The sequence below is a fragment of the Corynebacterium sp. UMB10119B genome, from assembly GCF_030228125.1.
GTDB classification, from domain to species: domain Bacteria; phylum Actinomycetota; class Actinomycetes; order Mycobacteriales; family Mycobacteriaceae; genus Corynebacterium; species Corynebacterium pseudogenitalium.
The window spans coordinates 1-55,311 of record NZ_JASPBG010000002.1 but is presented as its reverse complement, the minus strand read 5'-3'; the positions used below and the strand labels follow the sequence as shown (position 1 = coordinate 55,311).

Here is a 55,311-nt window from a genome sequence, read left to right as displayed (position 1 = left end):
GCCGAAGTGGCGCATGATTTCTTCTTTTGCCGGAGCTGTCACGATCACCAATCGGCGAGCGCCGAGCTCTGCCGCTTCCTCGGCAATCAGCTCGATACCGGGTGTATCCACCACGGGCAGGAGTTCCTTAGGAACAGTCTTCGTAGCTGGCAAAAACCGTGTACCCATGCCAGCTGCCGGCACCACGACGGTCTTCACGCCACGCGACGCAGGCTGCTGGGAGGTTTCTTCATTAGACTTCCGCATAAAGATCTACTTTACCTCTGTATGGCCCGACTACCGTTTCCGACTCGTGAGGAGGCTCCCCCACTTGCACACCAAGCAAACTATCCGCGAAGCACACACTACTTTTCGACGCCACCTCGCCAGCAAACCCGACGAAAAGCGTCAACGCGACGCCAGCATTCTCCAGCACACGCTCGAGGCTCTCGATCACTTCGGCGCCGTGGGCAGTGAAATCAGCGCCTACCACCCGCTGCGCACGGAACCCGCTGCCGCTGACTACCCGCTGCAGCTCGCCCAACACGCAAGAACGGTGTGGCTGCCGATTTCGCTTCCTGGCGGTGTGCTGCAATGGGCCGCGTGCACCGAAGAACAGCAGCCGGGCGCGCTTGGCATCGCGGAGCCAGTCGGTTCCCGGTTCTCCAGCGAAGTGCTCAAAGGTTGCGCTGCGCTGGTGATCCCGGCGCTCGCCGTGGACCGCCGCGGGCAACGTTTGGGTAAGGGCGCCGGCTATTACGACCGGGCGCTTGAGCAGGTCCGCGACCACCGCATCCCTATTGTTGCGGTGGTGTTTGACGAAGAGGTCGTCGACACGCTGCCAGCGCAACCTCACGATGTGCCCGTCGATGCAATCGTGACAGACCGCGGATTTTTCCCACTCTAGGGAACCTTCCGGGCCACACCCGCGTCTAAAGACGCATGAAGCCCGCCTCATTCCTTCGCGACCTCCGCATGCCCGGCTACCACCGCACCGTCACAGTGCGCCGCACGATCGCCGTCGTGTTACTGCTGGTAGCAGGCGCAAGCATACTTTTCGACGCCCGCTCCGCCGACCCACCCGCTGTTGTCTTCGCCCGCGACGTTGAGGCCGGCACAGTGCTCACCACGGCGGACGTGGAGCTTCGCAGGCTGCCGCCCTCTGTTGTTCCCGCGAACGCCTTGGGCAGTACAGACCTCGCCGTCGGACAGGTCCTCGCGGCTGGTGCATCCGCGAACGAAGTAGTTACCAACACCCGTCTTGTCGGACCGGACCTTAAAGCTTCGCTGATCGAAAGCGATGACGACCCGCACGACTTCACCATGGTTCCGGTCACGCTCGCGGAACCGGAACTCATCCCGATGCTGCATCACGGCGCCGGCGTAGACGTGGTCGCGCCAGGCCCGCGAGTTATTGCGCGTGGCGGAAGGGTGGTCACGACGAACGAGGAGGGGTCAATCCTGGTACTGCTGCGCAGTGTCGATGCAGCCAACGTTGCGGCCGCATCACTGACGGACCCGTTAACAGTTGTATTGACCACACGATAGTTTGTTGCCTATAGTTTTTAGGTCCAAATCCAAACCTTACAAAGGAGACCCTAATGCTTGAGGGCTTTAAGAACTTTATTCTGCGCGGCAACGTTATTGACCTCGCAGTCGGTGTTGTTATTGGTGCTGCGTTCACCGCAGTTGTTACCGCTTTCTCCGACAACATCATCAACCCGCTGATCGCTTCCGTCGGTGGCGCTGATTACTCCGGCCTTGGCTTCCACATCATTTCCGGCAACGACGCAACCTTCCTCGACTTCGGCGCGCTGATCACTGCAGCGATTAACTTCCTGCTGATCGCGGCAGTCGTCTACTTCGTGATCGTCGCTCCGATGAACAAGCTCGACGAGATGCAGAAGCATAAGCGCGGCATCCAGCCAGACGCCCCGGCTCCGACCGAGACCGAGCTGCTCACCGAAATCCGCGACCTGCTCTCCGAGAAGCCCGCGCAGCAGTAGTACTGCTATTCTCCGTAATGGGGTGGTCGCTCGTACTCATAAAAGGCTTTGCCTGTGAGTTCTGGCTCGCCGTCGCCGTCGATATCGACGCTGCGCCCGGCATCATAGCCCGTCCGCCCAGAAGCCGCGTCACCAAATAGTTGCGTGCGTTCAGGACTACGGTCGTACTCTGCTTCCGACCGTCGCTCCACGCGCCTCCGCTGGTGGCGCGACTTTTTCATGCTCGCCATCGTTCCTGATTACGCCTGTACGGAGTAGGTATTCAGCTCGCCGATCAGGTGCTGGACTAGTGGTGCGATCGTCGATACGCCGTCGCGTATCGCTTGGCGGCTTGCGGCGAGGTTTACCACGACGGTCGAACCAGAGACGCCACACACACCGCGCGACGTGCAGGCATCCACCGCTCCACACGCCTGGCCCGACGAACGAACCGCCTGCGCTACACCGGGCACGTTCTTGTCGATCACGGCCTTCGTCGCCTCTGGCGCCGTATCACGTGGCCCGACGCCAGTGCCACCGACGGTCAGCACCAGGTCAACCCCACCAACGACACCGGTTTCGATCGCTTTGCGGATCTCCGCCTCGCTCGAATTGACGTGCACCACCGCGTCAACGGTAAACCCGAACTCGCTGAGCAACTCGACGAGCATGTCACCCGTGGTATCCCCTTCTGAGCTGTATCGGCGGTCCCCAACCAGCACTGCGATGGCCGCAGGAGGCGTCGGAGTCTGCTCGGCGAGCTCTGCGGCCTTCAGCGATGCTTCGTCGGGCTCCCCAACCGTGTCAAGCAATACTTCTGTCGTTGGCATGCCAGGTCTCCTGTCGTGTCGTTGCGAAATCGCACAGTTTCATTTTCATTGTTTGCTTCAAAACTTACCCGTTGCTCAGGGTTACATCTACGGAATGAGGAGCTTCTTCTCCCTCCCGCAAGACTTCAAGCTGAACGACCTGCCCGAAGTCCTTCGACCGCGTCGCCGCAATCAACGCATCCGCTGAGTCAATCAGCCGACCGTCCAGCTTGGTAATCACATCACCTTCTCGGATACCGGCCTTTTCTGCTGGACTACCAGGCTCAACTCCGGCGACCACGGCGCCGTCGATACGAGTGCCGCGAATCGAAACGCGGACGCCCAACATCGGCTGCGACGCCTTGCCGGTTTCAATGAGCTGCTGCGCGACACGCTTGGCAAAATTCGACGGAATCGCGAACCCGAGACCAATCGAGCCCGACGACTGCTCGCCACCAAAGCCGCCCGCCGAGAGCGAAGCAATAGCCGAGTTCATCCCGATCAGGTGCCCCTGCATATCCACGAGCGGACCACCCGAGTTACCAGGGTTAATCGCAGCGTCTGTCTGCAGCCCGTCCATCAACGAGCTCTCCCCACCGCCCTGAGCCGCACGCACCGGGCGGTTCTTCGCCGAGATGATGCCACTGGTTACCGTCGCCGAGAGCCCAAGTGGAGAACCAACTGCGACAACCTGCTGGCCAACCTTCAGCTCGTCCGAGTTGCCGAAGTCAAGCACAGGGAGATTTTCGACGCCATCAACCTTCAGCACGCCAATATCAGTGTTGACGTCCGACGCTACAAACGTAGCCGAGTGCTTCGAGCCGTCGTTGAACACCACCTGAATCTCGGACCGTTCGGTCGCCGCAGCGCCGATCACGTGGTGGTTCGTCAAAATGTAGCCGTCGGAGGAAATAATCGACCCCGACCCTTCCGCGATACCATTCGGCGTCGCCACAGTGATGGATACAACCGAAGGCAGCACTGCGGCCGCAACCTGCTCAACGGAGCCATCAGGCGCAGTCTCTGGCGATGCGAGGCTCGGGTTCTCAAGTGCGTTGTAGTGCTGCTGTTCGCCGTTATCGTTCGCAGCGACGACTGCGTACCCGGCGCCGGCGCCGGCCAACAGCGAAAGCACTACGGAGCACGCCACTGTAGCCGCCCCCAGCCCACGCCGCTGCTTTTGCTGCGGTGCAGACTGCACGAATGCGGTTTCCGGGGAGGCCTCCTGTGGATAGGAGGCCTCGTACGGGTTTTGTTGTGGCGTATTTGATTGTGGTGAATACGGGTTCGTCATGTGCAGTAGTATGCACGACGCCACTGTGGTAGCACTAAAAAGTAAACTCGTTCTCTCGCAATGTTTCCTGAATGTTCACTGTGTTAGCTGAGCTGGGATTTGTTCGGCAATCGCGGAATTTCGATGCCTTCTTCTTCCAGATAAAAATCCTCATCAGCATCCGGAGCCTTCCCCGGGAAGACCACACGGAAGCGCGCCCCGTGGTCATCCGACTCCTCCACGAAGATCCGGGCACCATGCCGGTCCATCACCTGCTTGACGATCGCAAGCCCCAAGCCCGAACCAGGCATCGAACGCGACTCCGCCGAACGGTAGAAGCGCTCAAAAACCCGCTCGCGCTCCTCCGGAGCAATGCCCGGGCCGGAATCGTCGACAACCAACACTGCGTACTTCTTCGCTGCCTTCAACGAAATCCTTACCGTTCCGCCTTCTGGCGACCACTTGGCCGCATTGTCGATCAGGTTGAGCGGAGCGCGGCCCATCGCGAACCGATCACCCATAATCAGCCACGGGTCAGCGTTGAACTGGAACGTAACGTCAGGCCGACGACGCTCAACACGGCGCACGGCCTCCTCCAGGATCACATCCAGGCGGATCTCCTCAAACTCAACGTTCGAGGAATCCTCCCGCGCGAGATCCACCAGGTCTCCGATAAGCGTCGACATTTCTGTCATCTGCGCCAGCACATCCCGCTCAAGATCGGCGCGGTCCTCCGCACTAATCTGATCCTGCCGATCAGCGGAGTACATCATCATGAGCAGCTCAATGTTGGTGCGCATGGAGGTCAGCGGCGTTTTCAGCTCGTGGCCGGCGTCGGCAACAAGCTGTGCCTGCCTGGTGCGCGAATCCTGCAGCGAAGCCATCATGTCATTAAACGCGTTCGTAATACGCGCCATCTCATCATGGCCCTGCACCGGAAGCGGCTTCAGCTCCTTCGTCCTGGTCACTTCCTTCAGCGCAAGGTGCAATTTACGCAGCGGGCGCATACCGGAACTCGAAACCAGGAACGCCACCAGCGTCGACACTATCCAGCCCAAGCTGAGCAGCACCAACAGCGCCGCGGCAATACTGCGCTGCAGCTGACGCGTCGGGTCGACCGCCTTCGACAGGGCCACGACTGTTCCATCATCCAGCCTTGTAACCAGCACACGGTTACCGTGCAGGGTGCGTGCGGAGACGTCCGCTCCGTAGTTCATTCGAGCAAAGTCCCCACCCACGGGAATTTCATCTCCCACGAACCGGTTCGACTCCGCGCGTGAAGCCGTGGCGAGGATGTGAGGGTTGCGGCGTCGAAAAGTCTCGACCTCAGCCGCCAGCTCCTCATCGCTGGACATTTCCTGCGAGTCGTACGCGAGCATCGCGCCCTGCGTGCGCAGATCGTTGTCCATCATGCCGATAATCGACGTCGACGACGCCCAGTAGCTCACCGATGCCGTGACCAAAATCGTAAGGGCCACGAGCACGCCTGTCAGCACCGCAAGCTGCTGGCGAAGCGTCATCTCCGACCCGAGGTACGCACCACGAATATAGGTATCGAACAGGATCGTCGGCAGGTTCGGACGCGGGGGTTCCTGATCCTGCTCGGCTGCCGACACTTGGCGATCCACCCCCTCAAGGGACATGCCCGTAGTGCGCTCAAAGTGATCCGCCGACTGGCGCAAAATCACAGTGCAGTCTCCCGAAGCACGTAGCCAACCCCACGGACCGTATGGATCAGGCGAGGCTCCCCGCCCGCCTCAGTTTTCTTACGGAGGTACCCGATGTAGACCTCCAAGGCGTTGCCGGACGTCGGGAAGTCGTATCCCCACACCTCTTCAAGAATCTGCTGGCGCGACAGCACCTTGCGCGGGTTCTCAATCAAAACGAGAAGGAGCGCGAACTCGGTACGGGTCAAGGAAATAGCGCGGTCGCCGCGGAAGACGTCGCGGGTATCGGTCTCTACAGACAAGTCCTCAAACTCGTACTTTGTTTTCGGAGCAGACTGCGACTGGATGGCGTCTGCCTGAGCGCGGCGCAGCAGCGAGCGTACGCGTGCCAACAGCTCCTCAAGCGCGAAAGGCTTCGGCAGATAGTCATCAGCGCCGGCATCCAAGCCCGCTACACGGTCCGCGACTCCATCTCGCGCTGTCAGCATCAACACAGGACGGTCGTATCCCGAGGAGCGCAATGTGCGGCACACGTCGAGCCCATCGATCTTCGGCATCATCACGTCCAGAATCGTCAGATCGGGCTGTTCGTCACGGATGACATCGAGCGCCTCCTCGCCGTCGGAAGCAAGCAGTACATCATACCCGTTGAAGCGAAGGGAACGCCGCAGGGATTCACGAACGGCTTGCTCATCATCGGCAACAAGAATCTTCATACGCCTATTATTGCCTATCTGAGAGACTTTTAACACCGGACTGTCAGATACATGAAAAAGCCGGGCCTGCTGGGCCCGGCGAACGCTTATAGTAAGGCGCTTTTAGAACTGCTCGACGTCAATCAAGCCAGCCTGTGCAGCCTTGAGCAGACGACGTGGGATACGTACTTCCTGGCCGTCAACCTTCGCGGTGATCAGCGGCGCATTGTCAGCCTTCCACTGCGAACGACGCATACGGGTGTTCGCGCGGGACTTCTTAAACTTAGGGGTTGCCATTGTTGTTTCTCCTTACGCCCTATTTTGCGGTCTTCTTCTTGCGGCGAGCCATACCGCCGAAGCGCTGGTTGAACTTCTCAACGCGGCCAGCGGTGTCCATGAGACGCTGTGCGCCGGTCCAGAACGGGTGGGACTCAGCGGTCACATCAACGACGATGAGCGGGTACTCGTTGCCGTCTTCCCAGGTATCGGTGCGGTCGGAGGTCTTGGTGGAGCGCGTCAGGAACTTGTGGCCCGTGTTCGCGTCCTGGAAGATTACCGGGTGGTAATCCGGATGGATATCCTTCTTCATATGTGAGTTCGTCTCCCTCAGGATTGATACTTCAGGTCGGTTCCCCACTTGGGGATCGTGCCTGAGTTGGGTGCGAATGATTCATGTCCGCCCAGCTGTTCACTGGACAACTTTGCACATATTACAGGGTGAATCCGGTTTTACATAATCAAGTTCCGCCAACGCCACCGACAAACAACCGGTAGGTGTGCGAAATAGAATTATGCATTTCCTTGCTGGACGTGTATTGTTGACTCTCGCTGTTGTCGAAGTACACGTATACGCCTACGTCAACCGATTACTCAGATACTTTGTCGCGGACCCTCACTCCGCATTCCGTATCTAACTTTTCAGTGATCAGTGCGTGGGCGGCAGAAGAGAAAGAAGTCAACCCATGTCGGCACATTGCCAGGTCACGGGACGGAAGCCACAGTTCGGCAAGACCGTCTCCCACTCGCACCGCCGCCACTCGCGTCGTTGGAACCCCAACGTACAGAAGCGCCGGTTCTACCTGCCCTCCGAGGGCCGTACCATCACTCTGACCGTTTCCACGAAGGGTCTGAAGGTCATCGACCGCGACGGAATTGAGTCCGTCGTCGCTAAGATCCGTGCACGAGGTGAGAAGATCTAATGGCACGCAACGATATTCGCCCGATCATCAAGCTGAAGAGCACTGCGGGCACAGGTTTCACCTATGTAACCCGTAAGAACAAGCGCAACAACCCAGATCGCATCTCCCTAAAGAAGTACGATCCGGTTGTTCGCAAGCACGTCGAATTCCGCGAGGAGCGATAAGTTATGGCTAAAAAGTCCAAGATCGCCAAGAACGAAAAGCGCAAGGAGATCGTCGCTCGCTACGCTGAGCGTCGTAACGAGCTGAAGGCAATCATCCGCAACCCGGAGACCTCTGACGAGGACCGTCTGGACGCTCAGTTTGAGCTGAACCGCCAGCCTCGCGACGCCTCCCCTGTTCGCGTGCGCAACCGCGACTCCCGCGATGGTCGCCCACGTGGTTACCTCCGTAAGTTCGGTATTTCCCGTGTCCGTATGCGCGAGATGGCTCACCGCGGTGAGCTGCCTGGCGTCCGTAAGTCTTCGTGGTAAGGAGGATGACCAATGAAGCGCAATAATAACCATCGCAAGGCGCGCATGGAGCAGTCCCGCCGCCCGAAGAAGAACCCGTTGAAGGCCAAGGGCATCGAGAAGGTCGACTACAAGGACCTCGACACCCTTCGTCTGTTCATCTCTGATCGTCACAAGATCCGTTCCCGCCGTGTTACCGGTCTTTCCCCACAGCAGCAGCGTGAAGTTGCTACTGCGGTGAAGAACGCACGCGAGATGGCTCTTCTGCCGTTCACCAGCCGCTAAAGTTCGGTTGACGATAACAGCGTAGAGTCTTTCGACGAACTCCCGCCCCCTGGTTTCCAGGCGCGGGAGTTTTTTCATGCCCTGTTGAAGCTGACGCACGGCACGACAAAAGGCCCCCACGACCGTGGGGGCCTTCGGTATGTCTCGGGTTAGGCGATACTAGTGCGCAAAGTGGCGCGTACCGGTCACGTACATTGCGACGCCAGCGTCTTCTGCGGCCTTAATGACTTCCTCGTCGCGGATGGAACCACCAGGCTGCACGACGGCACGCACTCCGGCGTCCGCGAGGATCTGGAATCCATCTGCGAATGGGAAGAACGCGTCGGAGGCGGCGACGGCACCGTTGGTACGGTTGCGGCCTTCGTCGAGCGAGTTAGCGCGGTCGACGGCCAGCTTCGCCGAATCGACGCGGTTGACCTGCCCCATGCCGATGCCGACGGTAGCGCCGTCGTGCGCAACGAGGATTGCGTTCGACTTCACGCAGCGTACTGCACGCCACGCGAACACGAGGTCCGACATGGTTGCGTCGTCGACGGCTTCGCCTGCCACTAGCTTCCAGTTTTCTGGGTTATCGCCCTCGGCCTGGAACGCGTCGCGCTCCTGGAGAAGGAAGCCGCCGGAGATCTGCTTGATCTCTTCGGTGTCTTGGCCTGGCTCCACTTCGAGGATGCGAAGGTTCTTCTTAGTCTGCAGCAGCTCGAGCGCATCCGGCGCGTAGGAAGGCGCGATGATGACCTCGGTAAAGATTGGCTTGACCTGCTCGGCAAGCTCGAGCGTGACCTCGCGGTTCGTCGCAATGACGCCGCCGTACGCAGATACAGGGTCGCAGGCGTGCGCCTTTCGGTGCGCGTCAGCGATGGACACCCCAGATACTGCGACGCCACACGGGTTGGCGTGCTTGATGATTGCGACGCACGGTTCTTCGTGGTCCCAGGCTGCGCGCCACGCGGCGTCGGCATCCTGGTAGTTGTTGTAGCTCATTTCCTTGCCGCCGTACTGAGTGGCGTCGGCAAGGCCCCAGCCCTCGTTGATGACGCTTGCCGCCTGGTGCGGGTTCTCACCGTAGCGCAGCGCACCGTCCTCGTCGTCGCCGAGCTGCTCCGCAAACCAGTCTGCAACGGCGGCGTCGTACTCTGCGGTGTGCGCGAACGCCGCAGCCGCCAGTTCGCGGCGCTGCTCGAGGGTGAATCCACCCTGCTCAACTGCTTCTTGCGCCAGCTGGTACTGGTCCGGGGAGGTCAGGATCGCCACTGATGGGTGGTTCTTCGCTGCTGCGCGGACCATGGAAGGACCGCCGATGTCGATCTGCTCGACGCATTCATCGAACTCCGCGCCGGACGCAACCGTTTCCTCGAATGGGTACAGGTTGACCACAACGAGCTCGAACGGTGCAACTCCGAGTTCCTCGAGCTGTTGCTTGTGGCTGTCCTTGCGGAGGTCTGCCAGGATGCCTGCGTGCACGTGTGGATGCAGCGTCTTCACGCGGCCTTCAAGTACCTCTGGAAATCCGGTGACTTCCGATACTTCGGTGACGGGCACACCGCTTGCGGCGATCTTTTTAGCAGTCGAACCAGTAGAGACAATTTCCACACCGGCCGAGTGGAGCGCCTTGGCAAGCGGCTCAAGATCGGTCTTGTCGTACACGCTCACGAGCGCTCGACGAATAGGTGTGCGTTCGTTGTTCATTCGAAAGTGACCTTTCCTTCATGTATCGAAGCAGTAGCTAGTAGCTCAGTAACCTGACGGCGCTCTTCTTGCTTAATCCGTTCGTGCAGCGAGGACTCCGTATCCCCTGGCTGCACCAGCACGGGGCGCTGCGCAATGATGCGGCCTGTGTCCATCCCGTCGTCGACAAAGTGGACGGTGCAGCCGGTGACCTTGACGCCGTAAGCGAGGGCGTCGCGCACCGCGTGCGCTCCTGGGAAAGCAGGCAAGAGCGAAGGGTGAGTGTTAATTGTTTTACCTTCGTAGACATCCAAGAATGGGCGCCCCAAAATGCGCATAAACCCTGCGGAAACAACAAGGTCCGGGCTGCAACTAGAGACGGTTTCCGCAAGGTGGGCATTCCACGCGTCACGGTCCTTTTCCATTTCCACGATTGCAGTCGGGATGCCTGCGTTCTTCGCCCTCTCGACTGCCGGACACACTTGGTCCGCAACAACTAGGTCAACACGGTATGCACAAGGGTGGGCGTCCTGGTAGTCCATAATCGCCCGCAAGAGCGTTCCAGTACCAGAAACAAGGACGGCCACAGATAAAGCTTTATCAGCACTCACGGTTCATCAGTGTAGTCATTCTTCTTCCGCGTGTGAGCGGTTCAAGAAAGTTCGCACAAAGCGCACAAGCCACACCAATCCGCCCACGCCGACGGTCCATATAAAGAGGAAAAGCACTGCGGAAGCTAGGTCAGCGCCAACGACGCCGTACGCCCCCGCGTGCCCACGCGCGAGTAGGAGGCAGACGGCGAACATCGCTGCACTCCACGAGCCAATGGCGGCGACTTCTACCATCGTTGACGTCCGCCGCACGAAGAACGCGCACAGGATGGTCACGGGCACGGCGAGGAGGACGGCTGCCCACGGCGCGACTGTCGCAGGGATTGCCGCGAAGAGTGGGAACGGGGGTAAGGGGACGGAGAGGACGTCAAAAAGCGACACTTCCCCTCTGCCGACGTGGAAGGAACCGCCGAGAAGCACTGCGAGCGTGCCCACGACAGCATTCGGAAGGTACAAGATGCTCAGGAGGAGCAGCATGATGGCGCTCCCCCACCCGGAGTTGGGGTATGCCGCGTAGGCTTCGCCAATGCTCTGGTAGCGCGCGGCGAGCACGAGGAGCAGCACAAGTCCGCTCCCCGCGCATAGAAAGAGGAGAAGCAGGCTCGCAGCGCGGGCCGTATCGACGGCCACCACCGGCACACGGACCGTGGTGGCGAGGGCCTGCCAAAGCACATGCCGAATACCAAAGAGGAAGCCGATGAGATGGATGCAAGGCGGTAGCACTAGCGCTTGCCATGCGGGTGGTGGTTCTATCGCGAAGACTGCGGAGGCGTCAGTCACCATGAACAGCGCCATCGCGCTTGCAAGCAGCGGCAGCACAATCACCAGGCCAGCGATCACCGCGAGATCCAAGATGCTGACCTGCTTCGCGGTTGCGGCACGTACTCGCCACGCCATGAGGGCGGCGATCCCAATGGCTGGAAGCAGCGGCACCTGAGACAAGTACACGCCGTCGATCGTGAGGGATACTCCGTGAAGGGCAAACCATGTTTGCCCGATTGCGGCGGGCAGGTACGCAGTCTTCCATCCACCAATCAGGAGCGTCGCGGCGCAGACTGCAACGATGCCAAGGATGACATCGAGCGTCGGGATACCTATATAAGGGAGGTACGTCCGAATACGCGTCTTCCAGGTGCGCTCCTCCGGCGGAACGGTGTCGGCATCAGGCTTTCTTTTCGACGCCCACTTCGCACCGCGCCGTGCATTACTCAGGAAACCGCGACCGCTGCCCCGCGAGGAGCGGTCCACCGGTGATGATTGAGGTCTTGTTTTCTTCGACATTGCGCCTTATATTGCCATTGGTTGACCGTTTTCTGCCGTTCGACACTACCGCATTCCACTCACTGCCTGGCGTTTTAGGCGATGTAACGTAATACGCAAAGAAAACGATTAAGAAATACTCAGGTTATAGCTTGCCTTAGCGCATTCGATTCATTACAGTTACCTCTCGTAGATAACAGGAAGGTTACAAACGTTACAGTTCTGTAACCAACGGGAAGTCTAAAGAGGGTCCATGCTCCACTCAACGAAATCAGCTGGCAAGCACCGCAAGCAGTCCCCTAACAAGGGTCGCGTCGCAATGGTTGCCGTTGCCACTGGCGCCGTCTCCACCGCCGGACTCTCTGGCGCTGCCGCAGCTGCGCTTCAGGGCGATGGCACCCAGCAAGCTGACAGCTACACCCTCGCCGCAGACACCGACCAGCTCACGGCACTGACCGATGAGGCTGCGCCACAGATCCTCGCTATCGCGGAATACAAGCCGGTTGAGAACCTTGCGGATCAGCTCGTGAAGGCAGTCGCACATTCCGAGGAGGTCGCACGCGCCGATGAAGCCGCTCGCGCACCGCTGGTTGTGAAGCCAGCTGAGGGCGTGTTCACCTCCGGATTTGGCCCTCGCTGGGGTTCCTTCCACTCTGGCGTCGACATCGCCAACGTGAATGGCACCCCAATCCTGGCCGTCATGGACGGCACCGTCATCGACTCCGGCCCGGCACAGGGCTACGGCAACTGGATCCGCATCCGACACGAGGATGGCTCTGTCTCCGTATATGGCCACATGGATTCCCTCTACGCTTCCGTCGGTCAGGTTGTGCACGCCGGAGAACTCATCGCAGGTATGGGTAGCCAGGGCTTCTCCACCGGCTCACACCTGCACTTCGAGATCCACCCAGATGGCAACACTCCTGTTGACCCGGCGACGTGGCTCGCAGAGCGAGGTATTCAGCTCTAACCCCAAGGCTTCAAACCGTCGTGACTCGTACATGAGTTGCGACGGTTTTTCTTTTTCGACACACCAGCCGGGGGTACCGTCACCTACCCCCGCCATAAACCACATTGGCACCATTGTTCCCATCTGTCACATTCGTCACGGGCGCCCAGCCAGCGAGTTTGCGGTTGTTCTAGAAGCATTCGAACATACTTTTCCCTCCCTACCTGCGGTTACGCATTGCTAAGCCCACGGGAGGTGACTAAGTTTTTTCGCTGTATGTGGCTGCAGCGTGGCCACCCGGATTTTTTAGAAAAGGTTGCTTCTCCGTATGAATCGCACAGTACTTTCGGCACTTGCCGTCGCGACTGCGTCCATGCTCACTCTCACCGCTTCCCCTGCGAACGCTGTAGGTCTCACGCTGAACGGCGCTCCGATTGACCACAATCAGGCCGTGAAGGCTGTTGCGCAAGCAGCAGACACGATTCTGGATAGCGGTGCAACCCTGCGCGTCGGAGAGTACTCACTCGTGTACGACCCGCGCGTCATTCAGGAAAACCTCGGTCTCTCCTTCCAGCAGGAAGGCGCGAACGGTGGCGTCCGCTACCAGCGTGGCCGCACCGCCGATGGCCGCACGGTCGTCACCCCGGCAACGGGGACGTTTACGTCCGGGTTCGGCCCACGCTGGGGCACAGTCCACCAGGGAATCGACATCGCGAACAACCTCGGCTCCCCGATCTACGCCGTGATGGATGGCACCGTCATCAACGCCGGCCCGGCCCAGGGCTTCGGCAACTGGGTCGTGATCAAGCACGACGGCGGCGAGGTCTCCGTTTACGGCCACATGGCGGTCTACAACGTCAGCGTCGGCCAACGCGTGACGGCCGGCCAGCAGATCGCGCAGATCGGCAACGAAGGCTTCTCCACCGGGCCGCACCTCCACTTCGAGATCCACCCAGATGGCGTGACACCAGTAGACCCTGTGCCGTGGTTCGCGCAGGCAGGTATCCGCATCCAGTAGTTAGAGCTTCTCCATCGGGACGCCGCCGATCAGCATCAGGCGGACTGTCCCGGAGGAACCAAAGTCAATCGTCACGGTTTCTCGCACTCCCGCACCATCAACGGCCAGTACGGTACCCAGCCCGTATTTTGCATGGTTGACCCGGTCCCCGACCGCCAGCTGCAGGTCCTTGTTCACCTTGGTCCTGCTGCTACCGCCGCGCGACTGCGACCGCCCAAACCCGTTGCTGCGGCTCCGGCCACCAGTTGACCACGGTGAATGCGAAGAGCCCGAAGAATACGTGGGCTCCTCACGCTTCCAATCGATGAGTTCCTGCGGAATCTCCCCAAGGAATCGGCTCGCCGGGTTTGTCACCGGGCTCCCCCATGAGGACCGCACCATCGCGCGCGTCAGGTAAAGGCGCTTGCGCGCACGGGTGATGCCGACATACGCCAGGCGACGCTCTTCGGCGAGCTCCGCCGGATCCCCCAAGGCGCGCAGGTGCGGGAACTGCCCGTCTTCCCACCCAGTCACAAACACGACGGGGAACTCAAGACCCTTTGCGGTGTGCAGCGTCATCAACGTGACTACGCCCTGATCGTTCTCAGGAAGCTGATCGGCGTCAGCGACGAGCGCCACTTTCTCCAGGAAGGCTTGCAGGGTTCCTGGCAGCGGTTCGCCCTCGTCGAAGATCTCCGAAATTTCCTCGTCGCTGAGGTACGCCAGCTGCAGTGCAGACTCCGAGGAATACTCGCGCGCGACGGACACCAACTCATTCAGGTTGTCCAAGCGCGTGGCATCCTGCGGGTCGTTCGACTGCTCCAACTGCGCTTTGTACCCGGTGACGTCCAGAATCGTGGAGACCAGCTCCCCGAGGTCAGTGTTGCCAGCCTCTTCTCGCTGGTCCGCTGCCATTTCCTCGCGCAATTCATCCATCATGGTGACAAAACCATTGATGGCATTCTTCGCGCGCGTACCCAGTGCGTCAATGCCGCCGTCGGCCGCCACCCGCAACGCTTGGCCGAAGCTCACCGAGTAGGTCTGCGCGTAGAGCGCCACCGTGGACTGCGCCTTATCCCCGATGGCACGCTTTGGCTCGTTAATAATCCTGCGCAGGCTGACCGTATCGTCCGGGTTTTCTAGCGCCTTGAGGTAGGCCACGATATCGCGAACCTCTTTGCGCTCATAGAAGCGCGTGCCGCCTACCACCTTGTACGGGATCCCGGTGCGAATGAAGATGTCTTCCAACGCACGCGATGCATTGTTGGTGCGGTACATGATCGCGATGTCGGAGTAGGGCACTCCACTGTCTGTGAGCCGGTCGATCTCGCCAGCGATAAACCGAGCCTCGTCGTGCTCGTTGTCCGCGACGTAGCCGACGATCTGGTCGCCGGTGCCGTGGTCCGTCCACAGCTTCTTCGGGCGCCGACCGGTGTTCTGGGAAATCACCGCGTTGGCAGCGTCCAAGATGGTTTGCGTCGAGCGGTAGTTCTGCTCCAGCACGATGGTGGTTGCGTCGGGGTAGTCGCGCTCAAACTCCTCGATGTTGCGGATCGTCGCGCCACGGAACGCGTAAATGGACTGGTCGGAGTCGCCAACTACGGCAAGCTCAGAAGCCTCAGGCCCCTTGCCCACCAGGGTGTGGATGAGTTCGTACTGCGCATGGTTCGTGTCCTGGTACTCGTCCACGAGTACGTGGCGGAAGCGGCGTCGATAATAATCCGCAACCTGCGGGTGCTCCTTAAAAATCCGCACGACCTCCCCGATGAGGTCGTCGAAGTCGACAGCGTTTGCCGAGCGCAGGCGGCGCTGGTACTCAGCAAACACCTTGGCAACAGTGGAGTCGAATGGGTTGTGGGTGCGCTGCGCGTCATCGGCCGCCTGCTGCTCGTCGATGAGCTCGTTCTTGAGGTTCGAGATCGCGTTCGCGAGCACCCGGGGTGAAAACTTCTTCAGGTCGAGATTGTTCTCTTTAGCAATCATCGAGAGCAGCCGGCGGGAATCGTCGGCGTCATAGATACTGAAGTTCGTGTTCAGCCCAGGAACGAGCTGGGCCTGCTGGCGGAGGATCCGCACGCAGATCGAATGAAAGGTTGCCACCCACATCCGCTCGGTCTGCGGCCCGATCAGCGCCTCGACGCGCTCTTTCATCTCCGCGGCGGCCTTGTTGGTAAATGTGATCGCCAGGACCTGCCAGGGTGCGACACCGCGCTCCTGTAACAAGAAAGCGATGCGCCTGGTCAGCACTGCGGTTTTGCCGGACCCAGCGCCCGCGACAATTAGAAGAGGCGAGCCGCTGTGGCGCACGGCGGCTTCCTGTTGGGGGTTGAGTCCTAGCGTCAGATCATTCATGTCACACACCCTAACTCACACCCCGGACACAACCGCTGGAGCAGTGGCATAATGAGCAACCATGAGTGACTTCGAAATCCGCATGCCGTCCGGGACGGACGATCCGCTCTCCGATGCGGAGATCCAGCAGTACCGCAAAGAGATTGACCGCCTCGACCGTGTGATTTTGGACGCGATTAAGCGTCGCACCAAGGTGTCGAAGGCGATCGGCAAGACGCGGATGGGGTCGGGCGGCACGAAGCTTGTGCACACCCGCGAGGTCGCGATCATTAACCAATTCCGCGATGAGCTTGGGGAGGAAGGCCCGGCGCTGGCAAATATCTTGCTGCGCCTGGGACGCGGAAAGCTGGGCTAGCCCCAACAACGCACTCCCCAACTTTCGTAGTACCATATCAAGGCAGACAACCATCCGTTTCAAGGAGGAACTATGTCCGATATCACCGCCACGCCAGCCTGGTCTAACTTGGAGAAGCTCCACGCCTCCAAGGCTGATACGACCCTGCGCGAGCTCTTCGACCGCGACGCAGACCGCGCGAAGAAGCTCACCTTCGACGCAGCAGGGCTGCACGTTGACCTTTCCAAGCAGCTTATCGACGCCGACGTCGTCGATGCGCTCGTCTCCCTCGCAGATACCGCACAGCTTCGCACCAAGATCGACGCGATGTTCGCGGGCGAGCACATCAACGACACCGAGGACCGCGCGGTGCTGCACACGGCACTGCGCCTTCCGGTAGAGGCCAACCTTGAGGTCGACGGCCAAGACGTAGCGGCGGACGTGCATGAGGTGCTGGGCCGGATGCGTGACTTCGCATCGGCGCTTCGCTCCGGCGAATGGCTGGGCCACACCGGACACACCATCAAGAAGGTCGTCAACATTGGTATTGGTGGTTCGGACCTGGGACCTGCGATGGCAACCAAGGCACTGCGCGCCTACGCAACCGCCGGCATTACCGCAGAGTTCGTCTCCAACGTCGACCCAGCGGACATCGCCGCAGTCCTCGACCGTTGCAACCCGGAAGAGACGCTGTTCGTCATCGCATCGAAGACGTTCACCACCCAGGAGACCCTGACCAACGCACACGTGGCGAAGCGCTGGCTCATCGAGCAGTTCGACGGCGACGCCTCCGCTGTGGCGAAGCACTTCGTCGCAGTGTCTACGAACGCGGAAAAGGTCGCCGAGTTCGGCATCGATACTGCGAACATGTTCCCGTTCTGGAACTGGGTCGGCGGCCGCTACTCCATGGACTCCGCGATTGGCCTGAGCCTGATGGCCGTCATCGGACCGATGGACTTCATGCGCATGCTCGAGGGCTTCCACGCCATGGATGAGCACTTCCGCACCACCGAGTTCTCCCAGAACGTGCCGGTGCTGATGGGCCTGCTCAACGTCTGGTACCGCAACTTCTACAACGCCGAGACGCACGCCGTCCTGCCCTACTCCGAGGACCTTTCCCGCTTCCCTGCCTACCTGCAGCAGCTGACCATGGAGTCCAACGGCAAGTCCGTGCGCCACGACGGCACCGCAGTGACCTACAACACCGGCGAGATTTTCTGGGGCGAGCCAGGCACGAACGGCCAGCACGCGTTCTTCCAGCTGCTGCACCAGGGCACCTCGCTCGTGCCGGCGGACTTCATCGGCTTCGCCACCCCGAAGGAAGACTTCCCGACCATGACCGGCGAAGGCTCCATGCATGACCTGCTGATGGGCAACTTCTTCGCGCAGACGAAGGTGCTCGCGTTCGGCAAGGACCAGGCCGCCATCGAGGCCGAGGGGGTCGACGCCACGCTGGCCCCGCACAAGGTCATGCCAGGCAACCGTCCGACCACAACTATCCTGGCCGAGGAGCTGACCCCGTTCACGCTCGGCGCGCTCATCGCGCTCTACGAGCACATCGTGTTCACCGAAGGTGTGATTTGGGACATCAACTCGTTTGACCAGTGGGGCGTCGAGCTCGGCAAGCAGCAGGCAAACGACCTGGCCAAGGCAGTCGCGGGCGAAGAAACTCCAGCAACCGGCGATGCTTCCACCGACGCACTGATTGGCTGGTACCGCGAAAACCGTCGCTAGCGCTTGGTGCATCACTCCTTAGTAGGGCAAGATAGGCAGTTGTTTTACCTACAACTAAGGAGTGAACGTGCAAGCCATCATCGACTGGATCGTCAACCTGATGGAGCTTCTCGGCGCCCCCGGCGTCGGGATAGCGATTTTCTTGGAGAACGTCTTCCCACCGATCCCCTCCGAGGTAGTGCTGCCGCTGGCCGGCTTCACGGTCGCGCAGGGCTCGCTGAGCTACCTGGCGGTGTTCATCTGGTCGGTGATGGGGTCCGTCGCGGGCGCGTTTTTCCTTTACGGCCTCGGTGCCTGGCTGGGCGCCGAACGCCTGCGCGCGATCGCTGACTGGATGTGGTTGGTGAAGGCGTCGGACGTCGATAAGTCCCTCGAGTGGTTTGATAAGCACGGCCGATCCTCAGTCTTCTTCGGCCGCCTGATTCCGGGGGTGCGCTCCCTCATCTCGATTCCTGCAGGCCTGGACCGCATGAACCTCGCGATGTTCGCCCTGTGGACCGGGCTCGGCTCCGCAATCTGGAACGCAATCCTGATCACGCTCGGCATGTACCTCGGCGAAAGCTGGGAGACGGTCTCCCATTACGTGGATACGTACTCGACCGTGGTCTACGTCCTGCTGATCCTGATCATGCTCGGCTTCCTGGCGTACTTCATTCGCCGCTCCATGAAGGAGAAGGCGGCTGGCACTGAGGGCACCACCAAATAACTCGTTCTAAGTCGCCCGCTCCCCCGAGGAATCCTTTCTCGATGAGCGTGCCACACCGCCGACACGGCTTGTTGTTCCTTCCAAATACGTAGCTGGTCTCCCCGGCGCGTTTGATCCCCGTGGTCACTCGCACCGGGGAGTCTTTGTTTGCCCACATGAGGCGCCGCGCGATCGCCACATGCTTTTCGACGTCCACCTCCCCCACCTTGCGTGCCGGATGCGTACCAGCGATGAAGTGAATTTCTGCGCGGTACTCATTGCCGATGCCCGCGACGAAACGCTGGTTGAGCAGCGCGCGCCCCATTTCGAGGTGCGGGTGCTCACTGATCCTGCGCACGACCTCTTCCTGGTCGAAGTCGCGTGCCAGCATGTCCGGGCCCAGGTAGCCCATCCGCTGCGGGTACTCGCGCGCGGGGAACACATCGACGAGGCCCAGCGAGTGTCCGACGAGCTCGATATCAGGCTTCGGCGCGTCCGCGAGGCGCAGCACCACCCGGGCGGTGTGGCCGGGCTTGCGCCAGCGGGTGCCCGCACGATGGATCGCCCATGTGCCTTCCATCTTGAGGTGCGTGTGTAGCACTTGTGATTCGTGGCCTTCGCGGGAAAACTCCATGAAGAGGTGCTTGCCGTAGGGCCAGACGCGCTCGCAGGTCATGCCGGTGAAATCGACGGTGGCGAAGCGCGGCACGCGAACACTCGTGGCAGTGACTTCACGGTGTTGCATCCACTGCAGGCGCTTCGACAGCTGATAGACGGAATCCCCTTCAGGCATAGTGGTATCCATGTTCCGCTTCTTACAAAACCTTTTCAACTACGGCCCCACGCCGGAGGAGTCGCTCGTCGGGTTCTTCCCCGACATGGATGCCGCCACCGAGTGGGCGCGGGGTGTGCTGGCAGAGACCGGCACCGACCCCGAAGCCGAGTTTGTTCGCGCCGTGAAAGACGTGCGCGTGGCGAACCCGCGCATCGGCCTGGCCGCGGCAGCACACCTGGTCAAGCAACTGCTTTAGAATCTTTGTTCGAATCTCATTTTTTCAAGTCCGACACGTCTGTATAGTCGCCCTTAGCTACTTGAAGGAGGGGACATGAACGACGTGACCAAGCTCGTTGACCAGGTCATTAACGGCCTGACGCAGCTACGCATGCTTTTCGACGACCCCTCCTCCCTCCGCCTTTCCGCCATCGCCGAAGACATCGCACGCCTCGAACACGCGATGGACAAGAAGGCCTACATCGATGCCGCCTTCGCGCAGGTCTGCGCTATCGCCGACGCCGGCAAACTCGTCGGCGCCAACTACCCGGATACCTACCTCATGGAGAAGTTGGGCATCTCCAAGGGTGAGGCATATAACCGGCTCGCGCGCGCCAAGGCGATGTTCGCTCCGGTGACGGAGCCGGACCGTGGCGGCCTGCTCGATGTGGAGGAGGCGGAGCGGCGTCGTAAAGACCAGGTCCAAGCTCGCCGCCACGCCGACGCGGTTCCCGCGGCCAAGCAGGACATCATCCGGCGCGAGACCGACAGGCTACTCAAGGCCGCCGAGGGCGAGCACATGAGCATTTACGCCCACGCCATGGAGGAAGCGAAGACCCGAGACGAGCAGGACCTGCGCCTCACGGTCAAGCGCCTCGTGGATAAGGCGAACCGGCCACACGCGAAGAAGAACCCCAACGCGGGCTTTGAGAAGCGCGAGGCCACCCTGGGCAAGGAGAACTCCGATGGCACCTACCACGTGCGCCTGGACATGACAGCAGGCGATTACGCGCTCTACAAGGCGCTGACTGACAAGGGGCTTGCGCCAAACTCCAATATCCCGCCCGATCGCCAGCAGGACCGCGATCCTCGCACCCGTGGCCAGCGCCGCTACGACCAGTTCATGGCCATCATGCGCCAATACGAGCACGGCGAGCAGACCACCAACGGTGGCGCCGCCTCCGTGGTGGTCTCAGTAACGCTCGACGACCTCGCCGACGCCGACGCCACCACACTGTTCCAAACCAACGTCGGCGTGGAGCTGGACGCCTTCGAACTCGTGCGCCTCGGCATGGATGGCACGTCTGACTTCCTGCTCACCGTCGACGAACTCACCGGCGTGCCGCTGCACCTAGGCAGGTCCAAGCGGCTCGCCTCTGTTGGGCAACGCATCGCCATGTTTGCTATCCAGGGCGTGTGCTCCTGGGCCGGCTGCACCACCGCAATGAGCGAGTGCGAAGCCCACCACATCATTTCCTGGCTGCGCCACGGCGGCACCGACATCACCAACCTCACCGGCCTGTGCCCCACCCACCACCGGTGCAACAACGACCACCGGGACGGCTCCTTCAACAAGGGCTACATGGACTACGACTCCACCACCGGCACCGCGTTGTTGGTCAAGGCCGACGGCACCCGCCACACCAACACCTCGGACCCCGCCATGCACTCGGCGGTGAATCGGATCCGGAACAAACGGGCGATGCGGGCAGGGCCACCGGGGACTACTCACCGGCCGGTGCCTCGCGTGATACTGCGACCCTAAACCCAGCCGAAACACTAATCGTCGAAGGAGAGCCCGTCCAGATCCCCTAGGGCCTCCGTCATGCTGCGCCCGCGCCGCTTCGGAGGCGCGGCCTGCTTGCCTCCGATTCTTACGCCCTTGTGCGTCACCGCCACGCCAAGATCGCGGAGCCGGAACGCGGGCTCGCCGTTGACGGTTTCGACGTTGAGCGGGCGTATCCTCCCGGCGGCGACGGCATCCGATAGTGCGTCGATGACAAGTGGTAGCGGATCTTCGATGCCTTCCGGGAAGGTCTCGAAGAAGGTGGTGAGCTTCTTGCCGCCACGGGTGACGTGGGCCGCCAACAGCCCGTCCACGAGCACCACCATCGCGCCTGCCGATCTGGTCGGGCCGGTCACGGGCCACGGCAGCGCGGCCCCGTAGGGGTTGGCCGGGTCGGTGGCGGCGAGCACGTACACCTTTGGCTCACGCGCACCCGATGGCCAACCGGCGACGTCGTCGCTGTCCTGCTGGCCACGCAGCCGATCAATCGTCGCAGGGGTGGAGAACTGCGCTGCGCCAAGCCCCTCGATGAGGTAGCCGCGCAGCGCCTTGCCGGAGTCCTCGAACCCGGAGAGCACCTTGTACGCCAACGCGAAGCCGCCGATGACATTCTCTGCGACGACGGCGCCCTTGGTCACCACCCCGTAGCGGTCCAGCCACGCCTCCCCAAGCGCGAGCGAGCGCCGGGTCGGGTCGGTGTCGGGCTGCGGGGTGGCGGCCCAGCGTCCCAACATGTCTGGCGGGGCGGTTTGCGTAAACGAGGTCCTGCCGGAGCGGATGCGGGAGCGGGACGGTCGCCGCTTCGCGCGGTGCGCGGCCTTACCACCGGCAAGGCGTGCGCGCAGCGGCGCGAAGGAATCCGGTGAAACGTGGCCGGCCTCGACAAGGTCCCACATGGATTCGCGTAGCTCTTCGGCAGTCGTCGCTGGCGTGAGCAGGTCGCTGAACAGGTAGCCTCCACCTGCTGCGAGCGTGTCCATGATGTGCTGCTGCGTGAGCGAGAGCAACGGCGGGTCGACTTGCGGCAAGAGCTGCGCGGCGTAGTCACTCGGCAGCAGCATGATCCACGGGTCGTTCGCCCCCGCCGACCCAGCGCCCACAATGATGACCTCGCCGGAGGCAGTCAGCTCATCCAACATGATCGGCGAGTAGTCCCCCACTCGCGACGGCAAGATGTGGGACTCCCACGCAGAGGCCGGCAGCCGCACGCCCGCGAGCTGCTCGATGACGGAGTACACCCCGTCGGCGCCGCGTAAGGGAGGCACCGTTCCCGCCGCGGCGACGTTACTCCACGCTGGCAGGAAACGCCCGTACGCCGACGAAGACACCGGCCGGGCTTGCGCCCGCGCGACCGCCAAGGAGCGGGAACGGATCACGCGCAGGACCTCGTGCGCGACGTACTCCTGGTCGTCGACGCCTTGGCGGAAGCGCCCCTCGATGACGGAGTTGGCGTCGACAAGCGGTTGGAGCACCGTGTAGGCAGCGCCGAGCGCGAGCCCGAAGGCATCGGCAAGCGCGCGCAGCGTGAAGGGGCCGCGGGTGCGCACCCAGCGACGCACGAGCTGGGAGAGCGCATCGGGGATGGTGGCCACCTGCGCTGCCACCCCGGGAGGGACCGGCACGCCAAGGCCATCGCGCAGCAGTGGGGCGTCGAGCGCCTGCGCAACGTGTTCCCTGCCGCCGATGCGCACCCGCATCACGCGTGGCCCGAGCGATGCCTCCACCCCCGCGAGCGGCACCGAGGTGTACACCGCGAGCTCGTCCACAGGCACCGGGCCGGTCAGGCGCAGGGTGTCGGCGAACTGCTCCGGTGTCTCGGCGCGGCCGACCCGGCGCAGCGACGCGTCCACCTCGGCGAGCGCCGCCGCGTCCAACAGCTCGCGCAGCTCCACGGTGCCCAACAGTTTGGCTAGCAGTGACGGGTCCAGCGCGAGCGCCGCCGCCCGCTTCTCCGCGAGCGGAGTGTCGCCCTCGTACATGAACGCGCCCGTGTAGTTGAACAGCAGCGAGGAGGCGAACGGGCTCGGCTGCTGCGTGGTCACCTCCGCGATGCGGACCCGGCGCGTCTGCAGGTCACGGATGACTTCTTGCAGGGCGGGCAGGTCGTAGACGTCCTGGAGGCACTCGCGCACCGTTTCCAGGATGATCGGAAACGACGGGTAATTCCGGGCCACATCCAACAACTGCTCGGCGCGCTGGCGCTGCTGCCACAGGGGCGCGCGCTTGCCGGGGTTGCGGCGCGGCAGCAGCAGGGCGCGGGCGGCGCACTCGCGGAACCGGGAGGCGAACAGAGCGGAGTTTCCCACCTGCTCGGTGACGATGTCGGTGATCTCGTCGGCGTCGAATTGGAACAGGGCCCCGGAGGGTTCGTGGTCGCCTTGGGGCAGGCGCAGAACGATGCCGTCGTCGCCGGCCACGGCCTGGGCGTCCATCCCGGTCTCCTGCGCGATCCGCCACCCGGCGGCCAGCGCCCACGCGGCGTTCACACCCTTGCCGAACGGCGTGTGCAGCACCACGCGCCAGTCCCCGAGCTCGTCGGTGAAGCGCTCGAGCACCAGCGTCGTCTCGTCTGGCAGCACGCCGGTGGCCTCCTCTTGCTCCTCAAGGTAGGCCCGCAGATTGTCGCGCGCGTACGCATCGAGCGAATTATCGACGCCCGCTCCGCCGCGCACCTCTCTCCTGAACGCGCCGAGCGCCTTGCCGAGTTCGTACGGGCGCCCGACGCCCTCCCCCGACCAAAACGGCAGCCTGCCGGTATGCCCCGGCGCGGGAGAGACCTGTACTTGGTCGCGCGTGATGTTTTCGATGCGCCAGCTCGTCGCCCCGAGCGTGAACACGTCGCCGACGCGGGACTCGTAGACCATTTCCTCGTCGAGCTCGCCGACGCGGCGCGGCGCCCCTCCCTCCGCCTCGGAGCCGACGAGGAACACGCCGAACATGCCTCGGTCCGGGATGGTGCCTGCGTTGGTGACCGCGACGCGCTGCGCGCCCTGCAACGCCTTGAGCACGGTGCCGTCGAGCCAGGCGCGCGGCTTGAGCTCCGCGAAGTCCGTTGATGGGTACACCCCGGTGACCAGGTCGATGACGGCGTTGAATACATCCCGGTCGAGGTTGCGGTAGGGCCAGGCGCGGGTGACGGTCTCGTACCAGTCATCAAGCTCGAGGTCCTCGACTGCCACCGCGGCCACCGTCTGCTGGGCGAGCACGTCCAGCGGGGAGCATGGCGTGCGCAGCTCCTCGATGAGCCCGTCGCGCATCCGCGGCACGGTCACGGCCGTTTGCACCAGGTCGGAGCGGTGCTTCGGATAGAACGAGCCGTGCGAGATCGCGCCTACCGTGTGCCCGGCGCGCCCGACGCGCTGCAGCCCGGAGGCGACCGACGGCGGCGACTCCACCTGGATCACCAGCTCCACCGCACCCATATCGATGCCGAGTTCCAGCGAGGACGTCGACACGACCACTTTGAGCGTGCCCTCTTTCAGCATCGTTTCCGTCGTGGCCCGCTCGTCCTTGGACACGCTGCCATGGTGCGCCCGTGCAATCACAGGCGCCGCCTCCCCCGCGAGGTCGACCCCTTTGCCCAGCTGTGCAGGGGGGCGTCGAGTAGCAGGGCTGAGGGCCTCGGGGTCGTGCTCCTTGGCCCACAGCTCGTTGAGCTGGCTGGTGAGCCGCTCCGCTGTGCGTCGCGAGTTCACGAACACGATCGTCGAGCGGTGCGCCATGACCTCCCGGTACACCGATTCCGCGATGTGCGGCCAAATCGACTTCGGCGCCGGTGGCATCAGCGCCGCTGTCTCCCCGCCGAGGTCCAGGGCGTCGTCGACGGTGGCATCCCCAATTGTCGACGCCTCCTCCGGCACCAGCAGGTCACTCATGTCAGCCACCGGCACCCGCACCGCGAGGTCCCAGCGCTTCTCCCCCGGTGGCTGGATGATCGTCGTTCGTGGCCCGAGGAAGTCCGCCACGGCCTCCAGCGGGCGCACCGTCGCAGACAACCCGATGCGTTGAAAGTCCCCAGCGATGCGCCCGAGCCGCTCCAGCGACAGCGCCAGGTGCACGCCCCGCTTCGTGCCCGCGAGCGCGTGAATCTCGTCCACGATCACGGTGTCTACGGTCCGCAGGATGCCCGAGGCCTTCGAGGTCAGCATCAAATACAGCGACTCAGGCGTGGTGATCAGGATGTCCGGCGGCTTGCGCACCTGGCGAGACCGCTCCGCTTGCGAGGTATCACCCGAGCGCACCGCCACCGAAACATCCGGTATGTCCAGCCCCATGCGCTGCGCCACGCGCCCAATCCCGCCGAGCGGGGCCCGCAAATTATTTTCGACGTCCACACCAAGGGCCTTCAGCGGCGAGATATATAAGGTGCGCACCCCGCCGTGGCTGCTGGCGTTCGCCCCATCGATTGGCAGGGCCTGTTGCCCGTCGCGCTCCACGAGCGAATTCAACGACCACAAAAAGGCCGCTAACGTCTTACCAGAACCGGTAGGCGCTACCACCAGGGCGTTGCCGCCGTCGGAAATCGTGGCCCACGCCTGCTCCTGCACTGGCGTTGGCGCCTCGAATACTTCTTCAAACCAGGTCGCCACCTGCGGTTTGAAGCGTTCGAGGATTCCTTTGGCCATGCCCGCCAGAATACAGATAGTGCAGGCAGGCGAAAAGAAATGGTTCCTTTGGCTGGTTTCGCGCTAAAGTCGAAGCCATGACTGCTCAGTATTCAGACTCTCGGCTGACAAACTTAATCGCGCAAGGCACCGGCGAGATCCTCAAGGGTATTCGCGGTGTTGGCCTTCTCCGCGGACGTGAACTTGGAGAAGCCGGCGACGACCTGGCACAGAACTGGATCGCGCGCGTGCTTGAGCAGCACCGCCCGGGCGATGCATTTCTGTCCGAAGAGGCAGCCGACGACCACTCCCGTCTCAGCAACAACCGCGTCTGGATTGTTGACCCGCTCGACGGCACGAAGGAGTTCGCAACCGGCCGCCAGGACTGGGCCGTGCACATCGCGCTCGTCGAAGACGGCGTCCCGACCCACGCGGCGGTAGGTCTGCCGGACCTTGGCGTCGTATTCAAATCTTCCGACGTACGCCACGTCTCGGGGCCGTTCGCGAAGAAGATCGCAATGTCGCGCAACCGCCCGCCGGCGATCGCCCCGTTCGTTGCTGATGCCCTCGGCTTCGAGACCAACCCCGTCGGTTCCGCTGGCGCGAAGGCAATGCATGTCCTGCTCGGCGATTTTGACGCCTACGTACACGCCGGTGGCCAGTACGAGTGGGACCAGGCAGCACCAGTTGGTGTGTCCATGGCTGCGGGCCTGCACTGCTCGCGCCTCGACGGCTCGCCGCTGAAGTACAACAACAAGGACACCTACATCCCGGATCTGCTCATCTGCCGTCCGGAGCTTGCCGACGACATCCTGGAAGCCTGCGCGAAGTACTACGACGAGCACGGCTCCTTCGAAGGGGTCGTCGCGAAGTGAGCCTGGTGACTCCGTACGAAGACCTCCTGCGCGACGTCCTGGAAAACGGCACCGATAAGGGCGACCGCACCGGCACCGGCACGCGAAGCGTCTTCGGCCGCCAGCTGCGCTACGACCTTTCCGAGTCCTTCCCCCTGCTGACCACCAAGAAGGTGTACTTCAAGGGCGTCGTGGGCGAGCTGCTGTGGTTCCTCCGCGGCGACTCCAACGTGACCTGGCTGCAGGAACACGGCGTGCGCATCTGGAACGAGTGGGCCGACGAAAATGGCGAGCTCGGCCCGGTCTACGGTGTGCAGTGGCGTTCCTGGCCTACCCCCGATGGGCAGCACGTGGACCAGATTTCGCGCGCGCTCGAGCTGTTGAGGGAGGACCCAGATTCGCGCCGCAACCTGGTGTCCGCGTGGAACGTCTCCGAGCTCGAGCACATGGCGCTGCTGCCGTGTCACCTGCTGTTCCAGCTGTATGTAGCTGACGGCAAGCTGAGCCTGCAGGTGTACCAGCGCTCCGCCGACATGTTCCTGGGCGTGCCGTTTAACATCGCCTCCTATGCCCTGCTCGCGCACATGTTTGCACAGCAGGCAGGTCTCGAGGTCGGCGAACTCATCTGGACCGGCGGCGACTGCCACATTTACAACAACCACTTCGACCAGGTGCGCGAGCAGCTCTCCCGTGAGCCTCGCCCCTACCCGCAGCTCAAGCTGCGGAAGGCAGAGTCGCTGTTTGACTACGACTTCTCCGACATCGAAGTCGTCGGCTACGACCCGCACCCGACGATCAAAGCGCAGGTGTCCGTCTAATGCTGGGCGCGATCTGGGCCGAAAGCATCGACGGCATCATCGGCGACGGCGTGGGCATGCCCTGGCACCTGCCTGAGGACCTGCGCCACTTCAAGGAGATCACGCTGGGCCACCCGATCATCATGGGGCGCAAGACTTGGGACCACCTCCCCATCAAGCCGCTGCCGGGCAGAACAAACCATGTGTTGTCCTCGCGCGAGCCCGGCGAGTGGTCCGACGGCGCCTTCGTGTCCCGCGACATCCCAGATTTGAAGACGTCCGCCTGGATCATCGGCGGTGGCCAGATTTACGAAGCAACCATCGACGAAGTAGACGTCATTGAACGCACGATCGTCGATGTCCACGTCGCAGACAAGCTCGGAGCGTCCGCCGTCCGCGCGCCCCGCGTCACCGATGACTTCGCTATCGTTTCTGATGGACCGTGGCATACCTCCGCCAATGGCACCCGTTTCAAGTACCAACGCCTCGAAAGGTTAGGCCCAAAATCATGACCACTCCCGAAACCTCTTCCCACGTCACCATCTTCGCAACCGATTGGTGCCCGTTCTGCAAGAAGCTTCGCGAGCGCCTCGACCGTACCGAAACCCCTTACGACGTCGTTGACGTCGAAGCCGAAGGCGCCGAGGACGCCGCCGCGTGGGTCGAGTCCGTCAACGACGGCAACCGCGTCGTCCCCACCGTCCTCTATTCTGACGGCACGCACGCGACCAACCCTGCCGCGTCCGCTGTTCGCGCGAAGCTGCGCGAACTGACCGGCGAAGAGGCCTAGCACCCGGGCAAATAGCGATGCCGTCGCGGGCGCCCGCGACTTTGGCATCACTTCTGTCCTGCGGTACTGTTAGTCGAGTTGCCCCAGTAGCTCAGGGGATAGAGCACGGCTCTCCTAAAGCCGGTGTCGGAGGTTCGAATCCTCTCTGGGGCGCAAAACACCCCCGCGGCCTGCGCAAATAGGCTGCGGGGGTTTCGCATTTCTGCAAAGAACGCGAATGCACTAACTTATCTACCCTCTTTGCGCAAGATTTGGCCGGCCCAGGAACTCCTTGACCACGGTCATCATGTCCGACTTCTTCATGTCCGGCAGGTAACAGTGAATGACTGCTAGCGAGATATTAGCGAGTGACATTTCGTCTTCGTACAGCAGGTACCAGCCTTGGTGCGTCGGGTGGAATTTGTGCTTCGAGGCAGCGAGTGAGCGGAAGCCGTAGAGTGGCTCGATCGTCGCACCGGCCTTATCCAGGATGATTTCTACGAGTGATTCCGGCGCATCCGTTCGAGCCAGCGGCGCTCCGGAGAGGGAGACCCATCCAAGTCCTTGCTCGGCAGCGATGCGGGCGCTTTCCGCGAGAAGGAATTCGATGGCTGGCCGGAACCCGTTCGCGTCGCGGCGCATGAAGTCAAGGGTGTAGCCGACGAGGGCGCCGCCTTCGTAGACGGGCAGCCAGCTCGTCACTGCGTGCAGGCTGCCGTCGTCGCCCACTGCGAGGAGGAGTTTGGTGTCCGGGTCGCGGAGCTCGTCGAGCCCTCCCAAGGTGAAGCCCATTTCTGGAAGTGCTTTATCTGCGACCCATTGTTCTGAGAGCGCGACGATGCGCTCACGCATTTCCACTGGGCTTTCGGCCCAGCTCGTCCACACGGCGCGCACGCCTTCTTTCGCCGCACGGTTGCGCGCGGTTCGGATGTTCTAGAATTTCTTGCCTTTGAACTCGATGTTGTCCGTCAGCAACATGGATTCTTCGGCGACGTGGATGCGTCGGAAGTCGGGACGAGCAAAGGTGCCGGGCACTGAGTACCACGCGACTCTCCAGCCTTGACGTGCGGCGAACTCTTCAAACGCACTGGCAACGGCTTCTTCTGTCATCGTGCCTCGGTGCACGGGACTTCCGACCGTGACAGCGACGTTGTAGGAGACGCGGTACGCGACGACGCCTTCTCCGTCGCCGGAGTCCGTCCCGCAGAAAAAGTAGCGGTTTCTTTCCCACAGCCCCATCCACGCGAGGTGGTCACCGGACCCATGGACCAGAATCTCCCGGGCTCGCTGGCGGTCCTGCGCGTGCGCTTCGGACGGCGGCGCGGACAGCACCTCAAACAGTGCAATCAACGCGGTAATCCAGAATATGATTCCCACCCATTCGTAGAAGATCCACGCCACGGAGCTGATGGGGAACGCATGCGTTGGAGCCAGCACAGCTACCACGGGTGGGAGGTACCTGTTCGGCAGCTCAGCAAGCAGCGCGCTTATCGATGCTCCTCCGAGGAAGCCGTCTCGCACAACCCAGGCTCCGCAGGTCCACAGTGCTGCGGTTGCTAACCACGTCCCTCCTATGATCGCCGCGCCACGGTACCAATTGGACGGAACCGTGAACCGGCGGCGAGTGGCAATGAGGACTGCAATGGTGACCAGCCACGGGAGAACTACCAGTATTGTGTTCACAGCGGTAGAGCCGTCTGCTCCCCCACCGATTGTTTGCCAGCAGATCACCGCAATGGATCCAACGCTGACGAGGACGGCTGCCCACCATGCCAGTTTCCTGCCATGCACGAGCCCCAGCGCAAGGATGGCTGACAAAACGATAGGCAAGGCATTCATCAGCAAGGGACCGAGGCCATGTTGACTGTTTACCGCCATCGCTTCCGCGCAGGCGACGGATGTAGCGTCAGCGCACCGCTGGGCTACTAAATGCCCTGCGACTGTCGGCTCCCACATCAGCTTGCTCACTCCTGCGAAAGGCCCCTGTGCAGCGGGGTTGATCGCCGTGATAACTGGTCCGATTGCAACACTAAGAAACAGGGCAGCCACCAGGACCCGTGCTTCCCGCAGCGACATTCTGCGTGGCGTACCTGTGTCCGTGACAAGGACGCCAGCGACGGTCCCTGCGACAATGGCGACAAGTGCAACGACGCCTGAGAGTGAGCCGTCGTAGAGCACAAGGGTCGTCATCATCGCAAGCAACACGAGGCGGAGGCGACGTCGCCACAGCACGCCCATGAAGGCAGTGGCGAATGCGGCGGGCCCGAAGATCCACGCGACCGGAGACACAAAGGTCTCGTTGGCAAGGTCTGGGCCCCACAGGTTAAAGCCTGCTCGCTCGATGGCACTACCGATAATGAAGCCGAAAGGAAGCGCTACAAACTCGGAAGCCGTCGCCACAACCGCGAAGCGAGCAGAGCCAAGTCGCACCTCGGCTGGATCTGCGAATAGCAGCGCTGCGACAGTGGCCAGGATGAGCCCGACGAGGTTACCTGCGGTCAGCCCTGCGGTGGCCCAGTGCCAAAGGTCGGGATCAACGGGAAGGCGCAATCCGAAAGCCTCCCGCGGGGCCGCACCCGACAATACGCAGGCTAAATACGTGGCCCACGCAATACTCAAGAGGCCGAGCGTGACTGGAACTTTCCTCAAACAGGTGCTGATCAAGTGTTTCATTGAATTCCTCCGCGTTGAGCAACGAAGTCAATGTCTTGGCGCAACGCCACTCGCCACACTTCGAAGCTGTGCCCACCTGGCAGCGAGCGGAATGTGGTGCTCATCCCGGCTTTCTGCGCGAGCTCGTTTTGGTGCGGAAGCGCTGCCATAGCCTCTTGGTCACGCTTGCCGGCGGCGAACCTGCCAGCGATTCCCTTGTAGGTCGCCGTCCCGATTGCTTCCTGAAGGAGCGTTTCCGGGTTCACGGATTGGAACGCGGCCTCGTCGCCGCCGAACAGCACGTCGACGGTCCGTTGGTGCCCGCCTAGGTTCGGTTCCGCCTCACCCGAATAGTCGAGGAACGTCCCGTAGGCCGTGGGATCGTTGGTAATCACTTGGAGTGCGCACGTGCCGCCGTAGCTTAACCCACCGATTGCCCACGTGCGTTGGTCTTCTTTCACACGGAAATTCTCTTTGACCAGCTGCGGGATTTGTTGGGCAAGGTAGGTCTGGATTTGCAGATCCGGGCCGTCCACGCACCCGGGATTCCCCGTGGTTGTTCCTGTGCCGTCCGCGCTGACGACAATGGGGGCTACGCCGTCGTGTGCAACTTGGTAGTCGTCGAGCGTCTGTTGCGCCCCGCCTTCGTCAAACCACCGGATTGGGCTGCCGGGGCTTCCCGCGAGCAGCACGAGGACCGGTAGGTGCTCGCCATGCCAGTAGGCGGGCGGAACGTACACAATTGCATCGCGCAGCGGTGGGGCAGGCAGGGTCACTAGAGCGCCCACTTCCCTGCCGTCAAGGATCGGGGCGGTCGTCGTTTCGCGGAACTGATCCAAATTCATGGACACGGTGACCGGGACCGGGCGGAAGGACCCGAGGGTCGGGTACTGCTCATAAACAAGGTTGACCGCAAGGTACGCCAGCATCAAAGGAATCACTGCGAGCAGGGCGAGGCGCCACCGCCACCGCGGCGCCAAGAAGATGGTCGCCACCACGAACACGGCAGCTGCACAGCTGGCGTAGATGTGCCACGGAATTGCATCCGGGAACGGCTTCGGCCACACCGCGAGCAACAGGTACGCCGCTGCGAGCAGCGCTGCCGCGATTGCGAGTGCAATGCGCCGGTGCTGACGGCCGTACCACAACGCGACAACCACGGAAGCAGCTAAAGAGAGGTAGATCGCCCAGGTCGCGCCTGTGCTGACCACGGATAACGAACGGATTGCATCCACGGCGAGTAGTTTAAGACGCTATGGCGTTGCTTTCCTACGTGCCACGGATACTTCCATCCCCTTCAACAGCGAACTCCCAGACAACAGGCCGCATCGTTGTGGCCCTCCATGGCACTGGTTCCTCCCCTTTTGTCTTCCGCCGCCTTGCACACGCACTGGAAAAACATGGGATTGGGTTGATTGCGCCTGGCTACGGCCATCGGGCAACGGCAGGTATCGACGCCTCGTCCAAAGAGATTGCGGCGTTCCTCGACAGCCTGGCTGCGCAGCAGGTCGATGTTGTGGGGCACTCGTATGGCGCGCTGATCGGGCTGAGGGCTGTTCAGTTGAGCGAAATCGCCGCGCGCTGCGGCACGATCGTGGGCCTCGGAGCCTCGTGGCGTGGCACGCACGGCATTGCGCGTCTGTTTCCGCCTGGACTTGTTCGGGCAGTGGCTGGCGACGCGTTCGTCGAATTGGAGCATTTCCGGGAGGAGCCAGTGGCCCCTTCCGGTACCGAAATCGTCTCTATCGTTTCGGATACTGACCGCATTGTTCCAGCGTGGTCGTCACGGTGGGGCGATGTGATCGAGGTACCTGGTGTACCGCATGCGGCGCTCCCTTTGCGGACGAATGAGATCCTGGCGGCGCTCAGGGTAGCCCCTTCCGACCACAGCTGAGCAGCAACAACCCTACATTGTTGATACGTCACCAATAATCACCTACACTCGCACCTACAATCATTTTTGATGATACGTCAACGAAAGTAGGAATCATGTCTCAGCTCACCGGTACATACAAGCTCGACCCGGCACACTCCTCCATCGGCTTCACCGTCCGCCACGCGATGGTGACGAAGGTCCGCGGCGAGTTTACCGACCACGACGCCACCATCACGCTCACCGACGATCTGGCAGCAAGCACGGCACAGGGCACCGTCCGAACCGCGAGCGTCGATACCCGAAACGAGGACCGCGACGCACACGTGCGCGGCGAGGACTTCTTCGATGTGGAGAAGCACCCGGAAATGACGTTCACCTCCACGGCATTCAACGTAGATAATGCCGGCAACGGCACCGTCACGGGCGACCTCACCATCAAGGGCACCACGAAACCAGTCACGTTCGAGGTTGAGACCTTCGGCGTCGAGGAGGACCCGTTCGGCAACACGCGCATCGGGTTCGAGGCCAGCACGTCGATTAACCGCACCGATTTCGGCATCGATTTCCAGGCCCCGCTCAACTCGGGCGGCATGCTCGTGAGCGAGAAGGTCGCCATTGAAATTGAGGGCTCCGCGATCAAGCAGGACGCGTAGCCCCTGCCGTACCATCGGGGTATGAGCGCTTCCAAAATCCCAACCATGTCGGTCCCCGTACAGGACTCCCGCGGGCCGTACGTCCTCGGCATCGACGTCGGCTCTACCGCGAGCCGCGGCGGCCTTTACGACGCCACCGGCCGCCCCGTCAAGGGCGCGAAGCAGCGCGTTGCGCACGCGTTTACTACCACCGCTGACGGCGCGAGCACCATCGACGCCGACCAGGTCGTCGCCGAGGTCCGCAAGGTTATCGACGACACCGTCGCGTTCGCCGCAGCGCATGACCTGCGCATTGAGGCCGTCTGCATGGACTCGTTCGCCTCGAGCCTCCTCCTTGTCGACGCCCACGGCGACGCCCTGACCCCGCTGTACACCTACGCCGATTCGCAATCCCGCGACTACGTCGAGCAGCTCCGCAACACAATCGACGAGGCCGAGTACCACCAGCGCACCGGCGTGCGCCTCCACACGAGTTACCACCCGGCGCGCCTCGCCTGGGCAAAGGAGCAGCTGCCCGAGTTTGCGCGCGCAGCCACGGTCATGGCGATCGGCGAGTACGTGTACCACAAGCTCGCGGGCATCCATGGCCTGGCCGTCTCTACCGCGGCGTGGTCGGGCGTCACCAATGCGCACACGGGGAAGCTCGACACCGAGATTCTCGACGCCATCGACATCCCGCACGACATGATCCAGCCGCTGCGCTTCCCCGACGAACCCGACTACCCGGATGACACCGCGTGGCCCGCGCTCAATGGGGTTGCGTGGTTCCACTGCATCCCCGACGGCTGGCCGTCCAATGTCGGCCCCGGCGCGACCGGCCCCGACACTATCGCGGTAGCCGCGGCGACCTCCGGCGCGATGCGCGTCATCCTCCCGGAGGTGCCAGCTCGCATCCCAGAGGGACTGTGGTGCTACCGCATCGCACGAGACAAGGCCATCTTGGGCGGCGCGCTCAACGACGTCGGGCGTGCCGTCACCTGGCTCGAGGAAACCATCCAGCCGGTGGCCCCGGATGAGATCGCCGCGGTGCTTTCCTCCGGGCCAGGGCGCGCCCCGCTAGTGCTGCCGTTCTTTACCGGCGAGCGCTCCACCGGCTGGGCCGCGAGCGCGCAAGCGCAGCTCTTGGGCATCACCGCGGCAACTACACCGGCCAATTTGTGGCGGGGCGTGTTTGAAGGCATCGCGATGTCGTATCTTCGCGTCTACGAGCAGCTCAAGGAGGCAGGCGCACTCCCCGAGCGCGTGGTCGCCTCCGGGCGCGTCACGGCCGACCACCCGGCGTGGCTGTCGGTGCTCGCCGATGCGCTTGGTTGCGACGTCGTCCCCCTGGAGATGAAGCGCGCCACCCTGCGCGGTACCGTGCTCATCGCTCTCGACGCCATCGCCCCTGAGGCACAGCGGGCAACGCCCCCATTCGGCCAAGGGCACCGCAACGTGGATGCACACGCCGAGTACTTCAGGGAGCTCCGCGACCGCTTCGAGGCTGCGTACCGCACGTTAGTTGTACAGTAGCTCTACAATCAGTCTGATTGTCTCAGTACTGTTCTCACAAGGGAGCTTCGTTGGCACGCCACGCAACCCAGTCATCGCCATCCCCGCTGCGCACGGCACGCGGCGCGCTAGTAGCGTTCCTCGCGATTGCGGGCATCGCCACGGTAGTGGGCCTCGCCCTACTGTGGCCGGGCGGCAAGCAGCCAGAGGTCCTGCCCGGGTTTGAGCAGACCCAGACGTCGACGGCGGAAACCGTCAAGGCCACCGTCATTGAGCACTCGGTCGCTCCCTGTGGTGGCGTCGCAACGCCGAACCACCCTGAGTGCGACTTCCTGCGCGTCGAGCTCAAGTCCGGGGGAACCACCACGATCGAGACAGCGCAGCAGCCGGGTACCCCGGAGCTTTCGGTCGGTGACCGTGTGGTGCTCTCGGTGCACCGCAACCCCGAGACTTCGTACTCCTTCCTTGACATGGATCGCTCGATACCGCTTGGGCTGTGGCTCGCGCTCACGCTGCTGGTCGTCGTTGTGGTTGGGGCATGGCGTGGGGTGCGCGCGATTTTCGGCCTACTGTATACGTTGCTTGTCATCTTCGGCTTCCTGGTTCCCGGACTGCTGCTCGGCTACAGTCCGGTCGGACTTTCGCTGGTCACGGGGGCCGCGGTGCTCTTCCCTGTCATCTTTGTTGTGCACGGCAGGAATTGGAAATCCGCGTCAGCCCTGGCTGGCACCCTGACCGCGCTGGGGCTCGCGGCGCTCGCCGCGCGCCTCGCCATCGATACGACGCAGCTGCGCGGCCTTGCCGACGAAAACAACCTCCTCATCCACATGTACCTCCCCCAGGTGCAAGTGCCAGGCATCATGCTCGCCGGATTCATCATCGGTGCCCTCGGCGTGCTCACCGACGTCACCATTGCGCAGGCTTCAACGGTGCAGGAGCTCTACGAGACTTCGCCCGACGCGCGGCCCCGCGCCGTGTTCGCCTCCGCTATGAAGGTCGGCCACGACCACATTGCGTCGATGGTCTACACCCTGGTCCTGGCGTACATGGGCGCTGCCCTCCCCCTGTCGATGCTGCTCCAGGTCGCCGACCGGCCGCTGACCCAGGTGCTCACCTCCGACGTGGTGGCCACCGAGATCATGCGTTCGAGTATCGGCGCGATCGCGTTGGTCCTGGCAGTGCCGATCACCACGGCGATTGCCGCGTGGACAATCCGCGCTCCCCAACCCCAACAGTAATGTTGCTAGAGTTACGGGTGTGACTACTTTTAATCGACGCCGCTTCCTTCAAACCACCGCACTCGCTCTCGCGGGCGCAACCCTTGGCTCCACCGCGCAAGCCCACGCCCAGGGCCGCATCCTCGGCACCGTGATCGACTACGCGGGCGGGGTTCCGTCCGGTCGCGCAGTAAAGGCCGCCGGGCACCTCGGCGCTGTCCGCTACGTGTCGGAGCGCCGCCCCGGCGCGAACTGGATGCTGGGCAAGCCCGTCACGCTGGGCGAAACACAGGACTTCGCCGCGAACGACCTCGCCACGGCGTCCGTCTACCAGTTCGGCCGTGCCGAGACCGCCGACTGGCTCGGCGGCGCCGCTGCTGCCGCCCGCCACGCACCGGAGGCGATGCGCCTCCACGCCTCCGCCGGCGGCCCAACCGGCCGCCCGATCTACATCGCGATCGACGACAACCCCTCGCGTTCCCAGTACCTGAACCAGATCCGCCCCTACCTCCGGGCGTTCTCCGCGGCACTGGCGCTTGGTGGCTACCAGACCGGTGTGTACGGAAACATCAACGTGATCCAGTGGTGCATCGAAGACGGCATCGGCTCGTTCTTCTGGCAGCACGACTGGGGCTCCGGCGGCAAACTGCACCCGCGCGCAAACATCCACCAGAAAGCAAAGTGGACCGGAGTGATCGACGGCGTCACGGTGGACATCAACAACGTCTACAGCGCCGATTGGGGCCAGTGGACCCCTGGGCGACGCGGCCCCGGCTTCACCCTTGGCGATCTGGGCAGCTCCCAGCTTTCATCACGCTTTGATTGGCGCGCGCTGCTGCCGAAGTAACGTCACGCAAAGTAGCGTCACCAGGACATGGCAAAACCCCGGTACACAGAGCGTTAAGGCTCGCCGCACCGGGGTTTTGCGTTTGTGCTAGCTAGGGTCTCCCGGGAACTCGCGCGGGTCATTCGACATCCGCTCGCCGCTCAGGGAGTCGAGCGCTGCGATATCTTCCTGCGAAAGCTCGACCTCGACCGCCCCGAGATTCTCCTCGAGGCGAACTGGATTCGCCGTCTTCGGCACAACCGAGCATCCCAGGCTCATCACGTACGCGAGCGCAATCTGCGCCGGGGTCCGGCCGTGCTTCTCGGCGAGGCGAGTAAACACCGGATCGTCAAGGTTCGCGCCTCGCGCGAGCGGCGCCCACGCCTCGGTGACAATCCCCTTTTCCTGGTGATAGGCGCGCAGCTCCTGCTGAGTAAACCCTGCGTGCAGCTCCACCTGGTTGAGCACTGGCGCGACGCCGGTGTGCGCGATGATCTCATCGAGCACCTCTTCATAGAAGTTCGCCACGCCTACCGACTGCAACCGGCCCATGCCCTGCAGCTGCACCAAAGATTCGTACGCTTGCACGAAGGTCCCGTGCTGCGGCCACGGCCAGTGCACGAGGAAGAGATCGATAAACTCGAGCCCCATCCGCTGCAGCGACTCCTCGTAGGCTTCCGCTGCACGAGTCTGGTCATCGTTCCATAGCTTCGAGGTGATGAATAGCTCTTCGCGAGTCACATCACCGGCCGCAATCGCGTCGGCGACCGCGCGCCCAACCTGCTCCTCGTTGCCGTAAAAGGAGGCAGTGTCGATGTGGCGGTAGCCCAACTCGATAGCTCGCCGCACGATGTTGACACAGTCTTCACCTTGCAGCTTGTAAGTGCCCAGACCTAGCAGCGGAAAATCATAACCGTCGTTGAGTGTTGTCACTGGAATGCGCATATCGAATCCTTAGCGCGCGTCAAGCAGGTCGATAATGAACACCAGCGTCAGGCCGGAGAGCGGGTGGCCGCCACCAGCAGGGCCGTACGCCTTCTCCGGCGGAATCGTCAGCTTGCGGCGACCGCCAACCTTCATCCCCGGGATGCCCTCTTGCCAACCCGCGATGAGGCCAGCCAACGGGAACTCCGCGGCCTCGCCGCGGTCCCACGAAGAGTCGAACTCTTCACCGGTTGCATAGTCAACACCCAGGTAGTGCACCTGCACATAACCGCCTGCTACAGCTTCGGCTCCGTCGCCGACTACGAGATCCTCGATGACAAGGTCCGTTGGGGCAGGTGCTTCAGGTACCTCAATCGTGGGCTTTTCCATACGTGAATACTCCTTGCGTCGTTCATTCATGGCGAAACCGCCGGGTACATATCCCCAAAGTATAAAGGAAGATACGTACCCGGCGGTGAACGCTAGAGATTATCGCTGGTCACGCGGCACAAAGTCGCGCTTCGTGTAGCCGGTGTAGATCTGGCGTGGACGGTTGATCTTGGAGTTCATCGCCAGCTGCTCGCGGTACTGTGCGATCCAGCCCGGGAGACGGCCGATGGCGAAGAGCACGGTGAAGAAGTCCGTCGGGAAGCCCATCGCGCGGTAGATCAGACCGGTGTAGAAGTCTACGTTCGGGTAGAGCTTGCGCGAGATGAAGTAGTCGTCCTTCAGCGCGATCTCCTCGAGCTTCATCGCCAGGTCCAGGAGCTCGTCGCCACCGAGGTGCTCCAGCACCTCGTGTGCGGTCTCCTTGACGATCGCTGCGCGTGGGTCGTAGTTCTTGTACACGCGGTGGCCGAAGCCCATCAGGCGGACGCCCTTTTCCTTGTTCTTCACGCGGTTCATGAAGTCGGTGGCGTCGCCGCCGTGGTTGTCCTTAATGTCCTCGAGCATCTCGAGCACAGCCTGGTTTGCACCACCGTGCAGCGGGCCTGCCAGCGCGTTGATGCCGCCTGCAATGGAGACGAACATGTTCGCCTGCGCGGAAGCAATCATGCGGACCGTGGAGGTGGAGCAGTTCTGCTCGTGGTCTGCGTGCAGAATCAGCAGCTTGTCCAGAGCCTTCACCAGGATCGGGTCAACCTCGTACGGCTCGGTTGGGTAGCCGAACATCATGCGGAGGAAGTTCTCGCGTGCGTTCAGCGAGTTGTCTGGGTACATGTACGGCTTACCGCGGGATGCACGGTATGCGTACGCCGCCAGCATCGGCACCTTCGCCATCAGGCGAACGGTTGCCTTGTCCAGCTGCTCCTCGTCGAGCGGATCCAGCTGGTCCTGGTAGTAAGCAGAAAGAATGTTCACGGACGACGCCAGCACCGCCATTGGGTGTGCGTTGCGCGGGAAGACGTTGAACGCGGCCTTGAAGTCTTCGTCGAGAAGCGTGTGGTGACGAATCTCGGAGTTGAACTTCTTGTACTCATCCGTCGTTGGAAGCTCGCCATTGATGAGGAGGTACGACACCTCGTTGAACGTTGCGTTCTGCGCCAGTTCGGCGATGTCGTAGCCACGGTAACGCAGAATGCCGTTGGCACCATCGATGTAGGTGATCTTCGACTCGGTCGAGCCAGTGGACACGTAGCCCGGATCGAAGGTGACAAGCCCAGTCTCCCCGAGGAGGTTGCCTAGCACCACTCCGTCGTTGCCCTCGGTGGCGGACTTGATGTCCATTTCGAATTCGCCACCTGGGTAGTGAAGTACAGCTTTGTCTTGACCTTCAGAAGCCATAGCAAACCTTTCTCAGAAGTTTCGGAAACCCTATTCCTTGCGGGATGCAAGGAGGTTGCAATTTACTCCCGCAATGCTAGCAAAAAATGTGACTCGCCCGACACAACTCAATAAATCTATTGACCACCACACCCCCATTTGTTCGATTTTCAAGTATCCGGAAAAGAGCTGGCGAAAGGCGCCCCGGGCGCGTCGTTGGGTAATAAGATGCAGTGAGACGCGAGTGGCGTCGTCAAGTTTCTCTACCCCCTGTTACAGGAAAGGCTGTCATGCAAACATTTCCGGTTCTTCCCCCAGCTCTGCTTCCTAGCGATGGGCGTTTTGGCTGCGGTCCTTCAAAGGTTCGCCCGGAGCAGCTCGAGGCTATCGCGAAGGGCGCGGACATCATTGGTACCTCTCACCGCCAGCCAGCTGTGAAGAATCTTGTGGGTGAGGTCCGCCAAGGTTTGCACGACTTCTTCAGCCTTCCGGAAGGCTACGAAATCGTGTTTTCGCTCGGAGGCGCGACCGCCTTTTGGGACGCCGCTACCTTCGGCCTCATCGAGACGAAGTCTGCACACCTGACGTTCGGTGAGTTTTCTGGGAAGTTTGCTAAGGCCTCGGCCGCCGCTCCATGGCTGGCTGATCCGCAGATCGTGGACTCCGCACCCGGCACCGCACCTTCGCCGCACGAGCTCGACGGCGCCGACGCCGACGTCGTTGCGTGGGCACACAACGAGACTTCCACCGGCGCGATGGTCCCAGTTCGCCGCCCGGACACCGATGCACTCGTAGTTATCGACGCTACCTCCGGCGCCGGCGGCCTCCCCGTCAATGTGCACGAGGCGGACGTCTACTACTTCTCGCCACAGAAGTGCTTCGCTTCTGACGGCGGCATGTGGTTCGCCGTAATGAGTCCAGCCGCCCTGGAGCGCATTGAAAAGATCCAGGCGTCTGGCCGCTTCATCCCCGCGTTCCTGAACTTGCAGACGGCCGTCGATAACTCACGGAAGAACCAGACGTACAACACCCCGGCAATCAGCCCTCTGTTGATGCTGGCGGAGCAGGTTCGTTGGATGAACGAGCTCGGCGGGTTGGATGCGATGGTTGCTCGCACGACGGCTTCGTCCTCCCTGCTGTACAAGTGGGCTGACAACCACGAGTTTGCAACGCCGTTCGTCGAGGACCCTGCTGCCCGCTCCAAGGTCGTCGGTACGATCGATTTCGACGAGCGTATCGACGCAGCTGAGCTGGCTAAGGCGCTTCGCCAGAATGGTTACCTGGATACGGAGCCGTACCGCAAGCTTGGCCGCAACCAGTTGCGCATCGGCCTGTTCCCTGCAATCAAGTCCGAGGACGTCAAGCACCTGACCAAGTCTATTGACTATCTGATCGAACAGGGCGTGGGCCAGAAGTAGTCCAGAACAAATGGGCTAAGCTGGTGGAGGTATTTGTCAGCGGAAAGGAGCCACATGCGCGAGTTGTACCTCATGGATGAGGAGTCCACGGAGACTTTCTTCGTCCTCCGAGATGACGAGGGCATCCGTTACCAGCTCGCGCGTTCCGAGATGCAGGCCGTGGCTGAGGAGGAATCCACCAAGCCTGAGCTTGAGGTTGCACCGGACGCGCAGGAACCATCCGCTGACGCTGACAATGCACTCGGTGACGAGCACTCCGAGGACGCTGCGGAGACAGCCTCCGAGGAGAAGCCCCGCAGCCTGCCGGAACCGGACCCGCTGTACTCCACCCCGCTTTCGATGCGCCCGAACCAGATCCAGGCGCGCATCCGCTCCGGCACCCGGCCATCCGAGTTGGCTGAGGAGATGGGGGTGGCTGAAAGCCGGATCGACCCGTACGCCCACCCGGTGCTCCTGGAGCGCTCGCAGGTTGCCGAGGCCGCAAAGCAGTCGCACCCGATGCGCGAGGACGGCCCAGCGAAGCTGACGCTGTTCGAAATCCTCGCCACCGCATTCGCTGCCCGCGGGCATTCGCTTAGCGACGCCACCTGGGACGCAACCCGTGAGCCCGGCGATGATTGGGTGGTGCATGTCCGGTGGCAGGCAGGCTTAAGCGAAAACGAGGCCTTGTGGTCCTTCCACCGCCAGATGGGTTCCGCACCGACGACGGAGGCGCGAAACTCCATCGCTGCAGACCTCACGGACCCGGATTTTGTGCAGCCAGTTCGTTCACTCACGGCTATCGATCAAGACGTCGATGAGGGCGAAGACGCCACCGATGCCCCCGCTGCTTCGGACGAGGATGCAATCGCGACCGGTGACTTCTTGCAGCACCCGGATGAGGCACCGCAGCCGCAGAAGAGGCGTCGAAAAGCTGTAACTCCGCACTGGGAAGATGTCCTGTTGGGGGTCCGGACAAACACGAAGCGGCCGCGAAAGTAGGGCCCCGCTATGTCTCATAACGCCGTGGTTACCTGCTGGTTTGTCAACGTCGCACACCCGGAGGAGGTGCTCGAGGGCGAGCCGAAGGCGGACCGTGGGTTCGGCCGAAAGCTGCTCGCACAGGTTAATCCGGCGTGGCCTATTACTCCGATTGGCCAGTTCCCGCTGAATCGTTCCTCGGTTCCTGGTGTGGACGAGTATTACATCGCGGGGTACCCGGGAGTTGCGGTTGTCCGTTTCTTTGTCACGGACGCCGAGCGCATCAGCGAAACCGCCAAGGCGCTGCGCACCGCACTGCCTAGCGCTGACACCTACGTCTACGCGGAAGGCACCGATTCGGACTACGCGGCGATCGCCCACTACCAGGGTGAGACGCTGCGCCGCGCGTTCTCTGCCACCCGCGACCACGTCTTCGAGGACGTCGGCTTGCCGGACCCGTTCGAGGCCCCGTACTGGGCCGGGGAAACCGCACCCCAGCTCGGCGGCATTTCGCTACCGTTCGAGCCGCCAGCGCTGATGCGCGAGGCTGAGCGCGCATGGTTGGGTATCGAGGTCGGCGAGGACGGTCCGGATGTGCACATCATCGGCTACGCGGTGGATGGCCGCCCGGAGCCGAAAGTCGAGGCTCCTGCCCCACGCACCAAGACTGTCAACGAGGTGGCGGCAAAGTTCGCCGAGCAGACCAACACGTACGACGATTACGAGCAGCACGACGAAGAGGCAGAGCGTGACGAGTTTTCCGAGCTTGCCGACGCCTCCGTCGCAGCAGCAAAGCGCGTTGGCCGCGGGCTACGTCGCCGCGCCCGCGACCTGAAGGCTACGATTGCGGAGAAAATCCGCCACGCAGACCGCGGCTGATGAGGTCGCGCTGGCGCTCGTAGAACGCAATCGCCGCAGCCGTGGCCACGTTGAGTGAATCCGTTCCGGACGCCATGGGGATTTTCGCGCGCACATCGGTCGCGCGCATTGCGTGCTGCGTGAGCCCAGGGCCTTCCCCGCCGACGAGAAATGCCACCTTCTCGTGATCGTTGAGTGCCTCTGAGAGGTACACGGCATCGTCCGCAGGGGTCAGCGACACCAGCCACCAGCCCTGTTCCTGCAGCTGTGCGAGCTCGCGCTGCCACGTGGTTGGGGTTCCGCCGAAGTGCGCAAACGGGGTGCGAAGCACATGGCCCATTGAGACGCGGACGCTGCGCCGGTAGAGCGGGTCGGCGGTGGCGGCGCCGAACAGCACGCCATCAACGCCCATGCCGGCGGCGTTGCGAAAGATGGAGCCGATGTTCTCGTGGTCCCCCACTCCCTCAAGAATCACCAGGGTGCGGGCATCTGCCACGACGTCTTCGACGCTCAGCGGTTCGGGTTTATCCGCGGAGACTAGCAGTCCGCGGTGCATGTCATAGCCGGCGACCTCCCCCATCACTGCGCGGCTGATCTCGTAGACCGGTATTCCTTCCGCTTCGAGGCGCTCGCCGTACTGTTCCAAAAAAGACTGGAGGCGGCCACCGAAGCCGAACACCGCGCGGACAGGAAAGCGGGACTCCACAAGGCGTCCCGCAACAAGAGGCCCCTCCGCAAACACCAGGCCTTTCTCGCGGTCTGAGTGCTTCAGGTCGCGGATATCGTCAAGCCGGGGGTCGGAGGGGTCGTCGATAACTATGCTCACGCTTTACGAGATTAGCGACATCAACGGTCCTTGTGCGAAATAGATCAGGAACAGCGCAGAAATCAGCCACATGATCCAGTGGATGTCCTTACGCTTGCCAGCGAAGAGCGCCATCACGGTAAACGCGATGAAGCCGACGCCGATGCCGTTGGCAATCGAGTAGGTCAGCGGCATCATGATGATGGTCAAGAAGGCCGGGAAGGCAACGTCGAAACGGGTCCAGTCAATGTTGCTGACCTGCATCATCATCAGCGCGCCAACCACGACGAGGACCGGTGCGGCGGCCTCGATTGGGACGATTTCGTACAGCGGGGTGAGGAACATCGCCAGCAGGAACAGGATGCCGGTGACCACGTTTGCGAGGCCGGTGCGGGCGCCGTCAGCAATGCCGGCGGACGAGTCCACGAACACCGTGTTCGAGGAACCAGAGAACGCGCCACCGACTACTGCGCCGAAGCCTTCAACAACGAGGGCTTTCTTCATGCCTGGCAGGTTGTCGTTCTCGTCGGTCAGGCCGGCCTGGCGGCCGAGCGCCGTCATGGTGCCCATTGCGTCGAAGAAGTTCGCTAACACGAGGGTGAAGACCAGGAGGCTGGCGGCGACGACACCGACCTCAACGAAGGCACCAACCATGTCGATTTTGCCCACGAGGGACAGATCCGGGATGCCACCCAAAGAATCCGGAAGCGCAGGGACCGCGAGCGACCAGCCGTGGTCATTCTCAGCGGACGAGCCTGCACCGACGAAGGACTCCACAATCATCGAGATGATCGTCGTCGCGACGATGCCGATGAACAGCCCACCCGGAATGTTCCGGATCACCATGAAGCCACAGATGAGCAGGCCGATGACAAACACAGCCGTCGGCCACGAGGCGATCGAGCCACCGAAGCCCAGCTGCACCGGGACAGTGGTGTGTGCCTCGTCAGGGATGCGGCGCACGAACCCAGCGTCCACCAAGCCGATCATCGCGATGAACATGCCGATGCCGACACTCATTGCCACCTTCATCGAGTTCGGGATGGCCTCAAAGACGGCGGTGCGAAACCCGGAAATCGCAAGAATGCAGATGATAATACCGTCAATCACGATGAGGCCCATGGCCTCTGGCCAGGTCAGGCCCTGTTGCCCAACGAGTGTCACTGCAACGAGTGTGTTCAGGCCAAGGCCCGCAGCGATACCAAACGGATATTTAGCAATAACGCCGAACAAGATACACATCACACCGGCGGCAAGGGCCGTCACCGCAGCTACCTGCGGGATACCAAGCACGACACCTTCGCGGTCGGGGCTCGTGCCCAGGATCAAAGGATTCAGGAGCACGATGTACGCCATCGCAAAGAAGGTCACGATACCGGCGCGGATTTCGCGGCCGACGCTCGAGCCTCGCTCACTGATATGGAAGAATTTATCAAGCCCGCTAGCGGGCTGCTTCGTTGAAGATTCGCTTGGAATACTCACTGCGAAGATCCCCTTTAGTTCGTTGAGGAAGTTATGAAAGAGAGCAAAGTTGTTGCATGCATCGGCTGAAATCTATCTGCCAAAAGCCTGCAATAGACTTTTACCTTAGTGCACACACTTCCTAATAATTTCGACTTGGAGCCCAAAGTGGATGTATTCAGCTTTGTCATTTCGCAAGGCATGGTTGCAGATGCAGATCTGCTCACCTCGAAGCTTCGCGGCTGCGGCATCTCGCACTCGGAGTTTGAACGCCTCCGCGTTACGGTCAGCCAGGTTACGGGCCCTCGCAAAGCGGTCGTCCACGTCACGGGAGGCCATGCGTCCTTGACGCTTCGCCCGGCGCCTGCGCCCTCCACGGAGATCACCATGTTCGCGGAGCCAATCCGGGATCAGCGCGCGCAGCCGAACAGGCACGGGCCGGACCTCGGGTGGCAGTTGCACGCATCGGCAACGCTGGGCACCAACGACGGATTGCTTGCCGACGCCAGCGGCCGCATCATCTCCGCACTCCTCCAACCACTGATCACATTTCCAAGCGCCACGCAGGCGGTCATCTCCGGGCACCCTGCTACCGCTGGATCATACGCGCTGGAGGGGGTTGTGCGTGTGTTGGAGGAGGCGGGCGTCGAAACGCATGAGGCGCACGACGGCTTCTCACGCTTCGATCTGATGCACCAGGAGACGTGGGCCGTCGATGCTGTGCACGGTGCCCGGCTTGTCGAGCAATGGCAGGAGTATGGCACACCCAAGCCTGGCCCCCGAATGATTTCGCGCGGTTTACTGCCGACGCACCGCGAGATCAATGAAACCCGGCGGCTGCGGGCATCATTGCTCTAGCGGGTTACTTCCCGTTGTGGCGCGGCGCCTTGGTATCTGCGTGGGCACCGCAGCCGTAGGATGCAGCGACGATGCGGCCATCAGCTGAGTATTCGTTGGTGCACACTCCGAAGTTCTCCCCCACTGGGTGCTCCATTGGAATGTAGAACGCGCAGGTCCGGCAGTGCAGCGTTGCCTGCTCGGCGAACGCAGAATTAGGGCCAAACTTGCCCTTCCGCCACCGCGTCTTCGCCGCATTGAGGCCTTCTTGCGTGAGGTAGTGGTCAGTTTCCCTGCCTGGGAACGTCACTGCATCCTTTGCAAAGGAGTCTGTGGTCAGGCGCTCGTCGTCAGGCGCTGGCTCCATGATGTCGCCGGGGCCGAGGTCGCCGGGGCGAAGACGCTCGGAGTACGGCACCCAGTCCGGCGCCTGCAGCGCGTCACGAGCCGGCATGAGCGCGACCTCGTTGACGGTCACCCATGTTGAGCCCGTGGCACACGCGACGACCGCGTTCCATTCCCACCCGTTGTAGCCAGGCACGCTCGCTTCGAAGCGGTGCGTGGCCACGTTGCTCGAGAGCCCAGCGACACCGATGTGCGCGCCGACCTCGCCTTCCGCGATCTCGAGGATGGCCTCTCGCGCGACCTCAATTGCTTTGTCGCTCAGCAGTGGTGAAGAGTTCTTGTTCTGAGACACGCTCTCCATTATGGCCCATTTCTGGGGAAATGCTGCATGATGGACGTATGCGTGTTCACTCCCGACGGTTTTGGTCCATCCTGATGTGTCCTTTGGTGCTGCTCACCGTGAGTGGTTGCGATGAAGCTGCCACCGAGGTGGAGCAGCTGAAACCCGAAATCGTACAACGCTACGACTACGACCCTGCCCTGTTCACCCAGGGCCTCGAAGTCGATGAGGACGGCACGCTCCTCGTCAGTACCGGCCAATATGGAGCGTCCGGCATGTATCGGCTCACGACAGAAGGCGACGTGTTGGGCGAGGTTGCCTTGCCGGACGTGTTCTTCGGCGAAGGCATGACCCGCGTCGGAGATTCGGTTTGGCAGCTGACGTGGCAGGAGGGCACCGCGTTTCGCCGCGATGCAGCGTCCCTAGCAACTGTCGATACCGCCCACTACGACGGCGAAGGGTGGGGGCTGTGCGCCACCGATGATGCACTTATTTTCTCCGACGGTTCCGCCGAGCTGCGCCGCATGGACCCGGACACGCTCGCCGAGCTTGCGCGGTTCGAAGTCACCGACCAAGGCAAACCCGTCGAGGGTCTCAACGAGTTGGAGTGCGTCGGCGACGACGTCTACGCAAACATCTTCACAACCACCGACATCGTGCGTATCGACGCCACCTCCGGCCACGTCACGGCCAGGATCGATGCGTCGTCTCTTCCCAACAACGCCGACGAAGACATAAACAATGTGCTCAACGGGATCGCGCATATCCCTGGCACCGACGAGTTTTACCTCACCGGCAAGCGTTGGCCTGACCTCTACCGCGTCCGGCTGGTCCCGTCCCAGTAGAATTTCGCTCATGACTGCTTCCCGCCGTGCTTCCTCTCGCCTTGCACTCCAACTCGGTGCGACAGTTCTCGCCGTCGCTATCCTGCTCGCTGGGGTGTACGCGTTCATGAACTGGCAGCGCTCGCAGCCAGGTCTTCCCGTAGAAGACCTTCGGATTCACGTCACTGCATCCGACGGCGAGCACGAGATCGCCCCCTACACGCTCTGCCCCCTCGATGAACAATGTGACGGCGGTGAGCCACCGGCACTCACACGTGGTGGCTCCGACGAACTCAAATTCCGCATCGACCCAGACATCGCTGCGGGCAGCTGGCGCCTCCTCCTCATTTACGACGACCCCTCCGCCAACGAGGAGCGCCTCCACCAGGCTGGCGAGACCACCGAAGAGACCGCTCCTGCCGTCAAAGAAGGCGGGGCAAAACTCCTCGTTGCTGAAGTCTCGACGCTGGCCGTAAAAAATGACGACCACGGGGAAGAAATCCCGGTGGTCGCCACATGGTCGGTCGCGTTTGAATAACGCTTAGGCGTCAAGCTCCTTCGCCACTGCGCGCAGGATGCCCGCAACCTGTCGAGCCTCTTTGCGCTCAGGGTAGCGCCCAGCCGTCAACGCCGGTTGCACGTCGGACTCGATGAGCGTCATCACATCGGCAAGCATGCTTCCGAGTTCTTCTGGCTTCCTACGGTGCACGGGGCGACGCTTCGGCGTCTCCAAGATGGCGACGCGCAGCGCCTGCGGGCCCTTTCGGCCTGCGGCAAAGTCGAACTCGATGCGCTGTCCAGGCACAAGCTCATCCACACCATCCGGGAGCACCGACTTAGAAATAAATACGTCGTCGTCTCCAGGGTTGGATGCGAAGCCGAAGCCCTTGTCGGCGTCGAACCACTTCACCTTTCCAATTGGCATTAGTCTTCGTTCCTTCTCTGTTCTCTATGCAGACTCAGCAGTGGCTATCCATCATAGTCGTATCGCCCGTTCGAGCCCCAACACGAAAGAAAGTGCCACAAATCACACTCGCGCTAATTTGGCTCGTGAACAGGCCAAACGGCCCTACCAGTCTCCCCGCGTCCGCGACACCGACCCCAAAAAGTGCCCGGAGCGTGACTAAATCGTTATAAAGCGTTAGGCTGTCCCGCAGCAAGAAAACGAGGCACGCTGAGTTCTGTTCGCCTCGCACAATTACACAAACAACAGAAGCGGAGGACCCAACCTTCGGAAACTCCCCTCCCGGAGCTTCCTTGGGGTGAAGTTGCTACTGCAACCGGGCGCCTCAGCCCGAACCCGACAGCTTACTTCGCAAGCGACAACAAGAGAGGACATCGTATTTCAATGGGACGCCATTCCAAGCAGACCACTTCCCTGACCAAGAAGGCACTCGCCGGCGCAGCCGCAACCGCGGCGTTCGCTGGACTGATGGCCCCAGAGGCCACGGCAGCGCCTGACTCCGACTGGGACCGTCTCGCACAGTGCGAGTCCGGCGGCAACTGGGCAATCAACACCGGCAACGGCTACCACGGCGGCCTGCAGTTCTCCGCGTCCACCTGGCAGGCATTCGGTGGCGGCCAGTTCGCTCCAACCGCGAACCTGGCATCCCGTGAGCAGCAGATCATCGTTGCAGAGCGCACCCTGGCACAGCAGGGTTGGGGCGCATGGCCTGCATGCTCCGCTCGCCTTGGACTGAACTCCGCTGCGACGAATCGCGACGCACAGGCTGCCGCACCGGCACCTGCTCCTGCAAGCGCCGCCGTTGCATCCCCGGACGCAGCCCAGCGCCAGGCAGAGAACCCAGTTGACGCCCTGTACCGTCAGCTCGGCAGCTCCCTGAGCAACTATGGTTTCGCGATTCCGGCGCACATCCAGCAGTCCTACGCTGCGAACCGCGCGAACTACGATGCGTTCTACAGCCAGAACGCTGCACTGATCGACGCTGTTCGCTCGGGCGATCTCGCCGCTATCGGCGCAGCACTGCTGAACCGCTAAGCACTCAATAGAACGTGCCCGCCACAGAAAGCTTGTGGCGGGCACGTTTGTTTTGCTTTATGAAAGGGGCATAGGGACTGGCCAGCCCACTCTTTCAGGGCTGGCCGAAAGGTTGAACGCTTAGCGGTTGATTCGCGTCGTTGGGTGGACGTACCCGATTTCTTCCGCTGGGAGTGGGAGCACGAGCTCGTCCCCAAACGGGCTAGATGCACCGGTAAGCTGCGAGGACAGCTCGGTGACAGGCGAACCATTACCAGGGGTGTTGGTGGGCCACGCCGGGTTCGCGCGACCGATCTTCTCTACGTCTTTAGCCATGCGTACTATTCTTTCACGCCTTGGCAAAAATCGCACGTACACTAGCCAACGCTATGACTACGTTCCAGGAAGCGCTCCGCACGATGCGCCCCGAACAACTCCGGGAGCTCATTTATCTCAGGCCAGACGCCTTTTACCCCACCCCGCCATCCTGGGGTTCGCTGGGGACGCGGCTGTCGCTGGCTGGGTCTGCAGCACGAGCGTTACGCCGTCTCAACGCTGCCGAGTTGCGGCTTCTGGAAGCGCTCGGGGACGTCGGCGCCGAACTCTCTCCCGTCGACACCAACAATGTCCCCGCAGCGCGTGTTCCCGGGGCCGTCGAGCGTCTTCGTGCGATGGCGCTCATCTATGGCCCGGACGCCGCCATACAGGTCGCACCAGGGGCACTTTCCGCGCTGCCGTCGGGCTGGCGCCTCGGGGACCAGGCCCCACCGAACCTCGACGGGCTGCTGGAAGGACTCAGCGCCCGCGAGCGCTCAGTGCTGGATACGCTAGCGGCGTCAGGTTCCGTCGGCACGACGAGGGCCGCCGCGGCGGACGCGGATCCCACGACGCCAGTTGCAACACTCATTGCGAAAGGGCTGCTCATCCGCGTCGACGCCACAACGGTTCGCCTACCTCGCCCCGTCCGCGACGTCCTCCGTGGCCTGCCACCGCGCGAGTTCCCCGAGCACGCCCCTGCCGTCAACGATCCAGATCAGCCGACGATCGACCGCAACGCGACTGGCGCGGGCCTCGACGCGGTGCGCAAGCTCCGCCAGCTGCTGCTCCTGTTACTTGAGTCCCCGGTCGCACTGAACAAGGACGGCTCCCTGGGGGTCCGCGCACATGCGGGGTTAACGCAGGCCCTCGGTTTCGATCCTGCGCTCCTCATTACCACGGGCGAATCCGCCGGCCTTCTCGGCCGTGGAAGCACCGACGAGGCCGACGTACTCGCGGCCACCCACGACGCTCTTTCCTGGTTGGACGCCACGCTCGCCGACCAGTGGGCTATCCTCCTCGCCGGCTGGCTTGCCTCGTCCTGGCGCACCGACAAGACGCCGGAGCACCGCCTCCTTTCCGAGCCCACCCACAACCCCGACGTCAGGCACGCCCGGAGGCGCATCGTCGAGTACGCGGGCCCCGACCAGGAGGCTCGATTACTGTTCCACGTACCGCTCATGGCAGCGAATTTCTCGCCCCAACTTATCGACGCCACCATCGCCGAAGCCGCATTCGTCGGCGCGATTGGCGGCGTGGGGAGCTCGGCGTCGACACCCCTGCAAGCACTTCTCAACGACGGCGACGTCGTCGAGGCTACGAAGCAGCTCGTCCCCACGGAGGTCTCGCAACTCATCGCGCAGGGCGACATGACACTGCTCGCCCCGGGGCCGCTCGATGCGGCGACCGCCGCCGTCGTCGAAGATATCGCCGACCTTGAATCGCCGGGCCTTGCCAGCATGTGGCGCATCAGCGACGCCTCCCTGAAGCGCGCCCTCGACCGTGGGCACGACGCCGACTCACTGCACACATGGTTTAAACAGCACATCATGGGCGAGGTTCCGCAGGCCATCACCTTCCTTATCGATGATCTCTCCCGCACCCACGGCGCAATCCGCGCCGGCAGCGCGCTGAGCTACATCCGCTGCGCCGACCCTGCCCTCCTCGCCGTGGCGGCTGAGCACGCCGATCTGCGGATCTTGGCGCCGACCGTCGCCGTCAGCCCGCTTCCGCTGCCACGCTTGCTCCACGAGTTGCAAGCCGCGGGCCTGCAGCCAACCGCCGAAGACGACCACGGCGCCTCCATCACGCTTGCGGAGGAACCAACACTGGTGCGAGCAACACCGTCCTCGCTTCCCAGAACCGCCTCTCTGAGCGAAGAGGACGTCGATAAGATTGTTGCGGCCCTCAACTCGGATACAAGCCAACCTTCCGGGGTCAGCGAAACGTCAACGACTGATATGCTTCGTGCAGCAGCCCGCGCCCGTCGCCGCGTCAAGGTTGAGTACGCGGACTCGCAGGGCGCGCAGCACACCCTAACGGTCATCCCGTTGACGGTGAGTGTCGGCGTCATTGATGCGCAGGACACGGCCACGCAGCGCGTGATCCGCATACCACTGCGGCGCGTCACGACTGTGACGCTGGTGTAGAAAGAAAGGTCCAACAATGACGTTTGGGGACGGCCCACTGATCGTGCAGTCCGATAAAACCGTACTGCTTGAAATCGCGCACCCGGACGCAGCGAAAGCACGCGCAGCGCTTTCCCCATTCGCTGAACTCGAGCGCGCCCCCGAGCACGTCCATACCTACCGCATCACCCCACTTGCGCTGTGGAATGCCCGCGCCACCGGCTTCGACGCCGAGACCGCAATCGATGTCCTCGAGCGCTATTCCCGGTTCCCCGTCCCCCAGTCGCTCCTCATCGACATTGCGGAGACGATGGCGCGCTACGGGCGCGTCAGCCTGCTCAACGATCCACAACGCGGGCTCATCCTCACCACGGAAGAGCCCCCAATCCTGGATGAGATTACGCGCAACAAGAACATCATCCTGTTTCTTGGCCAGCGCTTCGACGAGCACACGGTAGGCGTACACCCGTCCGCGCGCGGGCGCATCAAACAAGAACTCATCAAGACGGGCTGGCCGGTGGCGGACCACGCCGGATACGTCGACGGCGAATCCCACCCAATCGCGCTCGACTTTGACGGTTGGGAGCTTCGCGACTATCAACAGTACGCCGCCCAAGCATTCTGGGAGGGCGGCTCAGGCGTGGTGGTCCTGCCGTGCGGTGCGGGCAAAACCATCGTTGGCGCCGCCGCGATGGCGCAGGCAGAGACGACTACGCTCATCCTCGTTACCAACACTGTCGCCGGGCGGCAGTGGCGCGATGAGCTGCTGCGCCGCACCACGCTCACCCCGGAAGAAATCGGTGAGTACTCCGGCGAAAAGAAGGAGATCCGCCCGGTCACCATCGCGACCTATCAAGTAGTCACCCGGAAAACGAAAGGCGAATACCGCGCCCTCGAGCTTTTCGACACCACCGACTGGGGCCTCATCATCTACGACGAAGTCCACCTCCTCCCCGCCCCCGTTTTCCGCATGGCGGCCGACCTCCAGTCCCGCCGCCGTCTCGGCCTGACCGCTACACTCATCCGCGAGGATGGCCGCGAAGACGACGTCTTCTCCCTCATCGGCCCCAAGCGTTACGACGCCCCCTGGAAAGAACTCGAAATGGCAGGTTTCATCGCCACCGCCGAATGCATCGAGGCCCGCACCACGCTCACGGAAGAAGAGCGCCTCAGCTACGCGACGGCCTCCGCACGCGAGCGCTACCGCCTGGCCGCCACCGCATCAGCCAAGCTCTCGACGGTCAAGGACATTCTCGCCCGCCACGAGGGCGAACCGACGCTCATCATCGGAGCTTACGTCGATCACCTGCGCCACATCGCGCAGCAGATCGACGCCCCACTCATCGACGGCCGCACCAGCACCAAAGCCCGCGAAGAAGCCTTCGAGCGCTTCCGCCAGGGCGAAATCCGCACCCTCGTCGTATCGAAGGTGGCGAACTTCTCCATCGACCTCCCCCAGGCAGCCGTGGGAATCCAGGTCTCAGGCACGTTCGGTTCCCGCCAGGAAGAGGCCCAGCGCCTCGGCCGACTCCTTCGACCCAAGCCCGATAGCAGCGAAGTTCTGTTCTACACCGTGGTCACACGAGACACCCTGGACGCCGAGTACGCCATGCACCGCCAACGCTTCCTCGCCGAACAGGGCTACGCTTATCGCATCATGGATGCCTCAGACCTCAAACGCGGCCTATAGACTGTGGCCTATGACTGAACAACCATTCCGCTTCAACGTCGACGAAGAATACGCCAAAGAACACAACGAACTTATTCGAAATACCAAAAACCTCGTTACCTCAAGCATCGCGCTTTTCGTCGTCTGCCTCATCGCGGGCGTCATAGTCTGGTTCCTCGTCGACCCGACTTCCCCCTGGCGCCTACTCGGATCCCTCTCTCTTATCTTTTTCGGCACCATCATGCTGATCGTCGGTCTTGCTATTCCTCGAGCGGTTCCACGTACCCAAGCAATTTACGACGCCAACCCCCTCTCTCCCGCTGTCATCACCGATGACAAGGGCACCACAGTTACCCTCACCGCGTTAGTAAACACAGTCGTTGACCAGCAGTCCCCTGCCGAGTGGGCGCTCACCTCAACTGTGGTGCAACGGATCCCCGGCGTCACTCCTAAGGTTGGCGCTGCAGTTCCGTGCGTCGCTGTGGGAGGCCAGCGCACATCCCGCGACAAGGCACACTGGGCAACGATTACTCCGATGCCAATCGCGTGGGGCACCCCTTCAGAGGAAGTTATCAAACAAGCCACGGACTACATCCCCGACGATCAGTGGCGCGCCCTCAAGCAAGCTATCCGCGACGAGGATTTAGTCAAGAAGTCTAGAAATGAGCTCATAGCTTTTTAGGCCGACATCCTCGCCTCTGCGTACGCCCCAGGGAATGCTCAAGCCCTGGGGCGTATTGCTTGCGCCATGCCTCAGCCATTGAGGCCAGGTAGCCTGAGAAGCCTAACACTTTGAACGGAGATTCCAAGATGAACGATGCTTTTCCCCTTCGCACCCCTCGCCTTATCCTCACTCCTCCCACGGACCAAGATATAGACGCCATTTTTAGGATCCACGCCGACGCCCGCACCTATCAACACCGTCCCGACCTCGCGATGAAAAACCGCAAAGAGGCAGAGGAGTTGGCAAGCACATGGCAAGAAAACTGGGATGAACAGGGTCTTGGCTACTACGTAGTGTCCACGCTTGACGGAACAACCATCGGGTTTACTGGAGTACGCCACAGTGAGGAAGCCGGTGAACAGGTACTCAACCTCTATTACCGATTCGCCCCTGAATCTCAGGGCCAGGGATACGCAAAGGAGGCTGCATCTGCGGCGATTGCCAATGCACAGGAACGTTTCCCGCAGCTTCCAGTCATCGCTATCATCGACCCCACTAATGAGGCATCGATCGGTTTAGCATTGAGGCTCGGATTCCAGCACGTCCATGGTGCGGGTGTACCGAACGATTACGAGGTCTACCGCCTCTCCTGAATTCTGGGCTCAACGCGGCGGGGTTCTCGATACGAGCTTCTCTGTATACGCCCTGTTTGTTTGGCTTAAGGGACATTTTGTGTGTATAAATCTATCTGGTTTCCTGGGATGACCTCGGACAACAACCAGATATGGTTTT

General features: G+C 62.2%; 57 protein-coding genes, 1 tRNA gene, 1 pseudogene and 1 riboswitch (1 of these 60 only partly in view). Of the genes and pseudogenes, 35 read left to right on the top strand and 24 right to left on the bottom strand.

What is annotated here, in order from left to right; translation table 11 throughout:
* Window positions 1-246: the 5' portion of a UTP--glucose-1-phosphate uridylyltransferase gene (locus QP802_RS02560; RefSeq protein ID WP_070362819.1), read on the bottom strand. The gene continues 726 nt to the left of window position 1, outside the view; the window shows 246 of its 972 coding nt (coding positions 1-246); it begins with the start codon at window positions 244-246; the stop codon falls past the left edge of the window.
* A gap of 64 nt (window positions 247-310) precedes the next feature.
* Between QP802_RS02560 and QP802_RS02555 the strand changes: the two genes are divergently transcribed.
* From QP802_RS02555 to mscL, 3 genes are read left to right on the top strand one after another with little or no spacing between them, the layout of a single operon-like run.
* Window positions 311-886, top strand: a complete 576-nt coding sequence (locus tag QP802_RS02555) for a 5-formyltetrahydrofolate cyclo-ligase (RefSeq protein ID WP_256059905.1) — start codon at window positions 311-313, stop codon at window positions 884-886.
* A 35-nt stretch (window positions 887-921) separates the two neighbouring features.
* Entirely contained in the window at window positions 922-1,527 is a 606-nt protein-coding gene (locus tag QP802_RS02550) for an SAF domain-containing protein (protein ID WP_070362821.1), read from the top strand.
* A 53-nt stretch (window positions 1,528-1,580) separates the two neighbouring features.
* Window positions 1,581-1,985 carry a large-conductance mechanosensitive channel protein MscL gene (mscL, locus tag QP802_RS02545; RefSeq protein ID WP_070362822.1) on the top strand — a complete coding sequence of 135 codons (405 nt, stop codon included), beginning with the start codon at window positions 1,581-1,583 and terminating at the stop codon, window positions 1,983-1,985.
* A gap of 5 nt (window positions 1,986-1,990) precedes the next feature.
* Here mscL and QP802_RS02540 read toward each other — a convergent pair whose 3' ends face one another.
* From QP802_RS02540 to QP802_RS02510, 7 genes are all read right to left on the bottom strand, one after another.
* Window positions 1,991-2,206, bottom strand: coding sequence for a hypothetical protein (locus QP802_RS02540; RefSeq protein WP_284817536.1), 216 nt, complete (start codon window positions 2,204-2,206; stop codon window positions 1,991-1,993).
* A gap of 18 nt (window positions 2,207-2,224) precedes the next feature.
* Window positions 2,225-2,794: a MogA/MoaB family molybdenum cofactor biosynthesis protein gene (locus QP802_RS02535; protein ID WP_070362823.1), complete on the bottom strand. Its 570-nt coding sequence runs from the start codon at window positions 2,792-2,794 to the stop codon at window positions 2,225-2,227.
* 64 nt (window positions 2,795-2,858) lie between these two features.
* On the bottom strand, window positions 2,859-4,067 hold the full coding sequence (locus QP802_RS02530; protein WP_083290956.1) for a S1C family serine protease: 1,209 nt from the start codon (window positions 4,065-4,067) through the stop codon (window positions 2,859-2,861).
* 83 nt (window positions 4,068-4,150) lie between these two features.
* Window positions 4,151-5,734, bottom strand: a complete 1,584-nt coding sequence (locus QP802_RS02525) for a HAMP domain-containing sensor histidine kinase (protein ID WP_071573787.1) — start codon at window positions 5,732-5,734, stop codon at window positions 4,151-4,153.
* On the bottom strand, window positions 5,731-6,429 hold the full coding sequence (locus QP802_RS02520; RefSeq protein WP_070362825.1) for a response regulator transcription factor: 699 nt from the start codon (window positions 6,427-6,429) through the stop codon (window positions 5,731-5,733). The genes QP802_RS02525 and QP802_RS02520 overlap by 4 nt, the downstream gene beginning before the upstream one ends.
* A gap of 102 nt (window positions 6,430-6,531) precedes the next feature.
* The gene (rpmF, locus tag QP802_RS02515) at window positions 6,532-6,705 is read right to left on the bottom strand and encodes a 50S ribosomal protein L32 (RefSeq protein ID WP_070362826.1); all 174 of its coding nucleotides are present in this window, start codon (window positions 6,703-6,705) and stop codon (window positions 6,532-6,534) included.
* 19 nt (window positions 6,706-6,724) lie between these two features.
* On the bottom strand, window positions 6,725-6,997 hold the full coding sequence (locus tag QP802_RS02510; protein ID WP_038589209.1) for a type B 50S ribosomal protein L31: 273 nt from the start codon (window positions 6,995-6,997) through the stop codon (window positions 6,725-6,727).
* A gap of 373 nt (window positions 6,998-7,370) precedes the next feature.
* Between QP802_RS02510 and rpmB the strand changes: the two genes are divergently transcribed.
* Genes rpmB through rpsR form a run of 4 tightly spaced genes read left to right on the top strand, consistent with a single transcriptional unit; the run spans window position 7,371 to window position 8,344 of the window.
* Window positions 7,371-7,607: a 50S ribosomal protein L28 gene (gene rpmB / locus QP802_RS02505; RefSeq protein ID WP_070362827.1), complete on the top strand. Its 237-nt coding sequence runs from the start codon at window positions 7,371-7,373 to the stop codon at window positions 7,605-7,607.
* The gene (gene rpmG, locus QP802_RS02500; protein ID WP_070362828.1) at window positions 7,607-7,771 is read left to right on the top strand and encodes a 50S ribosomal protein L33; all 165 of its coding nucleotides are present in this window, start codon (window positions 7,607-7,609) and stop codon (window positions 7,769-7,771) included. Before rpmB ends, rpmG begins: the two co-directional genes overlap by 1 nt.
* Before the next feature lie 3 nt (window positions 7,772-7,774).
* Window positions 7,775-8,080 (top strand): 30S ribosomal protein S14, encoded by a 306-nt coding sequence (gene rpsN / locus QP802_RS02495; RefSeq protein ID WP_070362829.1) that lies wholly within the window; start codon window positions 7,775-7,777, stop codon window positions 8,078-8,080.
* Window positions 8,081-8,092: 12 nt separating this feature from the next.
* Complete coding sequence (gene rpsR, locus QP802_RS02490; protein WP_070362830.1) at window positions 8,093-8,344, top strand: 30S ribosomal protein S18; 252 nt, start codon at window positions 8,093-8,095, stop codon at window positions 8,342-8,344.
* Window positions 8,345-8,503: 159 nt separating this feature from the next.
* Here rpsR and purH read toward each other — a convergent pair whose 3' ends face one another.
* The 3 genes from purH to QP802_RS02475 are packed head-to-tail and all read right to left on the bottom strand — an operon-like array spanning window position 8,504 to window position 11,901.
* Window positions 8,504-10,030 (bottom strand): bifunctional phosphoribosylaminoimidazolecarboxamide formyltransferase/IMP cyclohydrolase, encoded by a 1,527-nt coding sequence (gene purH, locus QP802_RS02485; RefSeq protein ID WP_070362831.1) that lies wholly within the window; start codon window positions 10,028-10,030, stop codon window positions 8,504-8,506.
* The gene (gene purN, locus QP802_RS02480; RefSeq protein WP_070362832.1) at window positions 10,027-10,620 is read right to left on the bottom strand and encodes a phosphoribosylglycinamide formyltransferase; all 594 of its coding nucleotides are present in this window, start codon (window positions 10,618-10,620) and stop codon (window positions 10,027-10,029) included. Before purN ends, purH begins: the two co-directional genes overlap by 4 nt.
* Window positions 10,621-10,635: 15 nt before the next feature.
* Entirely contained in the window at window positions 10,636-11,901 is a 1,266-nt protein-coding gene (locus QP802_RS02475; RefSeq protein WP_145945258.1) for a cell division protein PerM, read from the bottom strand.
* 232 nt (window positions 11,902-12,133) lie between these two features.
* Here QP802_RS02475 and QP802_RS02470 point away from each other — a divergent pair, with 232 nt between their 5' ends.
* Window positions 12,134-12,850, top strand: a complete 717-nt coding sequence (locus QP802_RS02470; protein WP_256006353.1) for a M23 family metallopeptidase — start codon at window positions 12,134-12,136, stop codon at window positions 12,848-12,850.
* Between the two features lie 307 nt (window positions 12,851-13,157).
* A complete protein-coding gene (locus tag QP802_RS02465) occupies window positions 13,158-13,847 on the top strand; it encodes a M23 family metallopeptidase (protein WP_070362835.1) in 690 nt (229 codons plus the stop codon).
* On the opposite strand, the gene pcrA is transcribed toward QP802_RS02465, so the two are convergent.
* A complete protein-coding gene (gene pcrA / locus QP802_RS02460; protein ID WP_256000362.1) occupies window positions 13,848-16,178 on the bottom strand; it encodes a DNA helicase PcrA in 2,331 nt (776 codons plus the stop codon).
* Between the two features lie 61 nt (window positions 16,179-16,239).
* Here pcrA and QP802_RS02455 point away from each other — a divergent pair, with 61 nt between their 5' ends.
* The 3 genes from QP802_RS02455 (at window position 16,240) to QP802_RS02445 (ending at window position 18,952) form a co-directional block, all read left to right on the top strand.
* Entirely contained in the window at window positions 16,240-16,533 is a 294-nt protein-coding gene (locus QP802_RS02455) for a chorismate mutase (protein WP_070362837.1), read from the top strand.
* Window positions 16,534-16,605: 72 nt separating this feature from the next.
* Entirely contained in the window at window positions 16,606-18,246 is a 1,641-nt protein-coding gene (gene pgi / locus QP802_RS02450) for a glucose-6-phosphate isomerase (protein ID WP_284817535.1), read from the top strand.
* Window positions 18,247-18,313: 67 nt separating this feature from the next.
* Window positions 18,314-18,952: a DedA family protein gene (locus tag QP802_RS02445; RefSeq protein ID WP_143000848.1), complete on the top strand. Its 639-nt coding sequence runs from the start codon at window positions 18,314-18,316 to the stop codon at window positions 18,950-18,952.
* On the opposite strand, the gene QP802_RS02440 is transcribed toward QP802_RS02445, so the two are convergent.
* On the bottom strand, window positions 18,897-19,724 hold the full coding sequence (locus tag QP802_RS02440) for a DNA-formamidopyrimidine glycosylase family protein (RefSeq protein ID WP_070363557.1): 828 nt from the start codon (window positions 19,722-19,724) through the stop codon (window positions 18,897-18,899). The two genes, QP802_RS02445 and QP802_RS02440, sit on opposite strands and share 56 nt — an antisense overlap.
* A 10-nt stretch (window positions 19,725-19,734) precedes the next feature.
* Between QP802_RS02440 and QP802_RS02435 the strand changes: the two genes are divergently transcribed.
* Together QP802_RS02435 and QP802_RS02430 are read left to right on the top strand one after the other, a co-directional pair.
* Window positions 19,735-19,962, top strand: coding sequence for a hypothetical protein (locus tag QP802_RS02435; RefSeq protein ID WP_070362839.1), 228 nt, complete (start codon window positions 19,735-19,737; stop codon window positions 19,960-19,962).
* A gap of 75 nt (window positions 19,963-20,037) precedes the next feature.
* A complete protein-coding gene (locus tag QP802_RS02430) occupies window positions 20,038-21,468 on the top strand; it encodes an HNH endonuclease signature motif containing protein (RefSeq protein WP_284805075.1) in 1,431 nt (476 codons plus the stop codon).
* A gap of 14 nt (window positions 21,469-21,482) precedes the next feature.
* Here QP802_RS02430 and QP802_RS02425 read toward each other — a convergent pair whose 3' ends face one another.
* Window positions 21,483-26,114 carry an Lhr family ATP-dependent helicase gene (locus QP802_RS02425; protein WP_284817533.1) on the bottom strand — a complete coding sequence of 1,544 codons (4,632 nt, stop codon included), beginning with the start codon at window positions 26,112-26,114 and terminating at the stop codon, window positions 21,483-21,485.
* Window positions 26,115-26,191: 77 nt separating this feature from the next.
* Between QP802_RS02425 and QP802_RS02420 the strand changes: the two genes are divergently transcribed.
* From QP802_RS02420 to QP802_RS02400, 5 genes are all read left to right on the top strand, one after another.
* A complete protein-coding gene (locus QP802_RS02420; protein WP_070976106.1) occupies window positions 26,192-26,968 on the top strand; it encodes a 3'(2'),5'-bisphosphate nucleotidase CysQ in 777 nt (258 codons plus the stop codon).
* Window positions 26,965-27,765 carry a thymidylate synthase gene (locus tag QP802_RS02415; protein WP_070976104.1) on the top strand — a complete coding sequence of 267 codons (801 nt, stop codon included), beginning with the start codon at window positions 26,965-26,967 and terminating at the stop codon, window positions 27,763-27,765. The genes QP802_RS02420 and QP802_RS02415 overlap by 4 nt, the downstream gene beginning before the upstream one ends.
* Window positions 27,765-28,256, top strand: a complete 492-nt coding sequence (locus QP802_RS02410; protein ID WP_256006345.1) for a dihydrofolate reductase — start codon at window positions 27,765-27,767, stop codon at window positions 28,254-28,256. The genes QP802_RS02415 and QP802_RS02410 overlap by 1 nt, the downstream gene beginning before the upstream one ends.
* Window positions 28,253-28,534 (top strand): mycoredoxin, encoded by a 282-nt coding sequence (locus QP802_RS02405; protein ID WP_070362845.1) that lies wholly within the window; start codon window positions 28,253-28,255, stop codon window positions 28,532-28,534. The genes QP802_RS02410 and QP802_RS02405 overlap by 4 nt, the downstream gene beginning before the upstream one ends.
* A gap of 80 nt (window positions 28,535-28,614) precedes the next feature.
* A tRNA-Arg gene (locus QP802_RS02400) sits at window positions 28,615-28,687 on the top strand.
* Window positions 28,688-28,765: 78 nt separating this feature from the next.
* On the opposite strand, the pseudogene QP802_RS02395 reads toward QP802_RS02400, so the two are convergent.
* Both QP802_RS02395 and QP802_RS02390 read right to left on the bottom strand, forming a co-directional pair.
* Window positions 28,766-30,469: pseudogene (locus QP802_RS02395) on the bottom strand (bifunctional lysylphosphatidylglycerol flippase/synthetase MprF).
* Window positions 30,470-31,182: 713 nt separating this feature from the next.
* Window positions 31,183-32,400 carry an alpha/beta hydrolase gene (locus QP802_RS02390; RefSeq protein WP_284817532.1) on the bottom strand — a complete coding sequence of 406 codons (1,218 nt, stop codon included), beginning with the start codon at window positions 32,398-32,400 and terminating at the stop codon, window positions 31,183-31,185.
* Window positions 32,401-32,420: 20 nt separating this feature from the next.
* Here QP802_RS02390 and QP802_RS02385 point away from each other — a divergent pair, with 20 nt between their 5' ends.
* From QP802_RS02385 to QP802_RS02365, 5 genes are all read left to right on the top strand, one after another.
* Complete coding sequence (locus tag QP802_RS02385) at window positions 32,421-33,059, top strand: esterase/lipase family protein (protein ID WP_284817530.1); 639 nt, start codon at window positions 32,421-32,423, stop codon at window positions 33,057-33,059.
* A gap of 95 nt (window positions 33,060-33,154) precedes the next feature.
* Window positions 33,155-33,694 (top strand): YceI family protein, encoded by a 540-nt coding sequence (locus QP802_RS02380; RefSeq protein ID WP_071567056.1) that lies wholly within the window; start codon window positions 33,155-33,157, stop codon window positions 33,692-33,694.
* Between the two features lie 21 nt (window positions 33,695-33,715).
* Window positions 33,716-35,206 (top strand): gluconokinase, encoded by a 1,491-nt coding sequence (locus QP802_RS02375; protein ID WP_284817528.1) that lies wholly within the window; start codon window positions 33,716-33,718, stop codon window positions 35,204-35,206.
* A gap of 50 nt (window positions 35,207-35,256) precedes the next feature.
* Complete coding sequence (locus tag QP802_RS02370) at window positions 35,257-36,423, top strand: YibE/F family protein (RefSeq protein ID WP_070479223.1); 1,167 nt, start codon at window positions 35,257-35,259, stop codon at window positions 36,421-36,423.
* Window positions 36,424-36,442: 19 nt separating this feature from the next.
* Window positions 36,443-37,249 carry a DUF1906 domain-containing protein gene (locus QP802_RS02365; protein ID WP_284817527.1) on the top strand — a complete coding sequence of 269 codons (807 nt, stop codon included), beginning with the start codon at window positions 36,443-36,445 and terminating at the stop codon, window positions 37,247-37,249.
* An 87-nt stretch (window positions 37,250-37,336) separates the two neighbouring features.
* Here QP802_RS02365 and QP802_RS02360 read toward each other — a convergent pair whose 3' ends face one another.
* The 3 genes from QP802_RS02360 to QP802_RS02350 form a co-directional block, all read right to left on the bottom strand.
* A complete protein-coding gene (locus QP802_RS02360; RefSeq protein WP_252931139.1) occupies window positions 37,337-38,173 on the bottom strand; it encodes an aldo/keto reductase in 837 nt (278 codons plus the stop codon).
* 9 nt (window positions 38,174-38,182) lie between these two features.
* Window positions 38,183-38,542 (bottom strand): FKBP-type peptidyl-prolyl cis-trans isomerase, encoded by a 360-nt coding sequence (locus tag QP802_RS02355; protein ID WP_070362854.1) that lies wholly within the window; start codon window positions 38,540-38,542, stop codon window positions 38,183-38,185.
* A 99-nt stretch (window positions 38,543-38,641) separates the two neighbouring features.
* Window positions 38,642-39,937, bottom strand: coding sequence for a citrate synthase (locus tag QP802_RS02350; RefSeq protein WP_070362855.1), 1,296 nt, complete (start codon window positions 39,935-39,937; stop codon window positions 38,642-38,644).
* 269 nt (window positions 39,938-40,206) lie between these two features.
* Between QP802_RS02350 and serC the strand changes: the two genes are divergently transcribed.
* The 3 genes from serC to QP802_RS02335 are packed head-to-tail and all read left to right on the top strand — an operon-like array spanning window position 40,207 to window position 43,173.
* Complete coding sequence (gene serC / locus QP802_RS02345) at window positions 40,207-41,334, top strand: phosphoserine transaminase (RefSeq protein WP_070362856.1); 1,128 nt, start codon at window positions 40,207-40,209, stop codon at window positions 41,332-41,334.
* Between the two features lie 54 nt (window positions 41,335-41,388).
* Window positions 41,389-42,315, top strand: a complete 927-nt coding sequence (sepH, locus tag QP802_RS02340; RefSeq protein ID WP_284817526.1) for a septation protein SepH — start codon at window positions 41,389-41,391, stop codon at window positions 42,313-42,315.
* Between the two features lie 9 nt (window positions 42,316-42,324).
* Window positions 42,325-43,173, top strand: coding sequence for a DUF6928 family protein (locus QP802_RS02335; RefSeq protein WP_256000350.1), 849 nt, complete (start codon window positions 42,325-42,327; stop codon window positions 43,171-43,173).
* Here QP802_RS02335 and QP802_RS02330 read toward each other — a convergent pair.
* Together QP802_RS02330 and QP802_RS02325 are read right to left on the bottom strand one after the other, a co-directional pair.
* A complete protein-coding gene (locus QP802_RS02330; RefSeq protein WP_407933403.1) occupies window positions 43,133-43,972 on the bottom strand; it encodes a TrmH family RNA methyltransferase in 840 nt (279 codons plus the stop codon). The genes QP802_RS02335 and QP802_RS02330 overlap by 41 nt on opposite strands.
* A gap of 9 nt (window positions 43,973-43,981) precedes the next feature.
* Window positions 43,982-45,439, bottom strand: a complete 1,458-nt coding sequence (locus QP802_RS02325; RefSeq protein ID WP_240492729.1) for an NCS2 family permease — start codon at window positions 45,437-45,439, stop codon at window positions 43,982-43,984.
* A 135-nt stretch (window positions 45,440-45,574) separates the two neighbouring features.
* Between QP802_RS02325 and QP802_RS02320 the strand changes: the two genes are divergently transcribed.
* A complete protein-coding gene (locus tag QP802_RS02320) occupies window positions 45,575-46,276 on the top strand; it encodes a hypothetical protein (protein WP_284817524.1) in 702 nt (233 codons plus the stop codon).
* A 4-nt stretch (window positions 46,277-46,280) separates the two neighbouring features.
* On the opposite strand, the gene QP802_RS02315 is transcribed toward QP802_RS02320, so the two are convergent.
* Window positions 46,281-46,952: a DUF3027 domain-containing protein gene (locus QP802_RS02315; protein ID WP_370687099.1), complete on the bottom strand. Its 672-nt coding sequence runs from the start codon at window positions 46,950-46,952 to the stop codon at window positions 46,281-46,283.
* Between the two features lie 47 nt (window positions 46,953-46,999).
* On the opposite strand from QP802_RS02315, the gene QP802_RS02310 reads away from it, so the two are divergent.
* Together QP802_RS02310 and QP802_RS02305 are read left to right on the top strand one after the other, a co-directional pair.
* Window positions 47,000-47,785 (top strand): glutaminyl-peptide cyclotransferase, encoded by a 786-nt coding sequence (locus tag QP802_RS02310; protein ID WP_070363560.1) that lies wholly within the window; start codon window positions 47,000-47,002, stop codon window positions 47,783-47,785.
* 10 nt (window positions 47,786-47,795) lie between these two features.
* A complete protein-coding gene (locus QP802_RS02305; RefSeq protein WP_284817523.1) occupies window positions 47,796-48,302 on the top strand; it encodes a DUF2771 domain-containing protein in 507 nt (168 codons plus the stop codon).
* Between the two features lie 3 nt (window positions 48,303-48,305).
* On the opposite strand, the gene QP802_RS02300 is transcribed toward QP802_RS02305, so the two are convergent.
* The gene (locus QP802_RS02300; RefSeq protein ID WP_070362863.1) at window positions 48,306-48,689 is read right to left on the bottom strand and encodes a cold-shock protein; all 384 of its coding nucleotides are present in this window, start codon (window positions 48,687-48,689) and stop codon (window positions 48,306-48,308) included.
* A gap of 237 nt (window positions 48,690-48,926) precedes the next feature.
* Window positions 48,927-49,101, top strand: a riboswitch (cyclic di-AMP (ydaO/yuaA leader).
* An 11-nt stretch (window positions 49,102-49,112) separates the two neighbouring features.
* Here QP802_RS02300 and QP802_RS02295 point away from each other — a divergent pair.
* Window positions 49,113-49,763 (top strand): resuscitation-promoting factor Rpf1 domain-containing protein, encoded by a 651-nt coding sequence (locus QP802_RS02295; RefSeq protein ID WP_284817522.1) that lies wholly within the window; start codon window positions 49,113-49,115, stop codon window positions 49,761-49,763.
* 120 nt (window positions 49,764-49,883) lie between these two features.
* Here the strand turns inward: QP802_RS02295 and QP802_RS02290 are convergent, their stop codons facing one another.
* The gene (locus QP802_RS02290) at window positions 49,884-50,078 is read right to left on the bottom strand and encodes a hypothetical protein (protein ID WP_070362866.1); all 195 of its coding nucleotides are present in this window, start codon (window positions 50,076-50,078) and stop codon (window positions 49,884-49,886) included.
* 53 nt (window positions 50,079-50,131) lie between these two features.
* On the opposite strand from QP802_RS02290, the gene QP802_RS02285 reads away from it, so the two are divergent.
* The 4 genes from QP802_RS02285 (at window position 50,132) to QP802_RS02270 (ending at window position 55,172) form a co-directional block, all read left to right on the top strand.
* Window positions 50,132-52,207: a helicase-associated domain-containing protein gene (locus tag QP802_RS02285; protein WP_284817520.1), complete on the top strand. Its 2,076-nt coding sequence runs from the start codon at window positions 50,132-50,134 to the stop codon at window positions 52,205-52,207.
* A 16-nt stretch (window positions 52,208-52,223) separates the two neighbouring features.
* Complete coding sequence (locus QP802_RS02280) at window positions 52,224-53,876, top strand: DNA repair helicase XPB (RefSeq protein WP_070479209.1); 1,653 nt, start codon at window positions 52,224-52,226, stop codon at window positions 53,874-53,876.
* A 10-nt stretch (window positions 53,877-53,886) separates the two neighbouring features.
* Window positions 53,887-54,537 (top strand): DUF3239 domain-containing protein, encoded by a 651-nt coding sequence (locus QP802_RS02275; RefSeq protein ID WP_070479208.1) that lies wholly within the window; start codon window positions 53,887-53,889, stop codon window positions 54,535-54,537.
* Window positions 54,538-54,665: 128 nt separating this feature from the next.
* On the top strand, window positions 54,666-55,172 hold the full coding sequence (locus tag QP802_RS02270; protein WP_070362870.1) for a GNAT family N-acetyltransferase: 507 nt from the start codon (window positions 54,666-54,668) through the stop codon (window positions 55,170-55,172).
* The last annotated feature ends 139 nt before the right edge of the window (window positions 55,173-55,311 follow it).

What these genes read in the sequence shown, in the direction of transcription:
- QP802_RS02550 (WP_070362821.1), top strand. Translation starts at nt 922, where the DNA reads ATGAAGCCCGCCTCATTCCTTCGCGACCTCCGCATGCCCGGCTACCAC.
- mscL (WP_070362822.1), top strand. Translation starts at nt 1,581, where the DNA reads ATGCTTGAGGGCTTTAAGAACTTTATTCTGCGCGGCAACGTTATTGAC.
- QP802_RS02540 (WP_284817536.1), bottom strand. Translation starts at nt 2,206, where the DNA reads ATGAAAAAGTCGCGCCACCAGCGGAGGCGCGTGGAGCGACGGTCGGAA.
- QP802_RS02535 (WP_070362823.1), bottom strand. Translation starts at nt 2,794, where the DNA reads ATGCCAACGACAGAAGTATTGCTTGACACGGTTGGGGAGCCCGACGAA.
- QP802_RS02530 (WP_083290956.1), bottom strand. Translation starts at nt 4,067, where the DNA reads ATGACGAACCCGTATTCACCACAATCAAATACGCCACAACAAAACCCG.
- QP802_RS02520 (WP_070362825.1), bottom strand. Translation starts at nt 6,429, where the DNA reads ATGAAGATTCTTGTTGCCGATGATGAGCAAGCCGTTCGTGAATCCCTG.
- rpmF (WP_070362826.1), bottom strand. Translation starts at nt 6,705, where the DNA reads ATGGCAACCCCTAAGTTTAAGAAGTCCCGCGCGAACACCCGTATGCGT.
- QP802_RS02510 (WP_038589209.1), bottom strand. Translation starts at nt 6,997, where the DNA reads ATGAAGAAGGATATCCATCCGGATTACCACCCGGTAATCTTCCAGGAC.
- rpmB (WP_070362827.1), top strand. Translation starts at nt 7,371, where the DNA reads ATGTCGGCACATTGCCAGGTCACGGGACGGAAGCCACAGTTCGGCAAG.
- rpmG (WP_070362828.1), top strand. Translation starts at nt 7,607, where the DNA reads ATGGCACGCAACGATATTCGCCCGATCATCAAGCTGAAGAGCACTGCG.
- rpsN (WP_070362829.1), top strand. Translation starts at nt 7,775, where the DNA reads ATGGCTAAAAAGTCCAAGATCGCCAAGAACGAAAAGCGCAAGGAGATC.
- rpsR (WP_070362830.1), top strand. Translation starts at nt 8,093, where the DNA reads ATGAAGCGCAATAATAACCATCGCAAGGCGCGCATGGAGCAGTCCCGC.
- purH (WP_070362831.1), bottom strand. Translation starts at nt 10,030, where the DNA reads ATGAACAACGAACGCACACCTATTCGTCGAGCGCTCGTGAGCGTGTAC.
- QP802_RS02475 (WP_145945258.1), bottom strand. Translation starts at nt 11,901, where the DNA reads ATGTCGAAGAAAACAAGACCTCAATCATCACCGGTGGACCGCTCCTCG.
- QP802_RS02470 (WP_256006353.1), top strand. Translation starts at nt 12,134, where the DNA reads ATGCTCCACTCAACGAAATCAGCTGGCAAGCACCGCAAGCAGTCCCCT.
- QP802_RS02465 (WP_070362835.1), top strand. Translation starts at nt 13,158, where the DNA reads ATGAATCGCACAGTACTTTCGGCACTTGCCGTCGCGACTGCGTCCATG.
- pcrA (WP_256000362.1), bottom strand. Translation starts at nt 16,178, where the DNA reads ATGAATGATCTGACGCTAGGACTCAACCCCCAACAGGAAGCCGCCGTG.
- QP802_RS02455 (WP_070362837.1), top strand. Translation starts at nt 16,240, where the DNA reads ATGAGTGACTTCGAAATCCGCATGCCGTCCGGGACGGACGATCCGCTC.
- pgi (WP_284817535.1), top strand. Translation starts at nt 16,606, where the DNA reads ATGTCCGATATCACCGCCACGCCAGCCTGGTCTAACTTGGAGAAGCTC.
- QP802_RS02440 (WP_070363557.1), bottom strand. Translation starts at nt 19,724, where the DNA reads ATGCCTGAAGGGGATTCCGTCTATCAGCTGTCGAAGCGCCTGCAGTGG.
- QP802_RS02435 (WP_070362839.1), top strand. Translation starts at nt 19,735, where the DNA reads ATGTTCCGCTTCTTACAAAACCTTTTCAACTACGGCCCCACGCCGGAG.
- QP802_RS02430 (WP_284805075.1), top strand. Translation starts at nt 20,038, where the DNA reads ATGAACGACGTGACCAAGCTCGTTGACCAGGTCATTAACGGCCTGACG.
- QP802_RS02425 (WP_284817533.1), bottom strand. Translation starts at nt 26,114, where the DNA reads ATGGCCAAAGGAATCCTCGAACGCTTCAAACCGCAGGTGGCGACCTGG.
- QP802_RS02420 (WP_070976106.1), top strand. Translation starts at nt 26,192, where the DNA reads ATGACTGCTCAGTATTCAGACTCTCGGCTGACAAACTTAATCGCGCAA.
- QP802_RS02410 (WP_256006345.1), top strand. Translation starts at nt 27,765, where the DNA reads ATGCTGGGCGCGATCTGGGCCGAAAGCATCGACGGCATCATCGGCGAC.
- QP802_RS02405 (WP_070362845.1), top strand. Translation starts at nt 28,253, where the DNA reads ATGACCACTCCCGAAACCTCTTCCCACGTCACCATCTTCGCAACCGAT.
- QP802_RS02385 (WP_284817530.1), top strand. Translation starts at nt 32,421, where the DNA reads ATGGCGTTGCTTTCCTACGTGCCACGGATACTTCCATCCCCTTCAACA.
- QP802_RS02380 (WP_071567056.1), top strand. Translation starts at nt 33,155, where the DNA reads ATGTCTCAGCTCACCGGTACATACAAGCTCGACCCGGCACACTCCTCC.
- QP802_RS02375 (WP_284817528.1), top strand. Translation starts at nt 33,716, where the DNA reads ATGAGCGCTTCCAAAATCCCAACCATGTCGGTCCCCGTACAGGACTCC.
- QP802_RS02360 (WP_252931139.1), bottom strand. Translation starts at nt 38,173, where the DNA reads ATGCGCATTCCAGTGACAACACTCAACGACGGTTATGATTTTCCGCTG.
- QP802_RS02355 (WP_070362854.1), bottom strand. Translation starts at nt 38,542, where the DNA reads ATGGAAAAGCCCACGATTGAGGTACCTGAAGCACCTGCCCCAACGGAC.
- QP802_RS02350 (WP_070362855.1), bottom strand. Translation starts at nt 39,937, where the DNA reads ATGGCTTCTGAAGGTCAAGACAAAGCTGTACTTCACTACCCAGGTGGC.
- serC (WP_070362856.1), top strand. Translation starts at nt 40,207, where the DNA reads ATGCAAACATTTCCGGTTCTTCCCCCAGCTCTGCTTCCTAGCGATGGG.
- sepH (WP_284817526.1), top strand. Translation starts at nt 41,389, where the DNA reads ATGCGCGAGTTGTACCTCATGGATGAGGAGTCCACGGAGACTTTCTTC.
- QP802_RS02335 (WP_256000350.1), top strand. Translation starts at nt 42,325, where the DNA reads ATGTCTCATAACGCCGTGGTTACCTGCTGGTTTGTCAACGTCGCACAC.
- QP802_RS02310 (WP_070363560.1), top strand. Translation starts at nt 47,000, where the DNA reads ATGCGTGTTCACTCCCGACGGTTTTGGTCCATCCTGATGTGTCCTTTG.
- QP802_RS02305 (WP_284817523.1), top strand. Translation starts at nt 47,796, where the DNA reads ATGACTGCTTCCCGCCGTGCTTCCTCTCGCCTTGCACTCCAACTCGGT.
- QP802_RS02300 (WP_070362863.1), bottom strand. Translation starts at nt 48,689, where the DNA reads ATGCCAATTGGAAAGGTGAAGTGGTTCGACGCCGACAAGGGCTTCGGC.
- QP802_RS02295 (WP_284817522.1), top strand. Translation starts at nt 49,113, where the DNA reads ATGGGACGCCATTCCAAGCAGACCACTTCCCTGACCAAGAAGGCACTC.
- QP802_RS02290 (WP_070362866.1), bottom strand. Translation starts at nt 50,078, where the DNA reads ATGGCTAAAGACGTAGAGAAGATCGGTCGCGCGAACCCGGCGTGGCCC.
- QP802_RS02285 (WP_284817520.1), top strand. Translation starts at nt 50,132, where the DNA reads ATGACTACGTTCCAGGAAGCGCTCCGCACGATGCGCCCCGAACAACTC.
- QP802_RS02280 (WP_070479209.1), top strand. Translation starts at nt 52,224, where the DNA reads ATGACGTTTGGGGACGGCCCACTGATCGTGCAGTCCGATAAAACCGTA.
- QP802_RS02275 (WP_070479208.1), top strand. Translation starts at nt 53,887, where the DNA reads ATGACTGAACAACCATTCCGCTTCAACGTCGACGAAGAATACGCCAAA.
- QP802_RS02270 (WP_070362870.1), top strand. Translation starts at nt 54,666, where the DNA reads ATGAACGATGCTTTTCCCCTTCGCACCCCTCGCCTTATCCTCACTCCT.